The sequence below is a fragment of the Nocardia transvalensis genome, from assembly GCF_015477765.1.
GTDB classification, from domain to species: domain Bacteria; phylum Actinomycetota; class Actinomycetes; order Mycobacteriales; family Mycobacteriaceae; genus Nocardia; species Nocardia transvalensis_A.
Map to the genome: position 1 here is coordinate 112,563 of NZ_JADLQQ010000002.1, position 53,648 is coordinate 166,210.

The window sequence follows — 53,648 nt, forward strand, 5'->3', positions numbered from 1 at the left end:
TCTGCTGAAGGGCAAGCCGGTTCGTTCCACGACCGCGCGCTTGTAGGTGTCGCGGGTGTCCATCACGAAATGGGTCAGCAGGTGCCAGACCTCGTCGGGGGTGGGGGAATCAGCCGGCATGGGCGGGGACCTTCTGTTCAAGCAAGGGGGCAACCCGGTCACGGGACCGTTCGGCCCAGCGGGTGTTGGCGGCCACGCCCAAGGCGACAATGCTCGCGGCGAGTGCGGCCAGCACCCACCACAGGCTCGCGCCGGTCAACAGCCCACACAATGCCACACCCACACTCACCCCGACCTGGCGGCTGGTGGAGGCCACCGCCGCCGCGGCTCCCGCTCGGTCCAGCGGCATTCCGCTGACCGCCGCCGTGGTGATGGGCGCATTCACCATGCCGAAGCCGCTCCCGAAGACGGCGAACATGATCACCAGCAGCCAGAGCGGAGTGTCGGCCCGCAACGTGGTCAGCATGATGGCCGCCGCAGCCATCAGCGTCCCCGCGCCCAGCAGCGACGGACGGGTGCCGTACCGGCCCACCATCCGTCCCGACAGCGGCGAGAAGATCAGCACGCCCAGCGCGAACGGCAGATACAGCAGACCCGTGTGCACGGCCGAAAAGTGCCGTACTCCTTGCAGATACAGCGAGGCGCTGAACAAGAACGCACCCAGTCCGGCGAAGGCACATACGGCGGTGACCGTCGCCGAGGCGAACGGGACGCTACGGAAGAAGCGCAGATCGACGAACGGAGACCGGTGCCGCGCTTCGTAATACACGAACCCCGCCAGCGCCACCGCGGTCACCACGAAGATCACCGGCCGGTGTTCGATGAGCCCGAACACGAACGTGAACATCACCGCGATGGCCAGCACCTGACCCACCGGGTCGATACCCCGCACGGTGGCCGACTTCGACTCCGGAACGAACAGCGTGGTCGATACCAGCGCAATCGCGCAGATCGGAAGGTTGATCCAGAACACCGACTGCCAGCCCAGCGCGTCGATGAGACCGCCGCCGACCATCGGCCCCAGCGCGGTGGAGATGCCGACCACCGCACCCCACACGCCGACCGCGCGGGCCCGCTCCACCTTTCCGGTGAACACGGTGGTGATGATCGACATCGCCACGGGATTGAGCATCGACCCGCCCACCGCCTGGATGAACCGCGCCCCGATCAGCACCTCGATCGACGGCGCCAGGCTGCACAGCAGCGAGCCGAGCGCGAAGGTGGTCAAGCCGATGCGAAAGACGCGCTTGCGGCCGAACCGGTCGGCCGCCGCGCCCGACAACATGAGCAGGCTTGCCAGGGTGAGGGTGTAGACGTCGACGATCCACTGCAACCGCGACAGCGGTGCGTCCATTTCCGCTCGGATCGTCGGTATGGCGACGTTGACGATCGTCGCGTCCATGGACGAGATCAGCAGACTCAGACAGCACGTCACCAGAACGATGGTCTTCCGGCGCGCGCTCAACCCCTCAACAGTTGTAAGCACACAACGATTGTGAAACTACAACTATTAGCCTGGCAAGCCCTGTGCGCGAGGTCACCGAGCCACGGCCTCGCTCACCGCATTCGGTCCGTTGTAGGTGCGATCGGGGATCTGCTGAAGCTCGCTGATGACATCGTCGTCCGCGCCGTTGCTACGCGCCGCATCGATCAGGCTGTCGCGATCGCACGGGTAGTCGACGCCATGCAGGAATTTCTGCACCTGAATCGGGTTTACCATGGCGGCCACTCCTTTCCCTTCCGGGTATCTGCTCGGACGTTGCCGCAGTACCACGGGATCCGGACCACAAACCGGTTGAGGGCGAGCCGCGGGGGTAGCACGTCGATGTGTTCGTCACCGAGGAAAGGAGAGCCGCCGTGGCACAACCCATCACCACCGCCCTCGATCAAGAGCAGCAGCGCATCGCCGGCGATGCGCTGTGCGGCACGGTCGTCGACCTGATCGATCTGTCGCTGATCGCCAAGCAGGCGCACTGGAATGTGATCGGCCCCCGATTCCGCACGGTGCACCTGGCGCTGGACGAACTGGTCGCCGCCGCACGCGAGTTCACCGATTCGGCGGCCGAGCGGGCCACCTCGATCGGGGTCAGCCCCGACGGGCGCGCCGCGACCGTGGCCGAAGCGTCCGGCGCGGAAGGGTTTCCGGCGGACTGGCAGCGCGACGACGCCGTGGTCGAGGCGATCACCTCGAATCTGGCCGCGGTGATCACCCGGTTGCGCCAGCGCATCGACGCCACCGAGAAGGCCGATCCGGTGACCCAGGACCTGCTGATCGGCATCACCGCCCGGCTCGAGCAGCTGCACTGGATGTGGCAGGCGCAGCTGAGCTGACAGGCCCGAATCGCATGACCCGATATGAAGTGACCATTTCGTAACAATCGGTTACATCCACCCGGTAGCGTGCGGTGCATGACGATGGACCGCAAAGCGGAGGCGCCTGGCGCGCTACCCCTCGCCGGCAGTGGCGAGGAAGAAGGTTACAAGCGGGGTCTCAATCCCCGCACCATCCAGATGATCGCCATCGGCGGCGCGATCGGCACCGGCCTGTTCTACGGCGCGGGGGGCGCCATCGAACAGGCCGGGCCCGCGCTGATCCTGTGCTATCTGGCCGCCGGACTGGCGATTTTCGTGATCATGCGAGCCCTCGGCGAACTGCTGACCTACCGTCCGGTGTCGGGCAGTTTCGCCGAGTATGCCAACGAATTCCTCGGCCGCTTCGCCGGATTCGTGACCGGCTGGACCTACTGGGCGGTCTGGGTGGCGACCTGCATGGCCGAGATCACCGTGGCCGGCAAGTACGTGAAGTACTGGTTCGCCATTCCCGAGTGGGTGACGGCGCTGGCGGTGCTCGCATTGCTGTTCGCGGCGAACCTGATCTCGGTGAAGCTGTTCGGTGAGGGCGAGTTCTGGTTCTCCGCGATCAAGGTGACCGCCATCCTGGCGATGATCCTGATCGGCATCGGCGTGCTGACGATCGGCTTCGGGCATGCGGCCAATCCGACCGTGACCAATTTGTGGGCCGACGGGGGAGTGTTCCCGAACGGCTTCAACCAGTCGCTGCTGGCCCTGCAGATCGTCGTATTCGCCTATGTCGGCGTGGAATTGGTGGGCGTGACCGCGGGCGAGGCGGCCAACCCGCGCCAGACGCTGCGCAAGGCGATCAACACCCTGCCGTTCCGCATCGGCCTGTTCTATGTGGGCGCGCTGATCGTGATCATGTCGGTGGTGAGCTGGCGCGGCTTCCACGCCGGGCGCAGCCCCTTCGTGGAGGTGTTCTCCCAGATCGGAATTCCCGGCGCGGCGGGCCTGATCAATTTCGTGCTGTTGACCGCGGCGCTGTCCTCGTGCAACTCCGGTATCTACTCCACCGGGCGCATGCTGCGCAGCCTGGCGCTGCGACAGGAGGCCCCGGCCGTGCTCGGCGGACTGAGCCGCCGCCACGTTCCCTACGTGGGCATCGTGGTGTCGGCGGCGATGATGGTGATCGGCGTGATCGTGAACGTGATCTCGCCGGACAAGGCGTTCAGCTACATCACCTCGGTTTCCACCATGGGCATCATCTTCGTGTGGGGGATGATTCTGGTCTGCCACCTGCTCTACCGGGCGAAGGTGCGCCGCGGAGAGCTGCCGAGTGCGGACTATCGGCTGCCCGGTGCGCCCGTGACCACTGTTCTGGCACTGGCATTCCTGGGACTGGTAGTGGTGTTGCTGTTCTTCACCGACGGCGGCCGCACCGCCCTGGTGGTCGGACTGGTGTGGGGTGTGCTGGTGTGCGCCGGATACCCGCTGGTCAACCGCCTCGTGCACAGTAAGGAGACGGTCTGACTCAGGCCACGACCTTCTCCTTGATCAGCTCCAGTGAACGCACCCGCTCGTCGAGGTCGTAGATGCGGGTGTTGAGCATGATCTCGTCGGCCTCGGTGCGGCGCAGCAAGTCTTCGAGTTGCCGCCGCACCGTGGCCGGGGAGCCCAGCAGCTGATCCTTGCGACGCTGCGCGACGAACTGGCGCTCCTGGTCGGTGCTCGGGAAATTCGCGGCCTGTTCGGGGGTGGGCAGCGGGCTGCGCCGGCCCAGCCGCAACTGCAGGAAGGCCAGCTCGCTGGGGCGGGCCAGCAGATCGGCCTGCTCGTCGGTATCGGCGCAGACGGCCGAGACCGCGATCATGGCGTGCGGGCGCTCGAGCCGCGGCGAGGGCCGGAAGTTCTCCCGATACAGCGCCAGTGCGGCCTCGGTGTTCTCGGCGCTGAAGTGGTGGGCGAAGGCGAACCGCAGTCCGAGCATTGCCGCCAGTTGCGCGCTGAACCCGCTCGACCCGAGCAGCCAGATCTCCGGATTCTCGCCGATGCCCGGCACCGCGACGATCCCGTCGGCACTGTCGCCCTCGAAATAGCGGATCAGCGCCATCAGCTCCTGCGGGAACGATTCCGCCGACAGTCCCTCGGTCGTGCGGCGCAACGCCAGCGCGGTGGCCTGGTCGGTGCCCGGCGCCCGGCCGATACCCAGATCGACGCGACCGGGATGCAGGGCGTGCAGGGTGCCGAACTGTTCGGCCACCACCAGCGGCGCGTGGTTGGGCAGCATGACCCCGCCCGAGCCGATGTGAATGGTCGAGGTGGCCGCGGCGAGGTGGGCGAGCAGCACCGCGGGAGCCGAGCTGGCGATGCCCGGCATATTGTGATGTTCGGCCACCCAGAAGCGGTGATAGCCGAGCTCTTCGGCGCGACGGGCCGTTTCCGTCGTCGCGTGCAACGCGGCGCCGACGGACTCGCCGTATTGCACCGGTGCGAGGTCGAGAACGGACATCGGAACGTCGATCATGCCACTCAGAACGCCGGAGTCGTCCCATGTATTTCGGGATGTGACTCAGGTGCCGATGGTTCCGGCACCGATCGCCAGATAGGCCAAGGTCAGCGTGAGCAGAAACCAGCCCGCGCCCTGCCAGATCGGCCAGGCCCGATGCCGCCTCCACACCCGGTAGGTCTCGACGAACGCCCCAACCGTCCCGACCAGCAGCACCAGCCCCGGCCCGCCGACAATCCACCCCCGCGACGTCGCATCACAGTAGGTACTGGCCGCCTGCGCACATGCCTCTCGCCGACTTGCCCATTCGACAACCACCGCCGCCACCAGGACCGCCGCGGCGAGCACGCAGACCGAATACACGACCACGTGCCGAAACATCCCGGGATCGTGCCATCGCTTCTCGACATCGTCGACCACGTCGACCACCTCCTCACCCTCGGCGATACCCACCCTGACAGACCCCACCGAATCGATTGCGCACCGGGATATACGTATACATATACTGGACCCATGTTCGATCCGATCAGCCTCATCGTCGGCGCCGGACTCGTCGGCGTCGGCTGGGCTCTCGGCCGATTCGGCCGTCGTCCCGTTCGTCGCGGCGAGTCGGCAGCGCCGACGGCCACCTGTGGGTGCGGGCACGATTTGGCGCTGCACGATCGGCAGAAGGGGGTGTGCCACACCGAGATCAGCCGCAAAGGTCCTGCGGGACTGCGGGAGTGGGTGCAATGCGGCTGCCGTCGCTACACCGGTCCGACACCGCTCGACGAGTTGTTCACCCCGCCTGGGATGCCGCCGCTGGGGTGAGAGCGCGGGTCGGCGCGGGTGATCGCCGCGGCGATGCCGTCGAGGACGACGTCGAGGCCGAACCGGAAATCCTCGGACGCCACGTCTCGGCCCGGTTCCGAAGCGGGGAGAAAGGGGTTGGTGGCGAAGGCCTTCGCCGCTTCCGGATATCGGTCGGCATCGATCAGCCGCGCCACTGTGACGCCGTATTCATATTCGACAGTGGCCTGGTCGCGGCTGCCGCGGCCGGTGCGAAGCTGGCGTTCGAGCAGGCAGGACTGGCGCACATAGCCGTCGAGTAGGACGAGCAGACCCAGCTTGGTGCCCGAGCCCACTGGTGTGTCACGCAGGGGGCGCAGCAGCATATCGAGCCAGGCGATCGCGTGGGGGCCGCGCGGTGGTCCCGACGCCGGGATCTGTAGCAGCCATTCCCGGCGGGTGTAGATCTCGCGCAGGGCCGATGCGCCCGCGGACAGCCCGGCGCGCCAATCGCCCGATGCCGGGCGAATGTTCGGCGGGAAGCCCAGGGCCTGGTCGGCCATCAGTTCCAGCAGTTCGTCCTTGGACCCGATGTGGCGGTACAGCGCCATCTTGGTGAAACCCAATGCCTGCGCGACCTTTTCGAGGGTGACCGCCGAAAGGCCTTCGCGGTCGGCCAATTCCACCGCGGCCGTGACGACGCGGTCGATATCCAGGGCCGGTGGGCGACCCTGGCGCGCCGGACCCGTCAGCCGCCACATCCGCATCAGCGCGGGCGGCACGGTCTGTTGGTTCACGCTCACCTCCTCGTTCGAATCCATCGTGGCATCGGCCGCACCCTCGAGATAGTATCCGATGGAAAGTATCCGTTGGATACTAAAGCGGGGCGAATCGGGAGGACACCATGGCCCAGCAGCGCATCCACGACGTCGACGCACTGCGCGGGTTCGCGCTGCTCGGTATCTTCATCGTCAACATCACCTTCATGGCCTCGGCATATCCGGGCAACCTGGTCACCGACCCGGCATTCGCGGGTCCCCTCGACGATTTCGTGCGAACCACGTCGTCGCTGCTGGTGGACATGAAGTTCTACCTGCTGTTCTCGTTCCTGTTCGGCTACAGCTTCACGCTGCAGATGCAGGCGGCCACCCGCGCGGACGCGGCGTTCGAACCGCGGATGCTGCGGCGCGTCGCCGGGCTGTTCGCGATCGGCGCCGCGCACACGGTATTCGTGTACGGCGGTGACGTACTGACCACCTATGCCGTGGCGGGTCTGATCCTGTTCGCACTGCGAGGTATTCGTGATCGCACCGCACTGCGGCTCGCCGCCGCCCTGTACGCGCTGGTCACGCTGTCCTTGCTGGCGACCGGGCTGCTGGTGGACAGGTCCACGTTCATGCCCCCGGAGCAGGAGGCCTGTGCCGACGCCGCCCACGCGACCCAGGCCATGCTGGACGGCTGGACCGGTGTGATCGGCGAGAATCTGGATTGGTTGCCGATGCTGATTTTGCAGGCGCTCACCGTCCAAGGGCCCACCGCACTGGCGATGTTTCTGCTGGGCATGGTGGCGGGCCGACGCCGACTGCTGGCCGCGGTGCGCGGAAACGAGCCGGTGCTGCGGCGGGTGCAGTGGATCGGGTACCCGATCGGACTGGCCGGTGGTCTGGTGTACGCAGTCGGCGGCGGTAACGCGAATACCGTTGGGGTGGCCGTGAGTATCGCCACCGCGCCGGCACTGTCGGCCGCCTACGCGGTGACACTGCTGCAAGTGATGCATTGCCCTGCTACCGCGTGGGTGCGGTCCGCGCTCGCCCCAGCCGGGCGCATCGCACTGACCAACTACCTGGCGCAATCGGTGGCCGGTTTGCTGATCTTCACCGGAATCGGCTGGGGACTGGCCGGTTCGGTGTCACCCGCCGGATTGGTCGGCATCGCGCTGGCGGTCTTCGCGGCGCAGGTGGTGCTGAGCGCGTTGTGGTTGCGGCGGTTCCGCTACGGCCCGGCCGAATGGGTGCTGCGCTGGATCACCCTCGGCCACCTGCCCGCCCTGCGGGATCGGGAGACCGCGCGGGCAGACCCGGCGTGGTCGGTGCGGCGGAGATCCACGAGGGCCGGTGCCGCGATGGGGGATTCGTGCGGGCGCGATGGCCATTTCGGCGGAACCTGCCGCTCCGGGTCCTCCTCGCTGCAATGCTTCCGGATGGCAGGTACGTTGACGATCATGCGTACCGAGGGAGACTCCTGGGATATCAACACCGGCGTCGGGTCCACGGCCTTGTTCGTCGCCGCGGCTCGCGCATTGGCCGGGCGCGAACCGAATGCGGTGGCCGAGGATCCGTTCGCCGAGGTCTTCCTGCGTGCCGCGGGGCAGGAGTGGGCGGATCTGCTCGACGGCAAGGTCACCGAACATCCGTTGCTGGACCCCGGTTTCGGCGCGGCCTTCCGCGAATTCCAGTCCGCCCGCACGAAGTATTTCGACGACTACTTCCGCGCGGCCGCGGATACCGGTATCCGGCAGGTGGTCATCCTCGCCGCCGGTCTGGACTCCCGCGCCTACCGGCTGCCGTGGCCCGACGGCACCGTGGTCTACGAACTCGACCGCCCGCAGGTCCTGGAATTCAAGCGGGAAACGCTGTCGGACAACGGCGACAAAGCCCGCGCGCGGCGCCGCGAGGTCGCCGTGGACCTGCGCGACGACTGGCCGGCCGCGCTGCGCGACAACGGCTTCGACCCCGCGGCGCCGACCGCATGGCTGGTCGAGGGACTGGTCATCTACCTCCCGGCCGCCGCCGTGGAGCAGCTGTTCGACCACATCGCACAACTCAGCGCCTCCGGTAGCCGCGTCGCCGTCGAGGAGATGGACCCCCTGCCGGAGGCCACGCGCGCGGACTTCGCCACCCGGGACGACGCCGACGAACACGGCAAGGCCGAATGGGTCCACCTGATCTACAACGAGGTCCGCCCCGAAACCGCCCCCTGGTTCACCGCACGGGGCTGGGACGCCACCCGCGTCACCATCCCCGACTACCTGGAGGCCCTGGGCCGCAAGACAATTGCCGTGGGCCCCGCGGACAGCCACCTCATCCCGTCCCTGGTGAGCCTGGTGACCGCGATACGCCCCTGATCAGATGCGGTCGTAGATGCCGAGTGCGATCTCCACCGCCGCCGCGTTGCACTGGTCGTCGGTGAGGTCGAGGTCGCCCATCATGCCCACACTCCACGAGATCGCCGCCACCGCTTGGCGGGCATGGAAGACGGCCATCGGCTCATGGTCGGGCGCGGTCATCGCGTCGGCGACGGCCCGGAACTGGTAGCGCAGGTCGGCGCCCACGCCGAGGCGGCGAAACGCCGCCTGGTTCTCGTACATGAACCGCGTCATATCGCGCCCGGTGGAGTGCAGCACTGCGCCGTAGCGGCGCAGGATCTCGTGGCCGGTGCGCTTACCCGGCGGCTGGGTGGCCGCCCATTCGAGGATCTCGTCCACCCCCGTCCGCAGATCGTCGGCGAGGCTGACGACGATCTCCTCCTTGGAGCGGAAGTGGTAGTAGACGGCCGCCTTGGTGATGCCGAGCCGCTCGGCGATCTGGCGGATGGAGGTCTGGTCGTAGCCGTGGGCGGAGAACAATTCCATTGCCACCGAACGGATCTTGTCGCGCGTATCGGTGCGCCGCCCTACCACGATGACCCTCCAATCCTTACTTGACGACCGGTCAGGATCGAGCCTATCGTGACTACCGTTCCGCCAATACTTACCGGCCGTCAAGCAATGGATGGCCGCAGGCAGGAGTCGCGATGACCACTCCGTCCCTTCCGCAGGCTCTCTCCGGTCCACCGCTGACCGCCATCGGCGTCGCCGTCATCCGCGCGCGGGAAACCGAACGCCCCGACCGGCTCTACGCCGACCCGCTCGCGCAGGCATTCGTCGACGCGGCCGAGTCGGCATATCTGAGCCCGGATGCCCCGCCCGGCTCGGCCGACACCTGGGCAGCAATGCTGGGCTTGGTCGATGCGCTGTATGACAGCCGCACTCTGGCCGTGCGCATGGTGGACGACGACCTGCTGGCCGCCGCCGATGCCGGAATCGAGCAGATCGTGCTGCTCGGCGCGGGATTGGACACCCACGCGTTCCGGCTGGACTGGCCGACACCGGTGCGGCTGTTCGAAGTCGATCTCCCGCCGATGTTCGAGTTCAAGGAAGCCGTCCTGGCCGGACAGCATGCCGAGCCGTCCTGCGAGCGGATCGTGGTACCGGCCGATCTGCGCGAGGAGTGGGGGAGTGACCTGCTCGACCGCGGTTTCCGGCGGGATATTCCGACCACATGGGTGGATCACGTGACGAATTTCCTGCCGCGGGACGATGCCCGCCGGGCGGTCGTCACCATCACCGAATTGTCCGCGCCGGGAAGCGGGTTCGGGTTCCCGGTGACGGCGCGTCCGAGCTTTGCGCGCACTCTCGGCGCGGTGCCGGGGCTGGACTGTATCACCGGCGGTCCGGACGCTGCGACGGCCGAACACGGTATCGGTCCGGACGGCCAGGAATGGCTCGAAAGCCTCGGCTGGGCAACGACCTTCGTGTGCTTCGCCGACATGGTCGCACACTACGGGCGCGACCTGCCCGCCCCGATCGACCCGGGCACGGGCAACGTCGTGGCCGTGCGTAGATGAGTACTCGGGCAGGAGGGGAGGGCGTCGGCGGGCCTGTCTTCGGCACCCCCTGCTCACTGCCCGATGATCGAATTCATGATCGTCCCCGCGCTGGTCGCCACGACCCCGCCGATCATCGCGCCCGCCACCATCTTCGGTGACTCCAGGCGACCGCCGCTCCATTTCTCCCACGCGAATCGGCCGCCCGCATAGATGATCGCGGTGGTGCCCGACAGCAGCATGAACCAGGTGAAGTAGCGCACCAGCTTCATCAGTTTGTCCGCCGCCGGGGGCGTCTCCGGTGTCGGATTCATGATTTGGGTCAGGATCAACTCGTGCGCGGCTGTGAGGATCATTGGTTGCGCTCGCTCCGCATCGACGGTGGTGCGTCCACCCTCCATGGTAGGAGGGGCGCAGCGCATGACGCGTCAGCGATCCGTGATCGCTTGTCCGGGAGCGCATTTGGCGTCTACCGGGCTTGACACCTATTCGTCGTCGTTATCGGCGGACAGAAAGGCCGCCGCGGCGATCCATTGACGGCATCCGAGATGCCGGTCGTGGGCGCGCAGAATCGCGCGGGCGCGGCGATAGGTGAGATCACGGGGTTCGAGGGCGCACTCGTCGGTGGCGCCTACGGAATCGCATGTACCGGAATGCGGAAGCAGTTGGTTCATGGGACGCCTCTGGCCGTTCGCGGGGGAATAACGGTGGCGACGCTGGCGCGGGGCTCCCAACGATCCGGCGCTGTCCGGCCATCTTCGTCCAGACAAGCTTAGGTCTGCAGACTGTGCAGATGCAAGTACATCTGCACAGTCACAACAAGTGTCCGCAGATTTTGTGACGGTCCCCCGGGGGCTACGACCCTGAGCGCCCCGGCATAGCCGTGACCCTGAGCGCGGAGCGATCAGGGTTTGCGGGCCACTCCGCCGTACGCCGCTATCTCACGGACCCGGGCCAGTTCGAGCTCGGGCCGCCGCCAATGCGTGATCGGCCCGAAACCCGGGTCGAGCAGTTCCAGTCCCTCGAAGACGGCACGCAGTTCGTCCTGGGTGCGCGGGTAGTACGGCACGCCGCCGGACTTGGCGTACTCGTCGCACATGCGCACGTAGTGCGGGCTGTCGGTGGTGCCGTCCCAATACACCAGATAACTGCCCGACGGCACGGCGGCCATCACCGTGTTCACGATGCGGCGCAGATCCTCGTAGGTGCGGGCATGGCCGAGCACGCCCATGAACATCACCCCGATCGGCTTGGTGAAGTTCAGGACGTTGCGGGCCTCCTCGACGATCTGCTCGGGGTTGTGGAAGTCGGCCTCTATATATGTGGTGACCCCTTCGTCGGTCGTGCTGGTCAGCAGCGCCCGCGCGTGGGTCAGCACCAGCGGGTCGTTGTCGACGTACACGATCCGGGCGTCGGGCACGATGCTCTGGGCGACCTCGTGGGTGTTCTGCATGGTCGGCAGCCCGGTGCCGATGTCGAGGAACTGCGCGATTCCGGCCTCGCCCGCCAGATGTTTGACGGCGCGGATGAGGAAGCGGCGGCTCTCGGTGGCCATGGCGCCGATATCGGGGTCGATCTCCAGGCTGGCCTCGCCGACCTGACGGTCGATGTCATAGTTGTCCTTCCCGCCCATCCAGTAGTTCCAGATCCGTGCGGAATGCGGGATGTCGGTGCGGATCTCGGTGTTGTGCCCTGATGGCATGAGTCGCGGCTCCTCGTTGAGAGAATCCCGGGCGGCACCGCCGGCGTGCGGCCGGAGACGCGCACGGGTGGTGGATCTGAACGTGGTTGACAGTACAAGGTTCGGCTGATCCGGACAGGTGGGATGGGGTCTTCGATATGCACGCCCCGTTAAAAATTACCGACTGGTCGGCCTGTATTAACTGATTCGTCACGATTGTGGAGAATATGACAGATCAAGATTAAAGCCCTTGCGGCACTTGCTGTTCCGATGGCTGCAGATGTCTGCGAAGGGATCGATCTCCCGCAACCCGCGTGCTATCGTTTGGATGTCGGTTTCAACTGCAAGAACATTTGCGCGAACAGATGCAAGCACTACCCCCTTCCGTAGAGGGCGGTGGGGGGACCGATCGAGCAGGAGACAGCAATGACCGATACGACAGCTATGGTTTCTGGTCGACCGTCCGACTTGGCCTGGCGCAAGAGCACGTTCAGCAATCCGAGCGGAAACTGCGTCGAATTGGCCGACCTGGCCAACGGTTTGGTTGCCATGCGCAACTCGCGTGACCCCGAGGGCGCGGTGCTCGTCTACACCCGCCCGGAGATCGACGCGTTTCTGCGTGGCGCGAAGAGCGGGGAGTTCGACGATTTGGCGCGCTGAGCGGTAACATTGCTAATCGGCGCGGTGTGGTTCGCGACGAGGCGGTTGTGACCCTCACTGCCGGTGATCGTCGAGCATCGGAGTTGACCTCATGATCGCAGAACCTGTCCGGATCGGCCGCGTGGAATCGCTTGTCGCGGAACGTGGTCCGACCGCGCTTCGGATTGCGGTCGGCGGGCAGCTCCGGAAATTGCGAGAAGAATGCGGGATTACGCGTGAGGCCGCGGGTGACCACATCCGCGGCTCGCACGCCAAGATCAGTCGCCTCGAACTCGGGCGGACCGGTTTCAAGGAACGCGACATTCGCGACCTGCTGTCGCTGTACGGCGTCAATGATCCGGAACAGCGCGAGATGTTCCTGGAACTGGTCCGCAAGGCCAACCAGCCGGGCTGGTGGCATCGCTACAGCGATCTGCTGCCGCCCTGGTTCGAGACCTATCTCGGCCTCGAGCACGCCTCGAAGTCGATTCGTACCTTCGAAGGCCAGCTCGTTCCGGGCCTGTTGCAGACCGACGAGTACGCCCGGGCCGTGGTCGCCCTCGGCCACGAGAACTCCGAGACCGCGCGGCGAGTCGAGTTGCGCCGCAAGCGGCAGGAGATTCTCGAGCGGCGCGGCGGGCCGACGCTGTGGGCGGTGCTCGACGAGGCCGTCCTGCATCGGCCGATCGGCGGCAACTCCGTGCTGCGCGCCCAGGTCGAGCATCTGGTGGAGATGACGAGTAAGCCGAATGTGACCATCCAGGTGCTGCCGTATGCGGCGGGTGGACATGCGGCCGCGGGCAGTTCGTTCACGATGCTGCGCTTCGCCGAGCCGGAACTTCCCGATATCGTCTATCTCGAGCAATTGACCAGCGCACTGTATCTGGATCGGCAGCAGGATCTGGAGCTCTACCGTCAGGTGATGGACCGGCTCAGTGTGCAGGCCGAGCCGCCGGAGCGGTCGCGCAAGATGCTGGAGGAAGTGGCCGACTCGCTGTAGAGCTCGCTTTACGCGGTTTCGTTACTGATAAGCGAACGGCCGCCGACGAGAAGTCGGCGGCCGTTTCGCATGCCGTCTCGCCCCGTCGCCGGGGCTGGAGGCAGCCGCGCCACAGGCGTGGCGTTTACTGCTTGATGCAGCTGGAGGCGATGCGCCAGAAGGTTTCCGGTTGCATCGTGTGGAAATCCCAATCGTTCACCAAGGCATGCGCGGTGGTGACGATACGGTCGATATCGAAATCGTCACGTGTGGCCGCGCCGGTGGACTCGACCGCGTCGATGACGAAACGTGTTGCGGTTTCCCGCGAGTAGATATGTTGCTCGGTCCGGTTCCTGTCCATAATTCCGAGCCGGCCGAGGTCCATTGGCTGGTTCATGCGAACGCCCCTGACGCCAGGCCGAGAGCTAACCGATGGCGAAAATTGGCCTCGGGTTAACCCAGCGGCTCCCTGGTAGTCCCCTGTACTGCCTTGACAGAACGAGTCTAGGTCCGTGCAAGGAGCAGATGCAAGTACATCTGCAACTTCTAATCGGTAGTCGCAGAGTGCATTTGGGCTGCTGGGGGGTTGCTATTTGGGTACCAGGATACCCGTGAGGTCGGCCTTCCGGATGGGCGTGTCGGGGTTGGCCTGGGCACTACACATGAGTTGGATAGCGGCAATGGCATTATCGACGGTGCCGGGGTCCGGTGTGGTGGTCAGTTGCGAATCTTGTTCCAGATATTTGCGGACCGTCACTCGCTGCTTGTCCTGGTCCTGTTTGATGAACTCACTACACGGTGTGTCGCCACCCTTATTGACAGCCTCCTTCGCTTGTTCGCATCCGGCGGCCGCCAGCGCGGCCGTCAGCAGCGCCACCGCGAAGGAGGGGCTCAGGAATCGTTGTCGGTGTGCCATGTCTCGTGCCATGTCTCGGCGTACCCCGCGCCGACCGGGGGCAATCGCGGCGCGGGAACCGGCACCGACGCAACGAGATCGGGGCTGTCAGTGGCCCTCGGGGTCGCGCAGCCGGTCTCCGGTGCGCGCCTTGACCCGCCGGTGCTCGGCGGTGATGATCACCGCGCCGGCGGCCAGGCAGACCACGGTCACGATGGCGCCCAGCAGGGTCCAGCCCGGGAAGCCGTATCCGGCGGCGGTGAGCGTGGCCGCCAGCGCGACCACGCCGATCGCGACCAGTGTCAGGCCGGGCCAGTTGCGGGTGTCGGCGACGGATTCGCCGGCGCGCGAGCGCGTGGTGCGCTGAGCGTCGGGGGTGTAGCCGGGCTCGCTGCCGCCTGTCGGTCTCGTACCGGCCGGTTCGTTCGGGTTGCCGGTCATCGGCGGTCTCCTTCGGAAATAATCGGAACACGGGGCTGCTGGCCGGGTACCCGCGAAACCGCCTCGACCACAGCCGCGTCCGGAATTGCGTCCAGGCACGGATGCCCGGGGATGGGGCAGGTGCGGGCGCGGGATCCGGCGCAGGGCGCGTGCTGGTCGCCCAGCAGGACGACGGGCACCCCGTAGGGGGCCCAGCGGCGGGCCGGGACGACCGGGGCGAACAGCGACACCACCGGGGTGCCGACGGCCGCCGCCAGATGGGCCGGGCCGGTGTTGGGGGCAACCACGACGCGGGCCTCGCGCAGGATCGCCGCCAGTCCGGCCAGATCGGTGCGCCCGCCCAGATCGCGGGCGTGCGAATCGGCCACCGCCGCCGTGAGTTCCCGTTCGTCCGGTCCACCGGTCACCACGACCCGGTGACCCGCGCGAGCCAGGGCCGCGACCACGGATCGGCTGCGCTCCATCGACATTCGCCGGGCCGGGACCGCCGCGCCCGGATGGACGACGATATAGCCGGGGCCGCCGGTGAGTTCGCCGACCTCGGGCAGCAGTTCGGGTCGCACGGCGAGTTCGTAACCGACCGGTGGGTATCCGGCGGCCGTCGAGAGTGACAGCGCCCGTTCCGGTTCGGGGATGTCGTCGTCGACACGATGGCGCACGTCCAGCAGTGAACCCGGGTAGTCGACGCTGATCGCGCTGATCCGATCCACCCCGGCCAGCCGCAGCAGCAGCGCCAGCGGCAACGGCGACTGGTGAAAGGAGGTGAAGATGATCGCCTCGTCGGGCACCTTGTCCCGCACCTGCGCCAGCAGCCCGTCCACGCTCTCACCGATCGACCGCGGCGGCGTGAAATCCACCCAGGCGGCATGAAATTCGACCACCCGATCCACCCCGGGCAGCAATTCCGCCGCCGCCCGCCCCCGCGGCCCCGCCAGAAAGGTCACCGTATCCGCCCGCGCAGCCACGGCCCGCACCGCAGGCCCCACCAACAACACATCCCCCGCACTATCGAGCCGAGCGACGAGCACATGCCCCCGCCCGGCCTCCGGCCGGGCGGGGGAACCGGTGGCTGCGTCCTGCGCGGGGGAACCGGTGGCTGCGTCCTGCGCGGGGGAGCCGGTGGCTGCGTCCTGCGCGGGGGAGCCGGTGGCTGCGCGCTGCATGGGGGAGCCGGTGGCTGTGCTCTGCGTGGGGGAACCAGGCACCGGGGTTTGTCCGGTGGCGGTCATGCGGAGGCCTGGCGGATGGTGGTGGTTGCTTCGGTGAGTAGGCGGTTCCAGCGGCGGAGGAAGGGGGCGATGCCGAAATTGGCTTGGGCCCAGTGGCGGGCGGATTTGCCGGTCAGTTCGGCGAAGACCGGTTCGGCGACGAACTGGCGGACGGCCTCGGTGAGGATGTCGGGGTCGGTGGAGACGACGCCTGCCTCGGCGGGGATCGAGGCCGAGGCCTCGGTGGTGCCGACCGCGACGATCGGCATGCCCAGATACATGGCCTCGATGACCGACATGCCCAGCGAGGTCCAGCGTGGGGTGTGCACGAAGACCCGTCGACGTCCCAATTCGCGATGTAGCGCGGCCTGATTCAGGTCGCCCACGCCGCAGACGCGATCCGGTGGGCGGCCGACCACGACCTCGAGTCCGGGGGTGCCGATGCCGAAGACGTCGATCGGTGCGGCGTCGGACAGCCCGGCGAGCAGGTCGGTGCCCGTGATCCGCCAGCGGCGCACCGGCTCGTTGATGGTGGTGGCCGCGCGCGGCATCTCGCCGGTGTAGAGGTAGCCGGGATCGATGACTCCGTGCGGGATGACCCGGGTCTGAGCGCGGCCGTTGTCCCACATCAACCGGTTGAAGCTGGTCACGTGCACCAGCGGGATGTCGGAGCGGTCGGCCAGCGGATGCCGGGTCAGCGCCGCATGCTCGCGCGGGGTGTTGTGCTCGACGTAGACCGCGGGCACCTCGGTCCCCGGCGCTCGGCCCAGCCATTCCCGGGCCAGCTCGAGTTCGCGCGGGCGCTGCAGCAGCACCACGTCGACGTCGGTGTGGGCCAGATCGGCGGGCGCCACCTCGACGACGCGGTCGGACCACGGCCGCCCGCACCGCCCGAGCGCCCATTCCCCGAGCGCCGGATCCGTGGGCAGCAGATAGTTGTGCGGGCCCTGTACGAACGAGGTCGTCCAGGACCCGTGCACATGCCACAGCAGCACGTTCAGCGCGCGGGACTGCGAATCGGTGGTCGAATCCCTCATACGGGGCGGGTGCCCGGCGCACCAGGTGTGAAACGTGTACCGATCGGCTGCGCGGGTAGGCGCTGAACAGGCCGTCCGTCACGGATGGCCGGTCCCACCGGACGATTCGAGGAGGCACTCCATGACCACCGCACGCGACATCATGACTCCCGGTGTCGAATGCGTACGCACCAGCGATACCGTGCTCGACGCGGCACGCAAGATGGCCGAACTGAACATCGGCGCCGTGCCCATCTGCGGCGAGGACAACCGGCTCAAGGGCATGCTCACCGACCGCGACATCGTCGTGAAGGTGATTGTCCAGCGCAGGGATCCGATCGGTGTGCATGCCGGCGAGCTGGCCGAGGGCACCCCCGTGATGGTGCAGGCCGACGACGATGTCTCGAAGGTGTGCGAGCTGATGTCGCAGCACCAGATCCGCCGAGTGCCCGTGCTGGACAACGACCGCCTGGTCGGCATCGTCGCCCAGGCCGACGTGGCTCGCGAACTCGGCAACCCGCAGTCGGGCAGCGTCGTCGAGGCCGTCTCGCAAGAGTAGCCCGCCCCGCATGCCTCCGCCCGTGTGGTCCCGGCCGAAAGCATCCGGGACCATAGGGATTCGTACGCCAGAACCCTTGTGCCGGAACCCTGGTGGTCCCGGCATGCTGTGACCGGGACCTCAGCTCGAAGGGGTCGGATTCGGTTCGCGCACAGGTGTTTTCGCGGGAACCGGGAGGTCGTAGACCGCGAAGGCGGCTCGGATCACCGGCTGGGCCACGTTGCGTACCCGGATCCCGCCCGGTGTGGTGCCTCGCTCGTAACCGGCGTGGGCGTGGCCGTGCAGCGCCAATTGCACTCCGCAGCAGTCGATCGCCTCGCCGAGCAGATACGAGCCCAGGAACGGATAGATCTCCCGCGGTTCGCCGTGCAGGGTGTCGCTGACGGGGGAGTAGTGGGTCAGCGCCACCCGGATATCGGTGTCCAGGCTGTCCAGCGCCTCCCGCAGCGATTGGGCGAGATCGACTGTGTGCGAGGCGAAGTCGCGCATCACGCGTTCGCCGAACACGCTCGCGCACTTACCCGCGAAGCCGCCGCCGAAACCCTTCGTGCCCGCCACCCCGAGGGTGTGCCCGTCCACGGGCACCGTGGTGGCATCGCCCTCAAGCACCCGGATGCCGTGATCGCGGAGCAGGGCGGTGATGTCGTCCTGCTCGTCGCTGTGATGGTCGTGATTGCCCAGCACAGCGATCACCGGCACCCCCAGATCGGCGAATTCGGTGGCGACCACCCGGCCCTCGTCGAGGGTGCCGTGGCGGGTCAGATCGCCCGCCAGCAGCAGCACATCGGCGCAGTCGGGCAACTCCTCCAGCGCCGGGCGCAACAGCCCGGCCGACTCCGCGCCCAGGTGCACATCGCCGACCGCGGCGATGCGCACCACCTGTTCCGCGCCGTCAGCCGAGGTGCTCATGATCGGCCGGTGCGGTCGGGGTCGTGACGCGGACATCGTTGTGCACACGCAGTTTCGGAGCGTGCTCGCGGACGACGTCCTCGAGTTGGCGGCGGCGCTGGGCGCTGCTCACCTCGCCGGAGAGCACGACCACATCGCCGCGAATGGTCACCTGCACGCCCATTTCGGCGGTGCGCGGGTCCTCGGCGAAGGCCCGGCGCAGATTCGCCACCAGATATTGCGGCAGGACGTCGCCGCTCGGATCGTCGATCACAATGCCTCCCTTGTCGCAGATGCCGAGATCCTCGAGTAGGCCGAGGAAGGCCCGGGCGTAGGGCGACATCGAGGTCTCCTCACGCACCTGGGCCCAGTCCACCTGCTCGCGCAGCCCGCGCGCGATATGCAGCAGGGTGGTGAAATCCAGCCGATGCGGGTCGAGCACCATCAGCTTGTCCACCATCAGATCGGTGCCGCTGACCACGGGCGCCGCGGTCGGGCCGATCCGCATCCACGTTGCGCGCGCGAGCATTTCGTCGTCGACGGGGCGATAGTTGGGGCGGAAGATCAAGTCCACCAACGTCTCTCCGTCGTAGGCCTTGGTGAGCCAGTCCTCCGCCGGATCCACCAGTCGCAGACCCGCTCCCGCCAGCGCCTGCCGGGCGCGTTCGACATCGACGGGTTTGACGAAGATGTCGACATCATGATCGGAGGCCGGCCCGCCCCGGGCGTACACCGCGCAACCGCCGGCGACCGCGAACGGGATCTCGGCATCCAACAGGGTGTTCACCACGCGCGTGAGGGTCTGCAACAGCTGGTCTATCGGCGTGGACATGGTGTTGTCCTACCCGGGCCGGTCGGTGTTAATCGCGCGAGGCGGCCGACAGCGACCGCGTGGCCGGACCCTCGAGCAGCCGCCCGTCCGGGGCGAAGCGCGAACCGTGCAACGGGCAGTCCCACGAGCATTCCGCAGCGTTCCACGCCACGATGCCGCCCAGGTGCGGGCACACCGCCGACACCCGGTGCGTGTGGCCGTCGACGGTGCTCACCGCGGTCGGGGTGGGGCCGAGACCGTCGAGGCGGCCGCTGCCCTCGGCCGGTGGCGCGGCCGCGGCGCCGGTGACCCGGCGCGCGACCGGGGCGGCCAGCGCCGACAGCCAGCCCTTCGAAAACCGCAGTGCCACTTCGCCGTTGTCGCGGACCGCGGTCGGCAGTGCGGCCAGCTCCCGCGGACTCCAGGTGTCGAACGCCGTCTCCCACGGCGCGGGCTTGCCGATCATGCGGCCGACCAGGGTGTGCGCGGCGGCCACGGCGTTGGCCAGCCCCCATTTGGCATAGCCGGTGGCGACCAGGATGCGGTCGTGACCGGGCAGGATCGGTCCGGCGTAGGGCAGTTCGCCGCTGGGCCGATAGTCCTGCGCCGACCAGCGATACACCGGTTCGGCCGCCGGGAACCAGCGACGGGTCCACTCGACCACGTCGTCGGCGTGACCGCGGGCGTCACCGGTGCGGCCGACCCCGTGACCGCTGCCGCCGACCAGCAGCAGATCGCCGTGTTCGGTCGGCACGTACCGCACCGAGCGCACCGGGCTGTCGGCACTGAGGTACATGCCCCGCGGGGGCGGCTCGGGCACCTCGAAGGCCGCCGCATACGAGCGCTGGGCGGTGACCCGGGCGAAGAATCCGCCGCGGTCGAGGATCGGGGTGCCGGTCGCCAGGATCACGGTGTGGGCGGCGACGTCGCCGTGTTCGGTGCGCAGTTCGTGGTCGGCGCCGTCGCGGCTGTGCATGCCCTGGACGCGGGTGCCCTCGAAGATCGGCACGCCGCGGACCTGCAGATCGGCGGCGAGCGCATCGATCACGTCGATCGCGTCGAGCTGGGCCTGGTCGTCGAGGCGGACCGCGCCGTGGATCGGGAAGGGCACGTCGAGATCGGAGACGAAGGAGGTGTCCAGCCCGGCCTTGCGGGTCGCGGCGAGCTCGGCGCGCACCGCCTTCAGACCGGCCTCGGTCTGCGCATAGGTATATGCCGCTTCACGCTGCACCGCGATGTCGTGCTCGGCGCAGTAGCTCAGCAGCCACTGCTGACCGGCACGATTGGCCTCGGTATAGGCGCGCAACAGCTTCGGTGAATGGCGGCGGGCGATCGCACCGGCCCGGGTGCCCTGCAGCAGGCTGACCTTGCCGGTGGTGTTGCCGGTGGTGACCGCGCCGAGGCGTCTGGCCTCGACCACCGCCACCTGGACACCCTGCTCGGCCAGCAGCAGCGCGGTGACCAGCCCGGTCAGACCGCCGCCGACCACGACGACGTCGAAGCGTCGGCCCGGGGGGAGAGCCGGCCGGGCCGGGGGACGGGGTTTGTGCAGCCAGATCGAGGTCATATTGTCCGGTTGCCCGGCCGCGCGGGCCGAAAACTCCACGCTGATTGAGCGGTCCCGGCGCGGGTACGCGGATATCACCACGCAGTCCGCGACGAAAGGGGTACCAGATGCCCAAGACCACTCAGCGAGGCGATCCGAAGGCCTCCGAGCTGCCCAGCACCCTGCGCAAATCCGATGAACACGCGCAGCGCATCTTCGCCGAAACCCACGATTCGGCCCTCGAGGAGTACGGCAGCGAACAGCGCGCGCATCGGGTCGCCTATGCGGCGCTCAAGCACAGTTACGAGAAGGTCGGCGACCATTGGGAACCGAAGAAGAAGCGCGGTCCCTCCGATGAGCGCGCCAAGAGCGGCGGACCCGACGCCGAGGGGGAGACCGCGGAAGGAGTGAACGCCAACGCCTCCAAGCGGCATTTGCTCGATATCGCGGGCCGACTGCAGATCTCGGGGCGCTGGAAGATGACCAAGGACCAGCTCGTGGAGGCGATCGAGAAGTACGACCGGCGGGCCCGTGCCCGCGGTAAGGGGAAGAAGGCCCCGGGCTCGTGAGCGGCGCGACGGCCGAGCCGCCGGCCGAGGACCGGATCTGGAACTGGGAGACCCGGCACGAGACCGATACGCAGCGGTTGGATCGCAATTGGATCACGCTGATTCAGGAGACTCGTGTCGTGCAGACCGGTGTGCAATTGCTGACCGGATTTCTGCTGACGCTGCCGTTCCAGGCGCGGTTCACCGATGTGGTGAGCGATTGGATGCGGTGGGTTTATCTGGGCACGGTGGCCGCGTCGATCGGGGCCACGGTCTTTCTGGTCGGCCCGGTGTCGGCGCACCGCATCCTGTTTCGCCGCCATCGGCTGGCGCAGGTGGTGCACATGGCGCATCTGTACGCCATGGTCGGGCTGGCGTTGCTCGGTGTCGCGTTGACCGGAGTGGCGATTCTGATTTTCGATGTGGTGGCCGGCGGAGTGGCCGCGGCGGTTTCGGGGGTCGTATTCGCCGCGGTGTTCTTGATTGCCTGGCTGGTGCACCCGTGGCACGAGCGCCGACCGCCACGTGTGTCATCACAGTAATATTTCGGTGTTATGGATCACCCTGGTGGGCAGCGCGTTTCGCTACCCTACGCCCGGGTACGTCCAGAATGTCCGTGATACCGACATTCTGGAGGTGAATGTCTTGTCCGAGCGTGAAAAGGGCGGCGCCCGCGAAGGTTTCGAAGGTGCTGTCGAGGATGTGAAGGGTAAGGCCAAGGAGGCCGCCGGCACCGTCTTCGGCAACGAGAACCTGCGTGACGAGGGCCGGGCCCAGCAGGACCGGGCCGAATCCAAGGAGGAGGCCGCCAAGAAGGAAGCCCAAGCCGAAAAGGAACGCGCCGAGGCGCGGATGGACGAGGAGCGCCAGCGCGCATACCAGCGCGGTAACCAGTAACGCTCGCGTCCTCTGATTCCGAAAGAAACGGTTGCCCGGTTTGTGAACCGGGCAACCGTTCTTCTTTGTGCATTTCGACCCCGTCGAATTTCGTTGGTCGAATTCAGGATCGGGCGGCCACGGCCGCCGAGAGTTGCCGATCCACCGCCTCGATCACCTGCTCGGGGGTGATCAACAGCAGACCCGGGTCGGCGGTGTCGGCGAACGGGTCGCCCAACCGCCTCGCCCAGAGCACGCGGTGCGCCGGACGGTCCGGCGGCGGACCCCACCAGGCGGGCGGATTCGGTCCGAACACCAGCACCGACGGCGTGCCGAAAGCCGTTGCCAGATGCCCGATTCCGGTGTCTCCGCAGACGACCAGCGCCGCACCGGCCACCGTGGCCGCGACCTCGCGCAGCGTGTAGTGACCGGCGGTCACGGCCTCCGCGGGCAGACCTGCGTACTCGGCGACGTGCCGGGCGAGGGATCGCTCGGATCCGCTGCCGGTCACCAGGACGCGATGGCCGCCGCGGTGCAGATGCGCGGCGACGCTGGCGAATCGCTCTGCGGGCCAGCGGCATGCGGCGGTGCCGGCGCCGGGATGGACGATCACCGCTCCCTCGTTCCGGGTCTGCGGCGGTGCCTCGATCGCCAAATCGCTTGGGGTGGTACGGATTCCGGCCGTCTCCAGCAATCGGCACCAGCGGACCACCTCATGGGCGTTGAACGGCCATTCCGGCCCCGGGATCCGCGGGTAGCGGCGGTGGCGGTAGGTGATCAGGCGCTCGGGGCGCAGGCGGAGCAGGTCGGCGATGCTGGTCGGGCCGCGGCCGTGCAGGTTCACCGCCAGTCGCGGCGGCGGGCCGTCCCAGTGCAGGGCGCCGAGTCCCGGAGTGGGGTGCAGATCGTCGACGGCACCGGACAATTCGACGATCGGGCGCAGCCATTCGGGGGCGGCCAGCACCAGGCGATGGTCGGGGTGGGCGGCGCGCAGTGCGCGCAGCGCGGGGACGGCGGTGAGGAAATCGCCGAGCCCGAGCGCGCGCAGCGCCAGCGTCACGGCCATGAGGTTTCGGTGGACGGGCAGACCACCATCTCCCGGATCTCACAGCCCGCGGGTTGGGACAGGGCGAAGACGACCGCGTCGGCGACGTCCTCGGGACGGTTCAGTTTCGCGTCGGGGCCGGGCTTGTACTGCTCGGGCCGGTCGTCGAAGAAGGCGGTGTGCATGCCGCCCGGGACCAGCATGGTGACGCCGATTTCCCCGGCCGTCTCCGCGGCCAGCGCCCGGGTGAATCCGACCACCCCGAATTTGGAGGCGCAGTAGGCGGTGGCGTCGGGCAGGGCGCGCAGGCCGAGGGTCGACGCGACGGTCACCACCCGGCCGTGCGTGCGCCGCAGCAGGGGCAGCGCGGCGCGGACGACCGCGGCCGTGCCGAGCAGATTGACCCGGATCACGCGCTCCCAGTCGGCGGTCGGCACCTCGTCGAGGCGACCGCAGGCATCGGTGCCGGCGGCGGTGAACACCCCGTGCACTTCGCCACCCGCGCGCTCGGCCAGGGCCGCGACGGCGCGTTCGGCGGTGCCGGGATCGCCGAGATCGGCTTCCTCCCAGTCGAAGTCGCCGGGATCGGCGCGATCGATGACCAGTGGGGTGCCGCCGGCCTTGCGCACGGCCTCGGCGACGGCCGCGCCCAGGCCCGATGCGCCGCCGGTGATCACGATATTGCCCAGAGTGGTGCTTTCGGTCATACCAGGCTGCCTTTCTTGCCGAAGGGGGTGTCCGGTGGATGATTCGGGAGATTCACAGGGCTCGTAGATGGCGGGCCGGGTGCGGGCGCCGAGCCAGGCGCATACCGGATGCTGCTCCGGCACAGACGAATTCGGCCGCGCTGTCCACGGCGTGGCGGACCGCGTAGGCCAGGCCGTGCCCGTCGTTGAGGGCCGCGGCGGCCGCGGCGCTGAAACGGTCACCGGCGCCGCAGGTATCGGCCCCGGGAGCGGGGCGCAGGCGGGCGGGTACCGGGATGGGCAGGAACTCGCGGGAGCCGCGCCGGTAGAAGACCGCCCCGTCACCGCCGAGGGTGACCACCACCGCACGCGTGCCCCAGCGGCCGGTGAGCTCTCGGGCGCGATTGCCGAAATCCGGCCAGCCCGGGACGAACGCCGCCGCCTCGGCGCGGTTGGGGGTGGCCAGGGCCGCGCCGCGCACGGGAGTGCCGCCGCGCGGATGCGGATCCCACACGATCGGGATGTCGGCGGCGAGCTCGGCGAGCAGTTCCAGCAGTTGCGGGTGGGCGGCCACGCCGCGACCGTAGTCGGCGACCAGGATCGATCCGGCCGAGCGCAGGGCCGAGCGGACGGAACCCGGCAGCGCTTCGTCGTCGGCGATGTGCCCGTCGCCGTAATCGAGGCGAGTGATCGGGACCGGGCGCTGTGCCGGATCGGTCCCGGGGTCCTCGGGCTGCCGGTCGACCGGGCCCGGTCCGCCCGCGCAGGGCCCGACGGCGCGAATGCGTTCCTTGCACACCGTGGTTCCGTGCAGCCGCAGTTCGGCCAATTCGACCCGCCCGGCCAGCAGTGCGCGCAATCGCTCGGCAGCGGCGTCGGCCCCGAAGCCACCGATCAGAATCACCTCGTCGCTGTCGGCGGTCGCCAGCAGCGCCGCCAAACCCGCTCCGCCGGGACGGAATTCGCGGGTCGCGACGTCCACGACGGGGACCGGGGCGTCGGGGCTGCACCGATCGGCGCGGCCCTGCACATCGATATCGAGCAGGACGTCGCCGACCACGACCAGCGGCCCTCGGGAACTCATACGTCTACCTCCGGGTCGGATGCTCACCGGGATCCCATGGCCGATTCCAGTGCGGCACAGAGTGAATGGATCAGCAGCAGGTGCACTTCCTGCACCGTGGCCACGCGGTCGGCCTCGACGGCGATGGCGTCGTGACACAGGGCCGCCAGCGGATTGGGCGCCGGGCCGGTCAGGGCCCAGGTGAGCGCCCCGATGTCCTGGGCCGCCTTGGCGGCGGCGACCACGTTGGGGCTGGAACCGCTGGTGGACAGGGTGACCAGCACATCGCCGGGGCGGGCGTGGGCGCGCACCTGGCGGGCGAACATCTCGTCGATGCCGTAGTCGTTGACCACCGCGGTCATCGTCGAGGTGTCCGCATGCAGCGGAATCGCGGACAGTGGATCGCGTTCACCCTCGAAGCGCCCGGTCAGCTCGGCGGTGAGATGCTGTGCCTCCGCGGCACTTCCGCCGTTGCCGCAGGCGAACAGCCGCCCGCCGCGCGCGTAGACGCCGGCCAGATGCTGTCCCCAGCGCCACAACCGCCCGATTGCGGGCCGATTGTGGTGCAGGGCCTGCTCGAGCGCGGTGAAACGGGCGGCGAGGATGTCGTCGTATTGGATCGTCACCGTGAATCCTCCTCTCTCCCACCGTCGGATCCGGTGCCGGCCAGCGCGAGGTCGACCGCGGTGGCCAGGTCGGGGGCCACCCGGGCGACGGCGCGGGCGTGCGCGATCTCGGCGGGACGGGTCTTGTCGGTGGGTACCAGTACCGCGCGGGCCCCGGCGGCCAGGGCGGCTTGCACGTCACTGCCGATATCGCCGATCATCACGCAGTGGGCGGGCGCGACGCCTAGACGCCGGGCCGCGGCGGTGACCAGCCCCGGGCGCGGTTTGCGGCACGCGCAGCCGTCGGCGGGGCCGTGGGGGCAGATCTGCCAGGTGTCGAAGGGGCCGAGTAGCTGCTCGACGCGCGCGTTGACAGCGGCCAGTTGTGCCAGGGTCACCTTTCCGGACGCCACTCCCGACTGATTGCTCACCACGCCGACCGGTACGCCCGCGTGGCGCAGCTCGTCCAGCAGGGCCGCGGCACCCGGAACCGGCTGGACCAGTTCGGGATCGGCCAGGTAGGGCACGTCCACAATCAGGGTGTCGTCGCGATCGAACAGCAGCGCCGGTGGCATCACGGGCACCTCATCGCGCTGCCGACGCGGTCTTACCGGCGACCATCGGGGCGGCCAGCCGGTAGACGCCGAGGGTCTGCGTCGCGATCCGGTCCCAGGTGTAGCGGGTGCGGGCACGCGCGAAACCGGCCGCGCCCCACACTTCCCGCAGCGTGTGGTCGGTCAGCAGCGGGCGGAGGGCCTCGGCGATGGCATGCGGGTCCAAGGAGGCGACCAGGCGTCCGGTCACCCCGTCCACGACGGTGTCGATCATGCCGCCGACCGCGGTCGCCACCACCGGCAGGTGACATGCCATGGCCTCCAGCGGAACCATGCCGAACGGTTCGTACCACGGCGTGCACACCACCGCATCGGCCGACCGCAACAGTGCGGGCATGGCGGTGCGCGGCACCTGGCCGAGCATCCGGACTCGGTCTGCCACACCGGCTTCGGCGGCGATCCGGCGCAGGCGGGTGGCCTCCTCGGCCTCCTCCTCCGTGCCTCCGGCGATGATCAGTTCGGTATCGGGGAGTTCGGCCAGCGCCCGGATGGCGATGTCGAAGCCCTTGCGCGGCACCATCCGGCCCACCGACACCAGCCGGTGCGGCAGGCGGCCGCGCTCGGCGGCCGGGCCGTCCGGAGTGAACAGCTGGGTGTCGACACCGCAGGGAACCACCGAGGTGCGATAGCGCGGCACACCCATCCGGGTGAGTTCGAACACTTCGTCGCTGCAGGTTGCCACGATTCGGGAGGCGCGGGTGGCGATCAACCGCTCGAAGCGGATCCGCGACGGCGGACTGGTGTCGGCCGCGCCCTGATGGCGCCGCTTCACCGTCCCCAGCGCGTGAAAGGTCTGCACCACCGGCACTTCCAGATCCCGCGCGGCCAGTTCGGCGGCGAGACCGGACATCCAGAAGTGGGCGTGCGCCACATCCGGGCGCGACGCCGTCCAGTGCTCGCGCAGATAGGCGCCGAATTCGCCCATGTGGGGCAGTAAGCGATCTTTGGGCAACGGCCGCGGCGGCCCGGCGGGCACGTGCACCACGCGGTAGCCGTCGGCGGTGTCGACCCGGTCGGGCGCGTGTGCGTCATCGCGGCGGGTGTACACCGTGATCTCGTGCCCGCGCCGGGCCAGCGCCGCGGAAAGCGCTGCCACGTGCACATTCTGGCCGCCCGCATCGGCGCCACCGAGGGCCGCCAGGGGACTGGCATGTTCGGAGATCATGGCAACTTTCATGTGCTCGACATGCCCGTGCTTCTCCGATCGAAACACCGCGGGCCGCGGAGACGAGCAACACGATTGAAACTGGTTTCGGCAGCGTGCTATATCTGCCTGCGGGAACAAGATCGATCGCCGCGGCGATCCGACCGGTAGGACGTGGAAAACGTGACCGAGGAATTCGGATACTTCGGGGCCGACGGCGGGGCGTTCGAACCGCGGTCGATCGCGGCGAGCCAGTGGTCGGCGGACCAGATGGTCGGCCCGGCGCTGTGCGGCGTGCTGGCCCGGGCGCTCGAAAACGGGCACGGCGGCGACGGTTTCGCGCCGGTGCGGCTGACGGTGGACCTGTTCAAGCCGGCGCGGATGCGGCGGCTGTCGGTGTCGACCACGCGGGTGCGTGAGGGCACCCGGATCCGGCTCGCCGACGCGGTGGTGATTCAGGACGAGACACCCGTTGCGCGTGCGTCGGCGATTTTCCTGCGGCCGTCACAGCAGCCGCCGGGAACGATCTGGACCCGGGACCGGAAGCCGATGCCGCCGCCGCTGGAGCTGGCGCCGCCGCAGGCGCGTCCGGATGCTCCGCTGTGGAACAGCGACGCCTCCGCCGAGTGGACGCGTCGCGTGTCCGACCACGAGAACGCCAGCCGCAAACGCTGTTGGCAGCACCCGCTTCCGCTGATCGCGGGGGAGGAGCCGTCCCCGTTCGTGACCGTCGCGATGGCCGCGGAACAGACCAGCATGGTGACCAATTGGGGCGACGCGGGCATCGGCTTCATCAACACCGACCTCACCGTGGCCCTGTCCCGCCTGCCCGTCGACAGCTGGATCGGCCTCGAGGCGGACAACCACCTGAGCGAGAACGGAATCGCCGTCGGCACCACCACCCTCTTCGACCGCCACGGCCCCTTCGGCACAGCCATGACCACCGCCCTCGCCAACGCCGCCCGCCAGATCACCGCCGCCCGCCTCGACGGCGTCATCGCCGCCCGCCACGAGGACGTCATCGCCGCCGCCCGCCGCCCCTGACCCCGTCGCTCCGGCCCTGGGGGCCGGAGCGACGGGGAATGAAGCAAGCCTGTCGCGGGGAATGAAGCAAGCCTGTCGCGGGGAATGAAGCAAGCCTGTCGCGGGGAATGAAGCAAGCCTGTCGCGGGGAATGAAGCAAGCCTGTCGCGGGGAATGAAGCAAGCCTGTCGCGGGGAATGGAGCAGGACCGGCGACCAGAACCGGGAGACTCGGCGACCGGGAACGACGGAGATGCCAGTGATTACGGGCACGCCGGGCGACGGGTACGGCAGCAGGCGTGTGCCCTTGGATGTTCAGCCGTGTCACAGGTGGAGGCGGTGGTTTTTCCACTGGTGGGCGGCGTCGCGGAGGCTGCGGGTCCAGACGTTGGAGTTGCGGGTGGCGGTGGCGGTCCATTCCTCGGCGAGGGCGGTGGAGAACAGGGCCAGGTCGTGGTCGGTGGCGGTGTGCCAGGCGGGGACTCGGGCGGCCCAGGTCTCGGCCTCCTCGGGGCGTTGGCCCGCGAGGATCAACCACACGATCCAGCAGCCCGGGTCGATCCAGGCCGCCCCGCGCGTGGCCCACGGCCAGTCCACCAGGCGGGCGACCCCGGCCTCGGTGATGAGCACATTGCTGTAGTTCCAGTCGGTGTGCAGCAGCGCGTCACCGGCCAGGCGTTCCCGGTCGGCCGGATCGGAAAGATAGGTGCCCCAACGCTTCTCGGCATCCTTGAGCTCCAGGTTCGCGGGACAGCGCAGCCGTCCGAGCGCGGCCATCGCCGCGGCCGTGGCCACCAGATCCGACTCGATCCGATAGTCCGCGAAATGTCCTGCGACATATTCGAAGCCGAGCAGATCCCAGCCGTCGGTGGCGATCTGCCAGCGGACCTGCGGGCCGATCGGCGTGACATACGGGCCGAGGGTGGCCTCGCGATGCTGGGTCCACACCTCCGGATCGTCGGCGCGCATACCCTTGACGAAAGTGCGGTCGTCGGCGGTATCGACGACGGCCGCGAGATGACTACTGAATCCGGCTACGACGGACTCCGCCCGCACGATCGGACCGGTCATCGCCTCCACCGCGGCTCGGGTGGCCGGGGGCAATTGCTCCCAGCTGCGTCGCCGTGACGATGTCTGTGTCCGATCGACAGTCACCTCCGACATGTACCCCGAATCGGGCACCTGAGCAAGGTGTGCTTACAGTCCCGAGGGGTAGGTTTCCGGGGCCTCGGCTTCCGTTGTGCCGGAATATTTCCGACCGGAATCCGCGGGGTCGGCCAGGGGCTGGAGTGCCTGTGTGTTCGGGATGTGAATCATGGCGTCGAACCACTGGGCGGGCCGCACATAGTAGTAGTGGCTGGGGCGCTCGGTCTCGGGCCGATAGACCACGCCGATGGCGCGGCCCAGCCGGGGCGCGTCCCAGGCGGCGGCCGCGGCGGGATCGGTGGTGTCCGAACGCATCAGGATCGGACCCATGCCGATGTTCTGCAGCACCTCCTCGACGCTGTCGGGCAACGCGGGACGCACGTCGAATTGCCGAGGTGGAGCACCCCACTCGTCGGCGGCGGTCACCGTGCCGGTTGCCGTCGACATGCCGATCAGCCTGCTCGCCCGCCCGTACTGCCGGCGCGCCAGCCCGCCGAGGGTGATCTGCCCATCCGCGGACAGCTCGGTGGCATCGGCGTCGCCGACATGGGAATTGTGCGCCCACACCACGATCCGGGCCGGGCGCCCGCGCCGGCGCGACAGGTGCGCGTCCAAGGCGGCGAGGGTGTCCAGCATGTGGGTGTCGCGCAGATTCCACGACAGCGTGTGCCCGCCGAACATCGCGCGGTAGTACTCCTCAGCATCGCGGACCGTCGCGGCATTGCGCTCGGCGTAGAAGCGGGCCTCCTCGCCGTCGGCGGCCTGGACGGAGTCGGCGCGAAAAGCGTTGGCGCGCAACTCCATCAGCTGTTCGATCACCTGCTGCTCACAGGGCTCTCCGGCGCCGAAGGCGGCGGCGTATCCGTAGGACTGCCCCTCGGTGGGGAAATGATCGAAGCAGCCGTAGCGCTCTCTCGCCCGTGCCGCCGCAGGGGGGTCGACCCGATCCAGATAGGCGATCACCTCGGCCACCGAGCGCTGCATGTTGTACAGGTCGAGCCCGTAGAACCCGGCGGCCCGGCCGGGCCTGGTCCGGTTGTGCGTACGCAGCCAGGATACGAAATCGCGCACCACGGTGTTGCGCCACATCCAGGCCGGGAAGCGGGCGAAATCGCCGAGCGCCTCGGTGGCCGAGGAATCGGTGCCGCGGCCACGCACATAGCAGTCGACGCGATAGGCATCGGGCCAGTCCGCCTCGGCCGCCACGGCACAGAAATCGTGCGCGGCGATCAGATACTGCGTAATCGCGGCCCGGGCTTGATAGAAGTCGTGGGTGCCGTGGGTGCTCTCACCGATCAGCACGATGCGCGCATCACCAACCAGCGCATCGATCGCGTCGGGCGTCGGGATCCCGTTCGGCGCGGGATGCACCGCCCGGCGCAGCGCCGCCGAGGGTGCGGCCGGAACGGTATGAGCGCTGGTGGGCGTGCCGAGAAGTTGGCTCACCTCTTGATCGGTGACTTGCGTGAAATCCCAGTACGAGTCGCCGACCGCACGGAACGGCGCGGGGGCGGTCGCACAGATCATCTCGTCGACCAGCCGGTTCATCTCCACGCAGGTCGATTCCGGTGCCGCCGGAACCGCCGCCACCAGACGAGCGGGAGCCATATCGCGCAGGGTGCCCACCGCCGCACGCATGCTGGCGCCGGTCGCCAAGCCGTCGTCGACCAGGATGACGATGCGGCCCCGCAGATCCGGCGGCGGCCGATCGCCGCGATAGGCGGCCTCGCGCCGGGCCAGTTCGCGGCTTTCGCGCCCGGTGATGTACTCCAACTGTTCGGCGGTGACGCCCAATGCGCGCACGGTGTCATCGTCGATCACGATCCGATCGCCCGGAGCGATGGCGCCGACGGCGAATTCGGGATTGGCGGGCGCGCCGAGCTTGCGCACCACGAACACATCCAGTGGCGCCTCGAGCGCGGCGGCCACTTCCCAGGCCACGGGCACGCCGCCGCGGGCCATGCCGAGCACGACCACGTCGGATCGGCCACGGTAGTGCGAAAGATGTTCGGCCAGAACCGTTCCCGCCTCGCGGCGGTCCCGGAAGACATGCGGATGGGTGAGGGCGACGGGGGCTCTCGTCATGGCCTCTCCTGTCACAACTGCAACAGCAATATCACTGCCACCACGACGAACACGACCACCAGGACGGCGGCCGCGGCAATCATGCCGACACCGGTCGGCGGGAAATGGTGACGAGTGCGCGGTTCCGGCGCCGACAGACCCGAGGTCTGCGGCGTCTCCGGCGGCGTGGACCCGGGTCGCACGCCGCCGCCGGATTCCAGATCGGGGATACGGGCGGGGTCGGGGTCCATCGCCATCGCCCTACTGCCCGTCGTTCCCTGGTGCCAGCGGCTGGTCGGGCCGTCGGCCTGCGCGTTTGCGGCGCAGGATCACGACGGCGACGGCCACCGGGATCGCGATCAGAATCAGTAGCTCCATACCCGGCGCATACCCCACCCCGGGCGGTTTACTGCTTCGAAGTAGCGGGAAGGTCGACGGCAAGAGTGGATGGTCGGTTCGGCACGAAAGGTCTTGATGGGCGAATAGGCGGCGCCACCGATGGGGAACCGGGGGAGCGATGGCGTCGCGACGGTGGGGCGAATATCGAGCGCCCGGTATCGAACGCGGAGTGCGGCAAGACATTTCCGGCCGTGGAGAGCGACGCGGAAGGGTCCGCGTCGACGCAGGTAGTGAGTCTACGGCTGCGTTTTCGGGTGGAAGCAATGACAGTGGGCCCGTCCCGTGACACAATGTAGACCAGGTTGAGACTACAGCCGATCCCGGTTCGCGCACGGAACCATCCGAGCAGCCGGCGATGGTCATGTAGCACGCCGATTGTCGCCGGACTCGCCGGACGGATCTCCGCGCAGGGACTGGACACCCCCTTTAACGGGAGGCTCTAGTTATGTCTGCAATTGCCGTACTGCATCGCCGGGTCGACGCACCGGCTCCGGTCGATGATGGCGGCCCACCGGTAGTACCCGTACGGGACCTCCGGAGGCACTGCACGATCGTGCGAGTCGAGGGTGAGCTGGACGCCGCGGTGGCCGACGAGTTCCACACGGCGCTGGGTCAGGCCGTGACCGCCAGTTCCCGCGCGGTAGTCATCGATTTCCGGTCTACCCGGTTCCTGAGTATCGGGTCGGCCCGGGACCTGGTGGCCTTCAAGGAGAGGGCCACCGCCGCGGGCGTGGATCTGCGCGTCGTCGCAGGACGGCGGGAGGTCGAGCGTGTATTGGAGGTCACCGGGCTACGGCCGCTGTTCCGTTACTACCCGTCGGTTCAGGCCGCCTTGGAGGCGTAATTGCTCAAAAGGTTCGTGTGGGACCGACCGGAGATCGGTCCCACCGTTCCGCTCGCCGGAGTTTCCCCGGCGGCGGATACTCGTGGGGTGACGCAGAGTGGGGAACTTTCCCCGGACGACGCACGCGATCTGGAACGCGTGATCGGAACCGGAAAACCGCAGAGTGTAGGCGGTTTTCATTTCTGGTTCGCCGACCAGCGGTGGGAGTGGTCCGACGAGGTGGCGGCCATGCACGGGTACGAGCCCGGCACCGTCGAGCCGAACACAGACCTACTGCTGGCGCACAAACATCCGGACGATCGCGCGCAGGTGGCCAGCACCATCGCCCGCTCGATCGAGAAGGCGGAGCCGTTCTGCAGCCGGCACCGCATCATCGACACCGGGGGGCGGGTGCACCACGTGATCGTCGTCGGCGACTACATGGTCGACGAGGACGACGCCGTGATCGGCACGACCGGGTATTACATCGATGTCACCGCCACCCTCGCCGAGCACCGCCAGGAAACCCTCAGCGGTGCACTACCCGAGCTGTACGAGGCGCGCGCGGTGATCGAACAGGCCAAAGGCGCGCTGATGCTGGTCTACGGTGTCAGCGCCGACCAGGCGTTCCGGGTGCTCACCTGGCGCTCGCAGGAGACCAACACCAAGCTGCGCACGCTGGCCCAGCAACTGGTCACCGAGCTCGTGTCGCTCGGTGGCTGGTCGGTGGAAATGCGCACCCGGTTCGATCATCTGTTGCTGACCGTGCACGAACGGGCGATGGCGGACTGAGGTAGGGGTGTTTCGACCTTTCGACCCGGGGTACGTCGGCATTGGTACAACGCCGGAGAGAAAGGCGACAGGTGGCAGCCCTGACCGCGGTACCGGCGCTCGACGCCGCTCGTTCGCCCCGAACGTCTCGGGCCGACCGCGACCGCCCTACAGTGCAGGGTTGCGGCGGATCATGGACGTGACATCGAATGGACGGCGTACCGGCCGGGGCTCGCGGGCACCGGCCGCATCAGCCGGTCAGGAGGAGGAGAGGGACGTGTCGATGAGCGAGTGGGTTTCGAGGTCACCTGCGCAGACCTCCACCGTCGGCATTCGTGTGCCGGCCGACCTGGGGCAGCTGACGATGCTGCGCGCGCTGGCCGAAACCGTCGCGCTGATCGCGGATTTCGCGCTCGACGAGGTGACCGATATCCGGGTCGCACTCGACGAGATCGCCACGGCCCTCATTGCCGAGGCGGCGCCGGGCTCGTCGATCGATTGCGATTTCAACTTCGACGACGGCCGGATGACGGTGCAGGTCACCGGGGTGGTTTCGGTGTCCGACGCGCTCGATCAGAACAGTTTCGGCTGGCACGTGCTACAGACCATCACCGACACCATCGCGGCCCAGACCGAGCCGTTCGACGCGTCGTGCGAGGGATACCCGGTCGTCGTCGAATTCAGCCGGGCGCGAGGTGAAGCCGATGGGGGATGAGCGCAGCCGCCGTCACCGCGGTGGCGACAGCTACGACAATATCGAGCCGGTCTTCGAGGAGTTGGCCGCGCTCGCGCCCGACGACCCGCAGCGAGAAGTGGTGCGGGAGAAGGTGATCGGGCTGTGCATGCCGCTCGCCGATCACATCGCCCGCAAGTTCTCCGGCCGCGGTGAGAATTTCGACGATCTGCTGCAGGTGGCCCGGGTCGGGCTGGTGCAGGCGGTGGACCGGTTCGACGTCACCCGCGGATCGTCGTTCCTGTCGTTCGCGGTGCCGACGATCATGGGCGAGGTGCGCCGGCATTTTCGCGACAACACCTGGGCGGTGCGAGTTCCGCGGCGCACCAAGGAGATCCAGCTGTCCATCGGCGGCGCCGTCGACCAGCTGGCGCAGCGGCTGGGCCGCATGCCCCGGGCCCGCGAGATCGCCGAGGAGCTGGATGTCGACCTGGTCGAGGTCACCCAGGCGCTGATCGCCGGCAACTCCTATCAGCTGTCCTCGCTGGACGCCGTCACCGGCGACGACAGCGAGAACACCCCGCTGTCGCTGCTCGAGGTCCTCGGCGAGGCCGAACCGAAATACGACCGCGTCGAAGAGTTCATGGCGGTCAAACCCCTCATCGCCGAACTCCCCGAACGCGAACGCAACGTCCTGATCATGCGCTTCTTCGAAGCCAAAACCCAAACCCAGATAGCCGAGGCCCTCGGCATCTCCCAAATGCACGTCTCCCGCATCCTCGCCAAAACCCTCACCTGGCTCCGCGAGGAAGCCCTCCGCGACTGAGCCATAGCAAGCTGGTCCTCGACGGCCCACGAGTATCGGGCAAGGATGCTTACGCGCTCGACAGTGCCCGCGAGCCGTCGCGTCGTGTCATCGGTACATGTCGGCATTTCGCCGTGATCAGCTGCGCGCTGCTGCGCTACCGGGGCATTGCCTCCCGTGTTCGGTGCGGTTTCGCCACCTACTTCCAACCAGGCCAAGGGCTCGATCACTGGATCACCGAGTACTGGGACGACACCGAAGGCCGGTGGGTGCGGATCGACTCCGAGATCCTCGGGCAGTCCGTTCTGGAACATCCCGAGGATCTCGGCGCCGGGGAATTCCTCAGCGGGGGTGAGGCATGGGCCGCGTTCCGGGACGGCCGCATCGACGCCTCGACCTTCGGCGTCTATGGAACCGAGAACTGGGGACCGGCCGAGATCCGGGGCAATGCGATCAAGGACCTTGCCGCGCTGAACAAGGTCGAGACCCTCCCGTGGGACGAGTGGGGTCGCATGACCGCCTCCTACAACGGCGAAACCGGCCGCGACTACGACGAACTACTCGATACCATCGCCGCGATCTGCAGTCACGGCGACACCGTCGCGCTCACGGAACTCTACGCACGGGACGAGTTGTGCGTCCCTGCAGAGCTCGTACGCTGATCGTTGGCTTGGCCTTGCCCGAATGAATGAGAATCTCGGGTGAGGCCGGTGAGATGGGTCAGTCCCCAGAGGGCCAGGGCGGAGAAGGAGTAGAGGGCGCCGAACCAGCAGGAGGCGGGCCAGCCCCAGGTGGTGTATGCCCAGGTGGTTGTGATTGCGCCGAGGGCGGAGCCGAGGGAATAGAAGGCCATGTAGGCGCCTATGACGCTGCTGGCGTGGTGGGGGTGTGCCGCGGTGAGTAGGTGTTGGCTGCTGACATGCACTGCCTGGACGGCGAAGTCGAGCAGGATGATGCCGATGATGAGCGGCCACAGGGTTGGTGCGGTGCGGGCGATGAGTAGCCAGGAGGCGGTGAGCAACGCCAGTGCGGAACCGGTGATCGCCTGGGCGTGACCGGAGTCGGCCCATCGTCCCGCGCGGGCGGCGCCGAGCGCCCCGGCCAGACCGACCAATCCGAACAGGCCGATCTGCGTGGTGCCGAAGTTCAAGGGCTCGGCGCCGAGGGGGAGAGCGAGCCCGGTCCAGAGGGTTCCGAAGGACGCGAAGAGGAACAAGGCGATCAGGCCTCGGCTCAGGAACAGGCGATCCGTGCGCACGAGTCGCCCCATCGATGCCAGCACCTGCGCGTACCGTCCGCCGGGGGTTCTGTGGTCCGGGTCGAGTGCCGCGCGGACGACGAGGGCCAGAGCCACGCAGAGCACGGCGAGCAGCGCGTACACGGCACGCCAGCCGACCGCGTCGCCCAGGACGCCCGCGAGGACGCGACCGCTGAGGATACCGATCACCACACCCGAGGTGACCACGCCGATAGTGCGGCCCCGCTCGCTCGGCGCGGAGACGGCGGCGGCATAGGCGACGGTCACTTGAACCACGACCGCGAACAAACCCGCGAACGCCAGTCCCGTCACCGCGACGGCACCGTTCGGAGCGGCGGCCGCGACCGCTGCCCCCGCCGCGGTAAGTATCAAATGCACGGTGATGAGTCGGCGACGATTCAGCACGTCTCCCAGTGGAACCAGCAGGATCAGACCGGCGAAGTAGCCGATCTGCCCGGCGGCACCCAGCCCGCCCAGCGACTCACGCGCCAATCCCAGGTCTGTGCCCGCCGCCTCCAATACCGGCTGAATCGCATACACCGTCGACACGGCCACCGCGCACACCAGCGCCAGGACGAATCGCTGCGATCTCGTGACTCCTGTAGCCACCACACCTCCCAATCAGTAGCAAAATGCAACCATTTGACCGTAGGGCATAATGGTTTCGAATTGCAACCGATTGGGAGGATGTCCATGACGACGACGCTCGGTTCCGGCCGCGAGTGGACCGATCCCACCTGCCCTGTCGCACGAACCGTCGACCTCGTGGGCGACCGGTGGAGCCTGCTGATCGTGCGCGACGCCATGGACGGCGCGGCGACCTTCACCGAATTCCAGCAGCGTCTCGGGATCGCCCGGAACATCCTCACCGACCGCCTGCGCAGGCTCGTCGACCACGGCGTGCTCACCACGAGCACCACCCCCGGCGGCAAGCGCCACAGCTACGAACTCACCGAATCCGGCCAGGACCTCTTCACCATCGTCGTGGCATTGCGCCAATGGGGAGAACGCCACGCCTTCACCGACAACGAACCCCACTCGACACTCATCGACCGCGACGGCGAACCCGTGGCTCCGCTGCGCGCCGAAAACCGCAAGGGCAAGCTCGTCACCGCGGCGACCACCCGAGTCCGCAAGGTAGGCGAAGGCAATCCGGTGTCTGATGCGTAATTAATTGCACCGCAAGCGATCTGGCGGCAGACTCACCGTCGAGAAGCGTCTTGTTCGAGCCGGAGAGGAAGGCCTGCCAGCTCGGGAGCTGGCGCAGGTAGACCTGATCGTCGTTCAGTATGAAGGCGATCACTCGGCCGGTGTCCCTCGCTGTCGCACGCAGGGAAACCGCACGTGAAATTGCCTCAGCGCCTTCTCCGCATGAGCCCGCGCGATCCGGTCGGTCTCGGGATCGGTCGCGGGCTCACCACGCAGCAATGCCTTCCTCACGGCAGGGTCCAGGTCGCGCCAGGTGTCCATATTCTCCCCCTTTGTACAGAGGGCCATACCTTGACCGACCGAGACGACCGTTTCGCTACGAATTACCCACTCGCACAACGGTATAGCTGAAATTCGTGCATTCGAGGAGGCTGGGAGCCATCGGTCAGCGGAGCCTGGCGGACCGTTCTGCGGTTTTCTCCAGATCGGCTCGATAGCGCTGCCACCAGGTCGGGTCGCCGGTGGGCATGTTGTCGTTGCCGGCGCGCAGGCCGGCGACTCCGTCGATGAGCTCGCGGATGATGTCGGCATGGCCTGCGTGCCGGTGGGTTTCGGCGGTCACGTGCGCCAGGATTTGGTGCAGGGTGACTGTCCGATGATCCTCGGACCACCACGGGACCGAGCCTTCGGCGGTGAGATCGAGGCTGTCGATCGTGGCGTCGGCATGGGCCCAGGCCCGACGGTAGAACCCGATGATGTCCTCGCGCGACTCTTCGGCGGTGGCCCACATGTCGGCCGTGGGATCGGCCTCGAAGTCGTGTCGGGTGAGGGGTTCATCGTAGGGGCGGGCGAAGGTGTCGCCGAAGTAGCCGAACTCCACGGCGCCGAGGTGTTTGACCAAGCCGAGCAGGTTTGTGCCGGTCGGGGTCATGGGGCGACGCACGTCGTACTCGGACAGTCCGTCGAGCTTCCACAGCACGGCTTCGCGGCCATAGCGCAGGTAACGGTGCAGATCCGCTTTGGGTCCGGAGGCAGTCATGTCGAGCACTCTGCCAGGACACCCGCCCATTCCCGACTGATTTACCTTCTCAGCCAACAACATCCGCTCGACGGACGCGTTCTGCCAGGTCGGTAGGCCCGGCAAAGTTACTCACCCTGGTGGCCCCGGCGTGCCTCACCCTGGTGGCCCCGGCGTGCCTCACCCTGGTGGCCCCGGCGTGCCTCACCCTGGTGGCCCCGGCGTGCCTCACCCTGGTGGCCCCGGGGTGCCTCACCCTGGTGGCCCCGGCGTGCTTTTGGCCGGGGCCGTTCCTCTCACGCTCGGGGATCGGGCGGGGTGGGTGGAGTTCGGCTCGGGTCCGGGGGTTGGGGGGCCGGGTTGGGCATGGGGCCCGGGCCGGGGTCGGGGATTGGGCGTGGGGGTTCGGGGCTGGGGATGGGGTCGGGTGGGGACGGGGTCGGGATCGGGTCGGGTGGAATCGGGTCGGGGTTCGGGATGGGATCCGGCGGGCCCGGATTCGGGATCGGGTCGGGATTCGGGACCGGATTCGGGCTGGGGTCGGGGGACGGGTCCGGATTGGGGACCGGGTCCGGCGGGCCTGGGCTGGGGCCGGGGACCGGGGGCAGGGTGAGCTCGGGGCGAATCTCGGTCTCGGGGTCGTCATCGGCCGGTGGCTCCGGGTCGCGCCACTCCTCCGCGCGGCTCGAGCGGTTGCCGCGCAACGTGCCCTGCAGTTCGTGGGCCAGCTGATCGTCCTGACGCGGACCGTGTTTGGTGCTTTCCCTCTGCATCTCGCGAAACCTCCTCTAGCCGTGGCGAAGCAGCGCGCCGACACCCTCGGCGGGCGCGTGGTCGCGGCCGGTGGTGACGACGCAGCCGCGGCCGGCCAGTGCGGCCAGCGGCAGCGCCTCGTCGGCGCGGCGCAACCAGGTCCGGTTGAGCGCCAGATCCACCGGCACCACCTGGGTCGGATCGGTGCCCACCCGCACGGCGCGGTCGCCGAGCGTGTCGGCGTCGATGAGCAGTGTGTCGGCATTGGCCTCCCGCAGCGCGGCCGTGGTGGCCGCAATACCCTGTGCCGCCAGCCCGCGGGCGCGGGCACGTTCCTGGGTGAACAGCTCCACCACCGCGCGGCGGCGCAATTCGGCCTCCTCGTGCAGGATGCGCCGGACCTGTGCCTCCATCGCCTCGGGGTCGGATCCTGGTGCACGCGAACCGCTTTCGAGCTGAATGACGCGTCGCCCGCGCGGGACGAGGGCATCGGTCACCGCGGAGCGGATCGTGGTCTCACCGGCCACGAGTACCAGCGTCGCACCGGCACGATCGGCCAGGCGGGCCACCTCCGCGGCGACCGCTGCGACATTGCGGCGCACCGTGTCCTCGACGTGCTGCTGCAGGGAGCGATGCGACCAGCCACCGCCGCCGACCTTGTGCAGCGGATGCTCCACCCCGCGCACGGTCTGCACCAGCCGGTGCCCCCGCGCGTCCACGCCGCGAATGTCGGCGCCGCTGCGATCGGCGATCACCAATACATACGGAGTGGTCGGTTCGCGAAGCTGCAGCAGGGGCAGCAGATACGGCAGCGGCGACAGGCGCACCACCGGCTGTGGCGGCGGGGTGGGGAGGGCCTCGGCGACCAGAACTTCGTCTCTCCCGGCAATCACCGCCTGTCCGGCCCGCCCCGGCGGGGCCGTCGTCAACGCGTCGTCGACCGCCTCGAGAAGCGCTGCGGGAGCGCCTCTTTCGGTCAACTCGCCGCGTATGGCCCGGCGGCGCAGGCGCTGCTGATGTTGGGCATCCTCGGTGTTCTGGATGCTGTCGACATAGACCGACACGAAGGGGCCCTCGTGGTCGGCCAGTTCTCGCAGACTCGTAGTGACCACGTTCTGCGGTTACCCGGGGATCGCGACCGCAATCATCGCCGCGGGGATCGCCGAAGCGGCGTTTGCGCTGCTGGTCAGCGGGTAGCCGGACAACGCCCGACTGCGAAGCGGGATGCCTCATCTACATCGGTCTTGCGCATTCCGCCGCGCCGTGCGGGCAGGAAGGAGGACCGGATGCAACACGACGAATTCATCGGACAGGTGCAGGCGCGGGCTCGGCTGTCCGATCGCGGTAGCGCCGAGGCCGCCACCCGCGCCACCTTGGAGACGCTCGCCGAACGGATACCGGAACCGTTGGCGGAGAAGCTTTCCGCGCAGCTGCCCCAGGAAATCGGTGAACACCTGAGACGGATCGCCGAGGCGGGTGCGGGCCGCGAACGCTTCGACCGCACCGAGTTCGTGACCCGAGTCGCCGAGCGGGCGCGCACCACCACGTCGGCGGCCACCTATCAGGCCCGGGTCGTGCTGGAAGTGCTCGACGAGGCCACCACCGGCGGTCTCATCGACCGCCTGCGCGAGGCGCTGCCCGACGATCTGCGCTCACTGACCGACGCGGGCAGCAGCGGAACGCTGAGCTGACCGGAGGAGGATACGATGGCCGAATCCGTTGTCGACGAGGACCTGTGGAACGACTTCCACCAGGTCGTGAACATGACCTCACGAGAACTGCGCGATTGGTTGCGAACCGACGCCGCCGGGCCGGAGACGGAGGCTCTGCCGGACCAGGCGGGTACCCAACTGGGGCAGCGGGTGCTGGCCATCCTCGGCAAGCGCCGCACCGACCTGGACGACCACGACGCCGCCGTGATGCGCACCGTGGTGCGGCGCGTACTCGACGAGCGTGGCGCCGAACCGGAATCGGCGGCGGGGCGGTCGGGATGGCGGCACCGATTGATGTCGATGGGACACGATCCGCTGCGCGCGGGCTGACCCATCGGCGATGAGATGGTCGAAAGGTACTGGGCGCGAATGTATCCCGAGACAGACCCCGATGTCGTGACCGTATTGCTGGGGCGGCACAGCCGAATCCAGCAGCTAGCGGAGCGGATACGCGCCGCGGACGGTGACCGGCGCGCCCAGTTCGACGAGTTCGTGCGGACATTCGCCGCACACGAATATTCCGAACACCAGGTGGTTCATCCGGCCGCGCGCGCCTGTGGCGTGCCCGACGAGGCGGTCGATCTGCTGATGCTGCAGGAGGACGAACTGGAGAAGTCCCTGTCGGCGCTGTGCGCGCGGGGGATCGACGCTCCCGGCTGGGACGTGGATTTCAGCGAATTCGCCAGCGCCGCCATCGTGCACTGTGCGCAGGAGGAGCAGCAGGAGTACGCCCAGCTGCTCGCCGTTCCGCGCGAGCGGCAGCGGGAGTTGGGGCGCGCGGTGCTGGACGCGGAGGCCGTCGCACCGACCCGGCCGCATCCGGCCGCGCGGCGCTCCGGGTTCGCCCGGCTGTGCGTTGCGCCGGTGCTGGCGCTGGTCGACCGACTGCGCGACGGCGTACGGCGGCGACCGACGGTGTTGTAGATCGAAAAGCCCAGTGCCACAAGAGAACCGGGCGACCCGCCACTGGCGGGACGCCCGGTGTGTCAGCCCTGCTCGGCCGATCTCAGCGGTGTGCCTACTGAGATCGGCGGAGGCTCGCGGCGGCGGACACCAGCAGGCCGGCGGCCGCCACGCCGAGAACTGTGATCACGGCGCCCATCACCACATTGGTCCAGAGGATCGGGTTCGGGCGCGGGCCGATCACCCAGGGCGTGATGATCTCCCAGACTCCCATCGGGACCAGCACCCAGCTCAGGAAATAGCCGCGCGTGGGCACCGCCGTCAGTACCAGACCGATGACGGCGACCGCGAGGCCGAGGACGAGATTGTGGATCACCAGCCGCGGGGCGCCGGCGAAATCGTCCACCACCCAGGGTGTGATCGCGGTGAACAGCCCGGCCAGCAGTACCAACCCGTCGACGGTGAACGCCGGCGGGCCGCCGAGCCTACCGCCAACCAGTTCCTGCTGCTCCAGGGCCCGTGGGACGTCGGTCACGGCGTGGTGCGAGGACTCGACCATACCGTTGTCTCCTTCCTGGTTCCTTCCTACTCGGCCTGTCGGCCAAGCATTCTGGGTTTTACCCGCCCCGATCCCCCTCAATCGACCCCCCACGCGCCGGATATCTCCCTTTCACCCCCCGGCAACCCGCCCGCCACCTAGCCCTCGTTCGTGGCGTGCCCGTCTTCTTCTTGTTCCCCGGCGTGCTTTGGCCGGGATCGTTTGCCCGGTGCTGGCTCGGGTAGCTCGTCGGTGAAAGGAGGCCGAGATGTCCGATCAGGTTCGGCCGGGGTCGACACTGGTGACCACCGATCACGGTGAGATCCGTTCCTGGGCAGAGCACCGCGGAGCGCGACCGGCCGTGGTGGACAGTCCCGAACAGGATGCGCAGATCGACGTGTTGCGCTTCGATTTCCCCGGCTTCCGGGAGGACGGATTGCGGGAAGTGTCCTGGGCGGAATGGTTCCGCATCTTCGAGGAGCGCGAATTGCGCTTCCGGTGCGAGCAGAGCACCCCTGACGGCGGCATCAGCAGTTTCTTCCGGCTGGAGAGTCGCGAGAGTGAGGACGGCTGAGATGAGTTCCGGTATTCAGGTGAGCGGTGCGGCGGTCGGCGTGGGTCCGATCGCCGAACCGTTTCCCGACGTTCACCGCATCGCCGTGCTGCGCGGCGGCGGCCTCGGTGATCTGCTGTTCGCCGTCCCGGCCATGCATGCGCTGTCGGCCGCGTACCCCGAGGCGGAAATCGTGCTGCTGGGCACCCCGCTGCACGCACAACTGCTGGGCACGCGTCCGGGCCCGGTGCACGAGGTGATCCCACTGCCGCCGTCGAATGGCGATCGGCCGTCCGACGGCACGGCGGCCGAGGTGGAATTCTTCCGCCGGGCCTGCCAGGCTCCCATCGATCTGGGCGTGCAGCTGCACGGGGGCGGCCGCTGGTCCAACGGATTCCTGCAGCAATTGCGCCCACACTGGAGTGTGGGGTCGCGTACCCCCGACGCGGGACCGCTGACCCGGACACTGCCGTTCCGCTACTACCAGCACGAGACGCTGCGGGCGCTCGAGGTGGTCGGCTTGGCCGGTGCGCCGCCGATTCGGTTGCAGCCCACGCTGGTGACCACCGACGCCGATCTGCGGGCCGCCGAACCGGTCCTCGCGGATCTGCCGCAGCCCGTCGTCGCCCTACATCCGGGCGCGGGCGATCCCCGCCGCCGCTGGCCCGCCGAGCGTTTCGCCCAGGTGGCCGCGCACTGCCTGCGGCGCGGTCTCGGTGTGGTGGTGATCGGTGCCGCCGGTGACGAAGAGCTGTTGGCCGAGCTGCACACCGACATGGGGCGGCTGGTCCCGCCGTCGCAGGCGCAGCGGCTGAAAGTGCTTGCCGGAGCGGACTTCCCGACGGTCTGCGGCGTGCTGTCGCGCAGCTGCCTGCTGGTCGGCAACGACAGCGGCCCCCGTCATCTCGCCGCGGCGCTGGGTACCCCCACCATCGCGGTCTACTGGATGGGCAACGTCATCAACGCCGGACCGCTCGGCCGCAGCCAGGACCGCGTCCTGATCTCCTGGACCACCCACTGTCCCGTCTGCGGTGCCGACTGCACCGACGAAACGGCTCCGCGCTGCGAGCACGACGATTCGTTCGTCGCCACGGTCACCCTGGAGGATATGCTCGCCGAGGTCGACGACCTACTGCCCTGAGCGCCAAAAGTCCGGCGGCACCACATCGTAGGCCTCCACCTCGCGTCGGGCGACGGTGGTGGGGGCCTCCAGATGTACTGCGCCGCTGGGCAATATGCCCGCGCCGCCGTAACGGGCCATGACCCGCAACTGCGCCAGCACATCCTCACCGCAGTGATGGCGGGGCAACTTGCGCCAGAACTCGAACCCTCCTGTGGCTTTGAGCTTTTCGCGATCGTAGAGTACGCAGCCGCCCACCCAGGCGACCTTGTAGGCGACCCAATGCCCGTCGCGCAGGCCGAGTTGCTCGGCCAGATGGGTGGGATTGGCGGCATTGTGCAGGGTCCAGCGCTGCCAGGCCTTGTCCTCCCGCCTGATCTGCTCGGGTTCCGGTGCGCCGGGCCAGATTTCGAAGGGCTCCAGTTCCCGCGGGCGGTGATCGTCCAGGTAGGACAGCCCCTGGACGGCGCAGCCCACGAAACCGCATTTCAGTTCCGTGATGGCCGTATGCATGCGCTGCAGCGTGCCGGGCTCGAGCCATACGTCGTCGTCGAGGAACAGCACGAACCGGGCCCGGGACTGCGACAGCAGGTGATTGCGCTGTTCGGCGATGCCCAGCGGCGGGCGATGAGTCCCGAAACGCACCCGATGCCCGCGATGGCGCAGCATGCGGGCCATGGTGAGGGCCGCGGGCGTATCGTAGCTGGCCGCACCGTCGGACTGGTCGCTGACGACCACCGCGAAATCCGGAAAGTCCTGGGCCGCAAGCCCGGACAGCGTGGTGGCCAATTCCACCGGCCTGTTGCGGGTGGGTATGAGCACCTCCAGTTCGGGCGTGGTCATGACGCCTGTGCTCCGGCTCGGATCCGTTCGATCAACGCCGTGGTGGAGCGCTGCGCCACATAGCCGAGCACCTGCACATCGCCGCCGTACTCCCGCACCACCGCCGTCTCGCTGAGCATGTCGGGCCGGTAGTCGCCGCCTTTGACATACAGTTCCGGGCGCAGCCGGCGTAGGAGCTCGGCGGGTGTGGGTTCGTCGAAGACCGTCACATGATCGACACAGCTCAGCGCCGCCAGCACCGCCGCTCGGTCCTGCTCCGAATTGACCGGCCGGTCCGGCCCTTTCAGCGCACGCACGCCGCGGTCGGAGTTGACGGCGACCACCAGGACATCGCCGAGTCGCTTCGCCTCGTTGAGGTAGGCGATATGTCCGGTGTGCAGGACGTCGAAACACCCGTTGGTGAACACGATCCGGCGTCCGGCGCGACGGTGAGCGTTCACCGCTGCCGCCAGATCCGCGTGGCCCAGAATCTCACCGCTGCTTCCGGCCAGCCGCTCGCGCAGGTCCCCGGTCGCGCACACCGAGGTGCCTGGCCGGTGTACGACCACATCCGCGGCCGCCTGCGCCAACTCCGCGGCCGAGGTGTCGGGCAGGCCCGCCAGTAACCCGAGGGTGAAGGCGGCGACGAAAGTGTCACCGCCGCCGGTGGATTGGCGTTCCGGCACCGGCTGCGCCCAGGTGCGATGGGCAGGACGATCACCGGACAGCAGCAGGGCGCCGTCTCGATCCAGGGTCACCACCACCGTCTCGGCGCCGGTCGCCTCGAACAGGCGTTGGCGATGCCGGTCGAACAGGTCCACCCGGTCGACACCGTCGCCGCACAGCGGCAGCTCGAGGGCGGCGGCGGCCTCGGCGGCGTTCGGGGTGGCCACATCGGGGCGTACCGCGCGCCACGCCGCCGGGCGGTGGGTGTCGACGACCAGCAGCGGCAGCCGATCTCGCTTGGCGGCCAAGCGGTCACGGACCGCGGCGGCGAGCCCGCCGTCGTAGTCGCACACCACCAGCGCGTCGGCGCCGTCGAGGGCGGCGGCGAGGCTGTCGAGGACGCCGCTGGTGGCGCCCCCGTCCACGGCCACCCGATCTCCCTCGTCGAAACGGATCATCAGCTGATCCCCGGCGATGACGCGCCGCTTGACCACCGTGGACCGGCTGGGCGCGGAGAGCACGTGATCGTCGTCGACGCCGTGGCGGCGCAATTGGTCGCACAGCTGTTCGGCGGCGGGATCGTCGCCGACCACGGTCACCAGGCGCACCCGCGCGCCCAGGGCCGCCAGATTGGCGGCGGTGTTCGCGGCCCCGCCCGGCGCGCCGACGCTGCGGTCGATGTCGACCACGGGCACCGGGGCCTCCCGGCACAACCGGTCCGAGCGGCCCCACATCCACACGTCGAGCACGGCGTCGCCGAGTACCACCACATCGGCGTGGGCGCCCGCCAGGTGCTGGGCGAGGGCGGGAGTCAGTTCGTGACCGTCCGGGAGCGGCCGGTCGGAGGTGTCGCTGATCGGTGTGCGCATGCCGTACCTTCCGTCGAGCCGTCGTGCTCCGGCGATTCCACGAGTTCGCTGTGATAAACCGCCGGGGCGGGATCCGCGGCGTGTTTCACTGCGCCGCGGACGGCAATCCGGACCGACATGAGTGAGCGCAGCGACTACGGCGACCACTACGACATCGGACCGCCGGAACCCTTGGAATGGCAGGACGTGCCCGCGGGTGGGGAGCACCTGGACCACGACGATCTGGATGTCGATCCGCTGGACGACGGCGTCGAGCCGCCCGCCTTGGACGATACCGACCGGTACGAGACGGCGGCGGATGAACCCTCGCTGGCCGATCGCCTGGCCGCGGAGGAGCCGGATATCGTTCCGGAACCACCGGACGAACCGTGAATTGTGGTCGTGCCCAACCGCATCGGACGATCGCTATGAGAACGGCCAGACCTGCCCGCGGCCGTCACATCCGCTGCCCACCGCGCCGTAGGGTGGCATCACGCGGCGCGGCACCAGCCGCGTAACGGACAGCGTCGTCGCAGATCGTGCGCTCGCCGAGCCGGCCGACCCGCCACTACCCCGGCCCGGCGCGCGCCGTCCGCCGCGGTGAGCGGATGCGGGCGCAGGACCCTGACTCCCACCTGCCTCGACCTCCACGCAACCCTCGGTGGCGGTTGCCCGCCGGGATAACCCCGCCCGGCGGGTCACCTCCGCCCGATGCGCCCATACCTCGTCATCCGGCGCGCACGTAGCTCGTCATCCGGCGCGCACGTAGCTCGTCATCCGGCGCGCTCTCCGCCGGAATCAGTGCCAGAGGCTGCGGCAGGGGAGGGGGCGCAGGCCGGGGCGGACCTTGGTGTCGACCGTGACGGCGAGACCGGAATGGACTGCGGCAGCGGCGAATTCCCATGCCTCGGCGCGGGTGGCCGCATATTCGAGGATCAGTTGGTCGCCGGGCGCGCCACCGTCGAAGTAGACGGTGATGCGCCGGGTCGGCGCCTCCGGGACGGTGTCGGAAATGTCCATGGCCGTGCTCCTTCGCCTTCGCACCGAGGCCGACGATCGGGCCGCGGGCGCACAGCATGACGGTACGGTCGTGTCACGCTGCTGAACAGCATCGTTCGTGGAATTCGGTGTGCAACACAGTGTGGTCTCGTCCGGACTTGTGATTTCTCAGGATATTTCGTACCCACTACCGCGCCGGTTGGCCGCCCGATAGCCTCATCGGCCATGGGGAACACCGCATTTCGCCGCGCGCTGTGCGCCTGCGCGGGCAGCCTGTTGCTGCTGGCGGCCGCCGTGGGCACCGCACCGGCGCAGCCGATCTATCCGGCGCCGGATCCCGACCCGTTCTATGCCGCACCCGCCGATATCGCCGATCACCAGCCCGGCGACGTCCTGGCGACGCGGCCGATGCCGCCGCTGGCGATCTTTCCCGACACCGACATCACGCTGATCAAGTTCCGCTCCACCAACTCCGAGGGCAAGCCGATCGCGGCCACCACCACCGTGCTGACCCCCAAGGAGCACGCCGACAACGGGCCGCTGCTGTCGTATCAGACGATCATCAACGGTCTGGGCACCCAATGCGCGGTCTCACGGGTGCTCTACACCAGCGACCCCAACCTGATGGTGCGCGAGGCCCCGGCATACAACGCGGTGCTGCGCCGCGGGTGGAGCATCGCGATGCCCGACCATCTCGGCCCCCAATTCGCCTACGGTGCAGCGAAATTGGGCGGCCAGATCACGCTGGACGGAATTCGTGCCGCCCAGCGCGTGAAGGAGCTGCGAGTCGAGCGCAGCCCGGTGGTGCTGGCCGGATACTCCGGTGGCGGCATGGCGACCGCGTGGGCGGCGGCGCTGGCACCCAAGTACGCGCCGGAGCTGAGGCTGGCCGGAGCGGCCGCGGGCGGAGTGCCGATGAATATGGTGAAGATGCTGGAGGGACTGGGCTTCGGCGCGCATCCGGTGTTCGGGCTGGCCCTCGCCGCGGGCCTGGGGCTCGAACGCGAATATCCCGACCGTTTCCCGCTGTCGGATCAGCTCAACGACAAGGGCATGGCGATCCGGCAGGCCATGGCCAACAGCTGCACCAACGACCTGCTCACCGCGGGCGCGGGCCGCGGCGTCCTCGACGTCGCCCGCACCACCTCCATGACCCAGGATGTGCGCGCCCGCAAGGTGGTCGAGGAGAACAGCCTCGAGCTGTACACCGACAGCGCGCCGAACATACCGATCTTCGAATGGCATTCGCCCATCGACGGTCTGGTGCCCGTCGACGCCATCGTCAACACCGTCCACCGCTGGTGCGCCGCGGGCGTCGAGGTCGAGTCCCAGGCCATCCCCGTGCCCGACCACCTGACCGCCGCGGTCCTGGGTCTCCCCGAGGTTCTGAGCTGGCTCGAGGCCCGCGTGAAAGGCGAACCGGCCCCCAGTAACTGCTGACCGCGCAGAGCGGTCTACCGAATTGCCGTGATCGCCTTCGACAGCGGCGTGTCGCCGGAGACCAGTTCCAAGGTCTTCCCGACCGTGTTGCGTGCGGTGAGCAGTTCCGCCAGCACCGCGGCGACATCCGCGCGCGGGACCGAGCCGTAGGAGCCCGGCGCTTCGACAAGGGTGACCAGACCGGTCCCCGGGTCGTCGGTGAGACGGCCGGGCCGCAGGATCGTCCAGTCCAGCGGGCGCGCCCGCAGATCCTCCTCGGCCTGGGTCTTGGCGTCTATATAAGCGGCCCACACCTCGTCGCTGTCGGGCGCCGGGGGCCGGCCCGCGCCCATACTCGAGATCTGCACGAACCGCCGCACGCCGGACTGCTGCGCCGCCTCGGCCAGTTTCACCGAGCCGTCCCGATCGACGGTGTACTTGCGATCCACGCCGCTGCCCGGTCCGGCACCGGCGGCGAACACCGCGGCATCGGCACCGTCCAGCGCGGCGGCGATATCGGCCGGTGCGGCGTTCTCGAGATCCAGGACCACGGGTTCGGCGCCCGCGGCGGCCACGTCGGTGGCGTGATCCGGATTGCGGATGAGGCTGTGAACCTCGTCGCCGCGGCGACTGAGCAGTTCAGCCAGGATGAGTGCGATCTTGCCGTGTCCGCCCGCGATGACAATGCGCATGGGCACCAATCGTACCGAGCGTCTCGAACCGGACTCGCGATGCACACGAAACGGCGACAATCGAGCTACCGGCCGAGTCCTGCCCGTACCCTCGAACCACCTGGTATGGCGGGCTCAGACGTTCGGGACTGGGCACATGTGGCGGTTGGCCAGGGTGAACCCATGGGGGTGAGTCATGCGGGGCTGGCGCGTCCTCGTCACCGTTGTGCTGCTTCTCGGCGGACCGACAATGGTTGCCGCACAGGCGCAACCACTGTTACCCGGGCTTCCGGCGCTGCCGTCGATCCCGCCGCCACCCGGCCCGGGACTGCCCGGCCTGCAGCAGTGGATCGATACGGTCGTTCCGCCCCCGCCGATAGTGGAGCCGCCCGGCTCGGTCGTGGCGGCCGACCTCACCCCGGATGTGGCGCGGCTGCAGGCCGCGGTGCTGCCCTCGGACGTCGGCGATCCGCTGTTCGACCGCTGGCCACCGAATCTGGAGACCTACACTCCCGGCGCTGTCATCGAGATGCGCGATGTGACGGCCACCGCGGCGCCGCTGCTCCTGGCCCCGGTGCGGCAGGTGCTGCAGGTGAAGTTCCGCACCACCGACGCCCACGACGCACCCTCGTTCGCGACCGCCTCGCTGGTGATCCCCGCGGCGGCCCGGCCCGGCCCGGGCGCGCGGCCGGTGGTCGTGAACAACCTGCCGATCGATGCCCTCGGCCGCGCCTGTACACCGAGTTACACACTGGCACACGGTTTTACGGTCAATACCAGCACGACCGACTACCTCCCGCCCACCACCCAGCTGGCGCTGCTGCGCGGCTATGCGGTGCTGATTCCCGACCACGAGGGTCCCCGCATGGCCTACGCCGAGCCGTACGTCGCGGGGCATGCGGTACTGGATGCCGTTCGCGCCGTCCGCGCGCTGCTGCCCGCCGAGTTCGGTGACAGCCGCTTCGCCATGCACGGCTACTCCGGCGGCGCCATCGCCACCCGGGGCGCGGTCGCGCTGATCGATTCCTATGCACCGGAATTGGCGCAGGTCATTGTCGGCGCCGCGCTCGGTGGCGTCCCGGCCGACTATCAGATCCTGGGACGTAGTATGAACGCCAACCTGGCCTCCGGGGTGTTCCTGGCCGCCACGTTCGGCGTCGGCCGCGAGCGCCCGGAAATCCTGTCCCGGATGAACAACCTCGCCCGCTGGGCGGCGATCTCACCGCTCAAGGACACCTGTGTCGGGGTTTTCGCGCTCCCCGGTGTGCTGATGCTGCCGATCGACATCGCCGCCGACATCCCCGATCCGCTGCAGAGCGACCTGGCCGACGACATCTATCGGGTCACGCGGATGCAGGATATGAAGTCGGCGGTCCCGCTCTACATCTACAACGGCGAACAGGAGTTCTGGATCCCCGCCGAGGGCGCCCGCGCCCTGTACCGCGAGCAGTGCACCCTGGGCGCGCCCGCGGTCTACCGCAGCGTATTCGGCGAACACATCATCGGCGCGGTCCTCGGCTACCCCGAGGCCATTCACTGGATCGACCAACGCCTCCAGGGCATACCCGCGCCCAACGAATGCTGATTCCGGGAGCTACATCGGGAACAGGTTGTGTTTGCGCGGGTTCGGGCGGCGGGCGGCCTCCTTGTCGCGCAGGAGGCGCAGGGCCTTGCGGATTTCGAGGCGGGTCTGCGACGGCTCGATGACCGCGTCGATGTAGCCGCGCTCGGCCGCGATCCACGGGTTGACGAGGGTGGCGTTGAAGAAGTCGATCATCTGCTGCCGCACCGCCTCTCGCTGCTCGGGTGGGGTGGCGGCAAGTTGACGGCGGCCGACGACGCCGACCATGCTCTCCGCGCCCATCACCGCGATCCGTGCGGTCGGCCATGCCAGGCTGATATCCGCGCCGAGCTGTTTGCAACCCATCACCGCATAGCCGCCGCCATAGGCCTTGCGCACGACCACGGTCACGATCGGCACGGTCGCCTCGATCACCGCCCGGAAGAAGCGTCCGCCGCGCTTGATCACCCCGTTGCGTTCCTCCTGCACACCCGGCAGCACACCAGGGGTGTCGACCACGAACACCACCGGCAAGCCGAACGCATCGCAGAGGCGTATGAAATGCGTTGCCTTGTCCGAACATTGGGCATCGAGCGCGCCGCCGAGCACCAGTGGCTGATTGGCGACGACACCGACGCTGCGCCCGTCCACGCGGGTGAATCCGGTGATCAGATTCTGTGCGGTCGCCGCGCCGATCTCGTGGAACTCGCCGTCGTCGAAGATGCGCAACACGATGTCGTGCATGTCGTAGCCGGCCTTGTCCGAATCCGGGATGATCCGGTCCAGCTCCAGATCGTGTGCCGTCGGCTCGGGTTCCAGACCCGGGTTCACGATCGGTGGCTGCTCGAGGCAGCTCGACGGGAGATAGCTCAGGTAGGTCCGCACCCACTCGAAGGCCGCCTGCTCGTTGGGCGCGACATGGTGGATGGTGCCGTTGCGCGCCTGCACCGCCGCACCGCCGAGCTCCTCGGCAGTGACGTCCTCACCGGTCACCGACTTGATCACATCCGGTCCGGTCACGAACATATACGAGTTCTCCGTGGCGACCAGCACATCCATGTTCACCGGCCCGTACACCGCCCCGGCCGCACATTTGCCCAGCATCACCGCGACCATCGGCACGAAACCCGACAGCTCCTCCTGTCGCCGGCACATCAGCGCGAACCAGGACAGCGAGGTGACCGCGTCCTGGATGCGGGCACCGCCGGAATCGTTGATCGCCACCACCGGGCAGGCGTTCCGATAGGCGAATTCCATGGCAGCGGCGACCTTGCGGCCGAACATTTCCCCGACCGACCCGCCGTACACGGTCTGGTCGTGCGCGATCACCACTACCGGGCGGCCGTCGACAGCGCCGCGCCCGGTGACTACGCCGTCGCCGTAGAAGGCGTCGGGGCTACCGGGTTGGCGCATCAGCGCCCCGGTTTCGACGAAACTTCCCGGATCCAGCAGCATCCGTATGCGTTCGCGGGCGCTGGGAATGCCTTTGTTGCGGCGTTTGTCGATTCCGGCCTGTCCCGCCGGTTCTTCCGCAAGTTCGAGGAGTTTGTGCAGCTGCTGCAGCTTTCCTCGGGTGCCCGTCATGCTGGATGGTGCCTTTCCACTGTCGACGCGGAGGCCGTGCACTCTCGCACGGCGATCCGTCCTGCACGCTACCGTCCGGAATCGCATCCAACCAGTGGTTGCTCATCGACCGAGCACCGTCACAAGAAATTCGCGTCCCGTGCTGTCGACTGTCATCACGGCGCGTCGGCGGCAATTTGTGTCGCGCCCCTAGGGCCGCTCCGGCCCGTTCATGAATTGTCATCGGATTCCCCGCGTTTCGATGGTGTGGCGTTTCCGTGGCCGTACCGTGATGGCAGCGCGGCGCCGGATTTTTTGCGCGGTCGGCGCCGCGTTCCGGCCGAGAAACGTGCCGGGAGATCCCTGGCGTCGGCGCGCCGCACCCGAACAGGAAAGGAGGCGCCGGTTCGGTCGCCGTGCCAGCCACTGCCGGGCGGCGCCCCGAAATTCCAACCCTGCCGTCCGGTTGCGCACCGCCGCACCGTGGCACGGACTCCAACCCCTCCTTGCACGGTGCGTGTGCGTGGTAGTGGACCACCCGCCGGACGCGACCTCACCCCCGGCGCCCGGCGGGAACCCGCCCACCGTGACCCTGATTCCGGAGCGATCCATGACATCCTCGGCACCGGCGGCTCCGACCGTGACAGCGAGACTGGCCGAACACTTCTGCACCGACCGCATTCGGCGGCCCGGCCACGCCGCGGAACTGTCCGCCGATGTGCGGGAGTGCCTGGCGCTGGCGCTCGAGGCCGTCGCCGGGCCGCACACCACGATACGGGTGGCGGAGCTGGTCGGGCGGGCCGAACAGTGGGCGCGCGAAGGCATCGATCTCGACTCCGTGTTGCGTGCCTACCACGAGGCGATTCGCAGCGCATTCGAACGGGTCGTGGGGGAGCAGCCCGGCGGCCCGGCGGAACTGCTGGCCGGCATCGAGC

General features: G+C 68.5%; 64 protein-coding genes and 2 pseudogenes (2 of these 66 cut by a window edge). 28 read left to right on the top strand and 38 right to left on the bottom strand.

Annotated features, from left to right (window positions below; genetic code table 11):
• The 3 genes in view from IU452_RS04470 to IU452_RS04480 are tightly spaced (at most 51 nt apart) and all read right to left on the bottom strand, a layout consistent with a single transcriptional unit that may run on beyond the window.
• A protein-coding gene (locus IU452_RS04470) for a MarR family winged helix-turn-helix transcriptional regulator (protein ID WP_195107619.1) crosses the window boundary here: on the bottom strand, positions 1–120 show its start. The gene continues 300 nt to the left of window position 1, outside the view; only the first 120 of its 420 coding nucleotides appear in the window; the start codon lies at positions 118–120; the stop codon falls past the left edge of the window.
• On the bottom strand, positions 110–1,486 hold the full coding sequence (locus IU452_RS04475; RefSeq protein WP_195107620.1) for an MFS transporter: 1,377 nt from the start codon (positions 1,484–1,486) through the stop codon (positions 110–112). Before IU452_RS04475 ends, IU452_RS04470 begins: the two co-directional genes overlap by 11 nt.
• A gap of 51 nt (positions 1,487–1,537) precedes the next feature.
• Positions 1,538–1,720: a DUF2795 domain-containing protein gene (locus IU452_RS04480; protein WP_195107621.1), complete on the bottom strand. Its 183-nt coding sequence runs from the start codon at positions 1,718–1,720 to the stop codon at positions 1,538–1,540.
• Between the two features lie 137 nt (positions 1,721–1,857).
• On the opposite strand from IU452_RS04480, the gene IU452_RS04485 reads away from it, so the two are divergent.
• Together IU452_RS04485 and IU452_RS04490 are read left to right on the top strand one after the other, a co-directional pair.
• Entirely contained in the window at positions 1,858–2,331 is a 474-nt protein-coding gene (locus tag IU452_RS04485) for a Dps family protein (RefSeq protein ID WP_195107622.1), read from the top strand.
• 84 nt (positions 2,332–2,415) lie between these two features.
• Positions 2,416–3,825, top strand: a complete 1,410-nt coding sequence (locus IU452_RS04490; RefSeq protein ID WP_228816786.1) for an amino acid permease — start codon at positions 2,416–2,418, stop codon at positions 3,823–3,825.
• Position 3,826: 1 nt separating this feature from the next.
• Here the strand turns inward: IU452_RS04490 and IU452_RS04495 are convergent, their stop codons facing one another.
• Positions 3,827–4,819 (bottom strand): LLM class flavin-dependent oxidoreductase, encoded by a 993-nt coding sequence (locus tag IU452_RS04495; RefSeq protein ID WP_195107624.1) that lies wholly within the window; start codon positions 4,817–4,819, stop codon positions 3,827–3,829.
• Between the two features lie 45 nt (positions 4,820–4,864).
• Positions 4,865–5,269: a hypothetical protein gene (locus IU452_RS04500; protein ID WP_324192438.1), complete on the bottom strand. Its 405-nt coding sequence runs from the start codon at positions 5,267–5,269 to the stop codon at positions 4,865–4,867.
• Between the two features lie 45 nt (positions 5,270–5,314).
• On the opposite strand from IU452_RS04500, the gene IU452_RS04505 reads away from it, so the two are divergent.
• Positions 5,315–5,611: a hypothetical protein gene (locus IU452_RS04505; protein ID WP_195107625.1), complete on the top strand. Its 297-nt coding sequence runs from the start codon at positions 5,315–5,317 to the stop codon at positions 5,609–5,611.
• Here IU452_RS04505 and IU452_RS04510 read toward each other — a convergent pair.
• Complete coding sequence (locus IU452_RS04510) at positions 5,548–6,366, bottom strand: TetR/AcrR family transcriptional regulator (protein ID WP_324192439.1); 819 nt, start codon at positions 6,364–6,366, stop codon at positions 5,548–5,550. The two genes, IU452_RS04505 and IU452_RS04510, sit on opposite strands and share 64 nt — an antisense overlap.
• 764 nt (positions 6,367–7,130) lie before the next feature.
• Between IU452_RS04510 and IU452_RS37905 the strand changes: the two are divergent.
• Positions 7,131–7,592, top strand: a pseudogene (locus IU452_RS37905) (DUF418 domain-containing protein); the annotation flags it as partial.
• Between the two features lie 198 nt (positions 7,593–7,790).
• Positions 7,791–8,693, top strand: a complete 903-nt coding sequence (locus IU452_RS04520) for a class I SAM-dependent methyltransferase (RefSeq protein WP_195108241.1) — start codon at positions 7,791–7,793, stop codon at positions 8,691–8,693.
• On the opposite strand, the gene IU452_RS04525 is transcribed toward IU452_RS04520, so the two are convergent.
• On the bottom strand, positions 8,694–9,248 hold the full coding sequence (locus IU452_RS04525; protein ID WP_195107626.1) for a TetR/AcrR family transcriptional regulator: 555 nt from the start codon (positions 9,246–9,248) through the stop codon (positions 8,694–8,696). It lies immediately after the preceding gene.
• A 113-nt stretch (positions 9,249–9,361) separates the two neighbouring features.
• On the opposite strand from IU452_RS04525, the gene IU452_RS04530 reads away from it, so the two are divergent.
• A complete protein-coding gene (locus IU452_RS04530) occupies positions 9,362–10,234 on the top strand; it encodes an SAM-dependent methyltransferase (RefSeq protein WP_195107627.1) in 873 nt (290 codons plus the stop codon).
• A gap of 53 nt (positions 10,235–10,287) precedes the next feature.
• On the opposite strand, the gene IU452_RS04535 is transcribed toward IU452_RS04530, so the two are convergent.
• The 3 genes from IU452_RS04535 to IU452_RS04545 form a co-directional block, all read right to left on the bottom strand.
• On the bottom strand, positions 10,288–10,569 hold the full coding sequence (locus tag IU452_RS04535; RefSeq protein WP_195108242.1) for a hypothetical protein: 282 nt from the start codon (positions 10,567–10,569) through the stop codon (positions 10,288–10,290).
• Positions 10,570–10,698: 129 nt separating this feature from the next.
• Positions 10,699–10,887, bottom strand: a complete 189-nt coding sequence (locus IU452_RS04540) for a hypothetical protein (protein ID WP_195107628.1) — start codon at positions 10,885–10,887, stop codon at positions 10,699–10,701.
• Positions 10,888–11,117: 230 nt separating this feature from the next.
• Positions 11,118–11,915, bottom strand: coding sequence for an SAM-dependent methyltransferase (locus IU452_RS04545; RefSeq protein WP_195107629.1), 798 nt, complete (start codon positions 11,913–11,915; stop codon positions 11,118–11,120).
• Positions 11,916–12,320: 405 nt separating this feature from the next.
• On the opposite strand from IU452_RS04545, the gene IU452_RS04550 reads away from it, so the two are divergent.
• Positions 12,321–12,554, top strand: a complete 234-nt coding sequence (locus IU452_RS04550; RefSeq protein WP_228816640.1) for a DUF397 domain-containing protein — start codon at positions 12,321–12,323, stop codon at positions 12,552–12,554.
• A 91-nt stretch (positions 12,555–12,645) separates the two neighbouring features.
• On the top strand, positions 12,646–13,533 hold the full coding sequence (locus IU452_RS04555; protein WP_195107630.1) for a helix-turn-helix domain-containing protein: 888 nt from the start codon (positions 12,646–12,648) through the stop codon (positions 13,531–13,533).
• Positions 13,534–13,657: 124 nt separating this feature from the next.
• Here IU452_RS04555 and IU452_RS04560 read toward each other — a convergent pair whose 3' ends face one another.
• The 5 genes from IU452_RS04560 to IU452_RS04580 all read right to left on the bottom strand — a co-directional run bounded on the left by IU452_RS04560 (position 13,658) and on the right by IU452_RS04580 (position 17,093).
• Entirely contained in the window at positions 13,658–13,909 is a 252-nt protein-coding gene (locus IU452_RS04560; protein ID WP_195107631.1) for a hypothetical protein, read from the bottom strand.
• Positions 13,910–14,101: 192 nt separating this feature from the next.
• Positions 14,102–14,428, bottom strand: coding sequence for a hypothetical protein (locus tag IU452_RS04565; RefSeq protein ID WP_195107632.1), 327 nt, complete (start codon positions 14,426–14,428; stop codon positions 14,102–14,104).
• 87 nt (positions 14,429–14,515) lie between these two features.
• Positions 14,516–14,848, bottom strand: coding sequence for a DUF6480 family protein (locus IU452_RS04570; RefSeq protein WP_228816643.1), 333 nt, complete (start codon positions 14,846–14,848; stop codon positions 14,516–14,518).
• Positions 14,845–16,077: a glycosyltransferase family 9 protein gene (locus IU452_RS04575; protein WP_228816645.1), complete on the bottom strand. Its 1,233-nt coding sequence runs from the start codon at positions 16,075–16,077 to the stop codon at positions 14,845–14,847. Before IU452_RS04575 ends, IU452_RS04570 begins: the two co-directional genes overlap by 4 nt.
• Positions 16,074–17,093: a glycosyltransferase gene (locus IU452_RS04580; protein ID WP_228816647.1), complete on the bottom strand. Its 1,020-nt coding sequence runs from the start codon at positions 17,091–17,093 to the stop codon at positions 16,074–16,076. The genes IU452_RS04575 and IU452_RS04580 overlap by 4 nt, the downstream gene beginning before the upstream one ends.
• A gap of 121 nt (positions 17,094–17,214) precedes the next feature.
• On the opposite strand from IU452_RS04580, the gene IU452_RS04585 reads away from it, so the two are divergent.
• Positions 17,215–17,631, top strand: coding sequence for a CBS domain-containing protein (locus IU452_RS04585; protein ID WP_195107633.1), 417 nt, complete (start codon positions 17,215–17,217; stop codon positions 17,629–17,631).
• Between the two features lie 120 nt (positions 17,632–17,751).
• Here IU452_RS04585 and IU452_RS04590 read toward each other — a convergent pair whose 3' ends face one another.
• From IU452_RS04590 to IU452_RS04600, 3 genes are read right to left on the bottom strand one after another with little or no spacing between them, the layout of a single operon-like run.
• Positions 17,752–18,540, bottom strand: coding sequence for a metallophosphoesterase family protein (locus IU452_RS04590; RefSeq protein WP_195107634.1), 789 nt, complete (start codon positions 18,538–18,540; stop codon positions 17,752–17,754).
• On the bottom strand, positions 18,524–19,351 hold the full coding sequence (locus IU452_RS04595; RefSeq protein WP_195107635.1) for a BON domain-containing protein: 828 nt from the start codon (positions 19,349–19,351) through the stop codon (positions 18,524–18,526). The genes IU452_RS04590 and IU452_RS04595 overlap by 17 nt, the downstream gene beginning before the upstream one ends.
• Before the next feature lie 28 nt (positions 19,352–19,379).
• Positions 19,380–20,936 carry an FAD-dependent oxidoreductase gene (locus IU452_RS04600; protein WP_324192441.1) on the bottom strand — a complete coding sequence of 519 codons (1,557 nt, stop codon included), beginning with the start codon at positions 20,934–20,936 and terminating at the stop codon, positions 19,380–19,382.
• 68 nt (positions 20,937–21,004) lie between these two features.
• Here IU452_RS04600 and IU452_RS04605 point away from each other — a divergent pair, with 68 nt between their 5' ends.
• From IU452_RS04605 to IU452_RS04615, 3 genes are all read left to right on the top strand, one after another.
• Entirely contained in the window at positions 21,005–21,445 is a 441-nt protein-coding gene (locus tag IU452_RS04605; RefSeq protein ID WP_195107636.1) for a ChaB family protein, read from the top strand.
• Positions 21,442–21,966: a DUF6328 family protein gene (locus IU452_RS04610; protein WP_324192442.1), complete on the top strand. Its 525-nt coding sequence runs from the start codon at positions 21,442–21,444 to the stop codon at positions 21,964–21,966. The genes IU452_RS04605 and IU452_RS04610 overlap by 4 nt, the downstream gene beginning before the upstream one ends.
• Before the next feature lie 103 nt (positions 21,967–22,069).
• The gene (locus IU452_RS04615; protein ID WP_195108248.1) at positions 22,070–22,321 is read left to right on the top strand and encodes a CsbD family protein; all 252 of its coding nucleotides are present in this window, start codon (positions 22,070–22,072) and stop codon (positions 22,319–22,321) included.
• Positions 22,322–22,424: 103 nt separating this feature from the next.
• Here the strand turns inward: IU452_RS04615 and IU452_RS04620 are convergent, their stop codons facing one another.
• The 6 genes from IU452_RS04620 to IU452_RS04645 are packed head-to-tail and all read right to left on the bottom strand — an operon-like array spanning position 22,425 to position 27,490.
• Positions 22,425–23,366, bottom strand: a complete 942-nt coding sequence (locus IU452_RS04620) for a glycosyltransferase family 9 protein (protein WP_195107637.1) — start codon at positions 23,364–23,366, stop codon at positions 22,425–22,427.
• Positions 23,357–24,052 carry an SDR family oxidoreductase gene (locus IU452_RS04625; RefSeq protein WP_195107638.1) on the bottom strand — a complete coding sequence of 232 codons (696 nt, stop codon included), beginning with the start codon at positions 24,050–24,052 and terminating at the stop codon, positions 23,357–23,359. The genes IU452_RS04620 and IU452_RS04625 overlap by 10 nt, the downstream gene beginning before the upstream one ends.
• 52 nt (positions 24,053–24,104) lie before the next feature.
• Complete coding sequence (locus IU452_RS04630; RefSeq protein WP_195107639.1) at positions 24,105–25,115, bottom strand: PfkB family carbohydrate kinase; 1,011 nt, start codon at positions 25,113–25,115, stop codon at positions 24,105–24,107.
• 23 nt (positions 25,116–25,138) lie between these two features.
• On the bottom strand, positions 25,139–25,699 hold the full coding sequence (locus IU452_RS04635; protein WP_195108249.1) for an SIS domain-containing protein: 561 nt from the start codon (positions 25,697–25,699) through the stop codon (positions 25,139–25,141).
• A 17-nt stretch (positions 25,700–25,716) separates the two neighbouring features.
• Positions 25,717–26,274, bottom strand: coding sequence for a D-glycero-alpha-D-manno-heptose-1,7-bisphosphate 7-phosphatase (locus tag IU452_RS04640; protein WP_195107640.1), 558 nt, complete (start codon positions 26,272–26,274; stop codon positions 25,717–25,719).
• 10 nt (positions 26,275–26,284) lie between these two features.
• Complete coding sequence (locus tag IU452_RS04645; protein WP_195107641.1) at positions 26,285–27,490, bottom strand: glycosyltransferase; 1,206 nt, start codon at positions 27,488–27,490, stop codon at positions 26,285–26,287.
• 150 nt (positions 27,491–27,640) lie between these two features.
• Here IU452_RS04645 and IU452_RS04650 point away from each other — a divergent pair, with 150 nt between their 5' ends.
• On the top strand, positions 27,641–28,501 hold the full coding sequence (locus tag IU452_RS04650; protein WP_324192443.1) for an acyl-CoA thioesterase domain-containing protein: 861 nt from the start codon (positions 27,641–27,643) through the stop codon (positions 28,499–28,501).
• 302 nt (positions 28,502–28,803) lie between these two features.
• Here the strand turns inward: IU452_RS04650 and IU452_RS39120 are convergent, their stop codons facing one another.
• From IU452_RS39120 to IU452_RS04665, 3 genes are all read right to left on the bottom strand, one after another.
• The gene (locus IU452_RS39120; RefSeq protein ID WP_195107642.1) at positions 28,804–29,550 is read right to left on the bottom strand and encodes an aminoglycoside phosphotransferase; all 747 of its coding nucleotides are present in this window, start codon (positions 29,548–29,550) and stop codon (positions 28,804–28,806) included.
• A 126-nt stretch (positions 29,551–29,676) separates the two neighbouring features.
• Positions 29,677–31,710 carry an erythromycin esterase family protein gene (locus IU452_RS04660; RefSeq protein WP_195107643.1) on the bottom strand — a complete coding sequence of 678 codons (2,034 nt, stop codon included), beginning with the start codon at positions 31,708–31,710 and terminating at the stop codon, positions 29,677–29,679.
• A gap of 11 nt (positions 31,711–31,721) precedes the next feature.
• Positions 31,722–31,946, bottom strand: a complete 225-nt coding sequence (locus IU452_RS04665; protein ID WP_195107644.1) for a DUF6480 family protein — start codon at positions 31,944–31,946, stop codon at positions 31,722–31,724.
• Positions 31,947–32,533: 587 nt separating this feature from the next.
• On the opposite strand from IU452_RS04665, the gene IU452_RS04670 reads away from it, so the two are divergent.
• The 5 genes from IU452_RS04670 to IU452_RS04690 all read left to right on the top strand — a co-directional run bounded on the left by IU452_RS04670 (position 32,534) and on the right by IU452_RS04690 (position 35,822).
• On the top strand, positions 32,534–32,932 hold the full coding sequence (locus IU452_RS04670; RefSeq protein ID WP_228816649.1) for an STAS domain-containing protein: 399 nt from the start codon (positions 32,534–32,536) through the stop codon (positions 32,930–32,932).
• Between the two features lie 87 nt (positions 32,933–33,019).
• Positions 33,020–33,703 carry a PAS and ANTAR domain-containing protein gene (locus IU452_RS04675; protein ID WP_195107646.1) on the top strand — a complete coding sequence of 228 codons (684 nt, stop codon included), beginning with the start codon at positions 33,020–33,022 and terminating at the stop codon, positions 33,701–33,703.
• Positions 33,704–33,965: 262 nt separating this feature from the next.
• The gene (locus IU452_RS04680) at positions 33,966–34,397 is read left to right on the top strand and encodes an ATP-binding protein (protein WP_195107647.1); all 432 of its coding nucleotides are present in this window, start codon (positions 33,966–33,968) and stop codon (positions 34,395–34,397) included.
• Entirely contained in the window at positions 34,387–35,181 is a 795-nt protein-coding gene (locus tag IU452_RS04685) for an RNA polymerase sigma factor SigF (RefSeq protein WP_195107648.1), read from the top strand. The genes IU452_RS04680 and IU452_RS04685 overlap by 11 nt, the downstream gene beginning before the upstream one ends.
• 89 nt (positions 35,182–35,270) lie before the next feature.
• A complete protein-coding gene (locus IU452_RS04690) occupies positions 35,271–35,822 on the top strand; it encodes a transglutaminase domain-containing protein (protein WP_324192492.1) in 552 nt (183 codons plus the stop codon).
• Here IU452_RS04690 and IU452_RS04695 read toward each other — a convergent pair.
• Positions 35,777–37,027, bottom strand: a complete 1,251-nt coding sequence (locus tag IU452_RS04695; protein WP_195107649.1) for an MFS transporter — start codon at positions 37,025–37,027, stop codon at positions 35,777–35,779. The genes IU452_RS04690 and IU452_RS04695 overlap by 46 nt on opposite strands.
• Positions 37,028–37,111: 84 nt before the next feature.
• On the opposite strand from IU452_RS04695, the gene IU452_RS04700 reads away from it, so the two are divergent.
• A complete protein-coding gene (locus IU452_RS04700) occupies positions 37,112–37,588 on the top strand; it encodes a winged helix-turn-helix transcriptional regulator (RefSeq protein WP_195107650.1) in 477 nt (158 codons plus the stop codon).
• Between the two features lie 129 nt (positions 37,589–37,717).
• On the opposite strand, the gene IU452_RS04705 is transcribed toward IU452_RS04700, so the two are convergent.
• The 4 genes and pseudogenes from IU452_RS04705 to IU452_RS04720 form a co-directional block, all read right to left on the bottom strand.
• Positions 37,718–37,888, bottom strand: a complete 171-nt coding sequence (locus IU452_RS04705) for a hypothetical protein (RefSeq protein ID WP_195107651.1) — start codon at positions 37,886–37,888, stop codon at positions 37,718–37,720.
• Between the two features lie 124 nt (positions 37,889–38,012).
• A complete protein-coding gene (locus IU452_RS04710) occupies positions 38,013–38,606 on the bottom strand; it encodes a DinB family protein (RefSeq protein WP_195107652.1) in 594 nt (197 codons plus the stop codon).
• A gap of 563 nt (positions 38,607–39,169) precedes the next feature.
• Positions 39,170–39,358 (bottom strand): annotated as a pseudogene (locus tag IU452_RS39415) (hypothetical protein); the annotation flags it as partial.
• Positions 39,359–39,373: 15 nt separating this feature from the next.
• Complete coding sequence (locus IU452_RS04720) at positions 39,374–40,450, bottom strand: Vms1/Ankzf1 family peptidyl-tRNA hydrolase (protein WP_195107653.1); 1,077 nt, start codon at positions 40,448–40,450, stop codon at positions 39,374–39,376.
• Positions 40,451–40,624: 174 nt separating this feature from the next.
• Here IU452_RS04720 and IU452_RS04725 point away from each other — a divergent pair, with 174 nt between their 5' ends.
• From IU452_RS04725 to IU452_RS04735, 3 genes are read left to right on the top strand one after another with little or no spacing between them, the layout of a single operon-like run.
• Complete coding sequence (locus IU452_RS04725) at positions 40,625–41,029, top strand: DUF2267 domain-containing protein (RefSeq protein ID WP_195107654.1); 405 nt, start codon at positions 40,625–40,627, stop codon at positions 41,027–41,029.
• A 15-nt stretch (positions 41,030–41,044) separates the two neighbouring features.
• Complete coding sequence (locus IU452_RS04730) at positions 41,045–41,380, top strand: DUF3140 domain-containing protein (RefSeq protein ID WP_195107655.1); 336 nt, start codon at positions 41,045–41,047, stop codon at positions 41,378–41,380.
• 39 nt (positions 41,381–41,419) lie between these two features.
• A complete protein-coding gene (locus IU452_RS04735; protein ID WP_195107656.1) occupies positions 41,420–41,974 on the top strand; it encodes a hemerythrin domain-containing protein in 555 nt (184 codons plus the stop codon).
• Positions 41,975–42,068: 94 nt separating this feature from the next.
• Here IU452_RS04735 and IU452_RS04740 read toward each other — a convergent pair whose 3' ends face one another.
• Positions 42,069–42,512, bottom strand: a complete 444-nt coding sequence (locus tag IU452_RS04740; RefSeq protein ID WP_195107657.1) for an SPW repeat protein — start codon at positions 42,510–42,512, stop codon at positions 42,069–42,071.
• Positions 42,513–42,759: 247 nt separating this feature from the next.
• Here IU452_RS04740 and IU452_RS04745 point away from each other — a divergent pair, with 247 nt between their 5' ends.
• Together IU452_RS04745 and IU452_RS04750 are read left to right on the top strand one after the other, a co-directional pair.
• Positions 42,760–43,065 carry a hypothetical protein gene (locus tag IU452_RS04745; protein ID WP_195107658.1) on the top strand — a complete coding sequence of 102 codons (306 nt, stop codon included), beginning with the start codon at positions 42,760–42,762 and terminating at the stop codon, positions 43,063–43,065.
• Position 43,066: 1 nt separating this feature from the next.
• Positions 43,067–44,185, top strand: a complete 1,119-nt coding sequence (locus IU452_RS04750) for a glycosyltransferase family 9 protein (RefSeq protein ID WP_195107659.1) — start codon at positions 43,067–43,069, stop codon at positions 44,183–44,185.
• On the opposite strand, the gene IU452_RS04755 is transcribed toward IU452_RS04750, so the two are convergent.
• Both IU452_RS04755 and rfaE2 read right to left on the bottom strand, forming a co-directional pair.
• On the bottom strand, positions 44,174–45,007 hold the full coding sequence (locus tag IU452_RS04755; protein WP_195107660.1) for a glycosyltransferase: 834 nt from the start codon (positions 45,005–45,007) through the stop codon (positions 44,174–44,176). The genes IU452_RS04750 and IU452_RS04755 overlap by 12 nt on opposite strands.
• Positions 45,004–46,521, bottom strand: a complete 1,518-nt coding sequence (gene rfaE2, locus IU452_RS04760; protein WP_195107661.1) for a D-glycero-beta-D-manno-heptose 1-phosphate adenylyltransferase — start codon at positions 46,519–46,521, stop codon at positions 45,004–45,006. Before rfaE2 ends, IU452_RS04755 begins: the two co-directional genes overlap by 4 nt.
• Before the next feature lie 117 nt (positions 46,522–46,638).
• On the opposite strand from rfaE2, the gene IU452_RS04765 reads away from it, so the two are divergent.
• On the top strand, positions 46,639–46,893 hold the full coding sequence (locus IU452_RS04765; protein WP_195107662.1) for a hypothetical protein: 255 nt from the start codon (positions 46,639–46,641) through the stop codon (positions 46,891–46,893).
• Positions 46,894–47,298: 405 nt separating this feature from the next.
• Here the strand turns inward: IU452_RS04765 and IU452_RS04770 are convergent, their stop codons facing one another.
• Complete coding sequence (locus IU452_RS04770; protein ID WP_195107663.1) at positions 47,299–47,520, bottom strand: hypothetical protein; 222 nt, start codon at positions 47,518–47,520, stop codon at positions 47,299–47,301.
• A gap of 204 nt (positions 47,521–47,724) precedes the next feature.
• On the opposite strand from IU452_RS04770, the gene IU452_RS04775 reads away from it, so the two are divergent.
• Positions 47,725–48,939 carry a lipase family protein gene (locus tag IU452_RS04775; protein ID WP_195107664.1) on the top strand — a complete coding sequence of 405 codons (1,215 nt, stop codon included), beginning with the start codon at positions 47,725–47,727 and terminating at the stop codon, positions 48,937–48,939.
• A gap of 14 nt (positions 48,940–48,953) precedes the next feature.
• On the opposite strand, the gene IU452_RS04780 is transcribed toward IU452_RS04775, so the two are convergent.
• Positions 48,954–49,610 (bottom strand): SDR family oxidoreductase, encoded by a 657-nt coding sequence (locus IU452_RS04780; RefSeq protein ID WP_195107665.1) that lies wholly within the window; start codon positions 49,608–49,610, stop codon positions 48,954–48,956.
• Positions 49,611–49,785: 175 nt separating this feature from the next.
• Between IU452_RS04780 and IU452_RS04785 the strand changes: the two genes are divergently transcribed.
• A complete protein-coding gene (locus IU452_RS04785; RefSeq protein ID WP_228816653.1) occupies positions 49,786–51,174 on the top strand; it encodes a lipase family protein in 1,389 nt (462 codons plus the stop codon).
• Between the two features lie 9 nt (positions 51,175–51,183).
• Here the strand turns inward: IU452_RS04785 and IU452_RS04790 are convergent, their stop codons facing one another.
• Positions 51,184–52,734 carry an acyl-CoA carboxylase subunit beta gene (locus IU452_RS04790; protein WP_195107666.1) on the bottom strand — a complete coding sequence of 517 codons (1,551 nt, stop codon included), beginning with the start codon at positions 52,732–52,734 and terminating at the stop codon, positions 51,184–51,186.
• A 589-nt stretch (positions 52,735–53,323) separates the two neighbouring features.
• On the opposite strand from IU452_RS04790, the gene IU452_RS04795 reads away from it, so the two are divergent.
• Positions 53,324–53,648: the start of a PucR family transcriptional regulator gene (locus IU452_RS04795; protein ID WP_195107667.1), read on the top strand. 863 nt of this gene lie beyond the right edge of the window; 325 of the gene's 1,188 nt are visible here — the first part of the coding sequence; its start codon is at positions 53,324–53,326; the stop codon falls past the right edge of the window.

Bases quoted from the DNA above. Each gene is read 5' to 3' on its own strand.
- IU452_RS04480 (WP_195107621.1), bottom strand. From the start codon at position 1,720: ATGGTAAACCCGATTCAGGTGCAGAAATTCCTGCATGGCGTCGACTAC.
- IU452_RS04490 (WP_228816786.1), top strand. From the start codon at position 2,416: ATGGACCGCAAAGCGGAGGCGCCTGGCGCGCTACCCCTCGCCGGCAGT.
- IU452_RS04495 (WP_195107624.1), bottom strand. From the start codon at position 4,819: ATGATCGACGTTCCGATGTCCGTTCTCGACCTCGCACCGGTGCAATAC.
- IU452_RS04505 (WP_195107625.1), top strand. From the start codon at position 5,315: ATGTTCGATCCGATCAGCCTCATCGTCGGCGCCGGACTCGTCGGCGTC.
- IU452_RS04520 (WP_195108241.1), top strand. From the start codon at position 7,791: ATGCGTACCGAGGGAGACTCCTGGGATATCAACACCGGCGTCGGGTCC.
- IU452_RS04530 (WP_195107627.1), top strand. From the start codon at position 9,362: ATGACCACTCCGTCCCTTCCGCAGGCTCTCTCCGGTCCACCGCTGACC.
- IU452_RS04535 (WP_195108242.1), bottom strand. From the start codon at position 10,569: ATGATCCTCACAGCCGCGCACGAGTTGATCCTGACCCAAATCATGAAT.
- IU452_RS04540 (WP_195107628.1), bottom strand. From the start codon at position 10,887: ATGAACCAACTGCTTCCGCATTCCGGTACATGCGATTCCGTAGGCGCC.
- IU452_RS04545 (WP_195107629.1), bottom strand. From the start codon at position 11,915: ATGCCATCAGGGCACAACACCGAGATCCGCACCGACATCCCGCATTCC.
- IU452_RS04550 (WP_228816640.1), top strand. From the start codon at position 12,321: ATGACCGATACGACAGCTATGGTTTCTGGTCGACCGTCCGACTTGGCC.
- IU452_RS04555 (WP_195107630.1), top strand. From the start codon at position 12,646: ATGATCGCAGAACCTGTCCGGATCGGCCGCGTGGAATCGCTTGTCGCG.
- IU452_RS04560 (WP_195107631.1), bottom strand. From the start codon at position 13,909: ATGAACCAGCCAATGGACCTCGGCCGGCTCGGAATTATGGACAGGAAC.
- IU452_RS04565 (WP_195107632.1), bottom strand. From the start codon at position 14,428: ATGGCACACCGACAACGATTCCTGAGCCCCTCCTTCGCGGTGGCGCTG.
- IU452_RS04570 (WP_228816643.1), bottom strand. From the start codon at position 14,848: ATGACCGGCAACCCGAACGAACCGGCCGGTACGAGACCGACAGGCGGC.
- IU452_RS04575 (WP_228816645.1), bottom strand. From the start codon at position 16,077: ATGACCGCCACCGGACAAACCCCGGTGCCTGGTTCCCCCACGCAGAGC.
- IU452_RS04580 (WP_228816647.1), bottom strand. From the start codon at position 17,093: ATGAGGGATTCGACCACCGATTCGCAGTCCCGCGCGCTGAACGTGCTG.
- IU452_RS04585 (WP_195107633.1), top strand. From the start codon at position 17,215: ATGACCACCGCACGCGACATCATGACTCCCGGTGTCGAATGCGTACGC.
- IU452_RS04590 (WP_195107634.1), bottom strand. From the start codon at position 18,540: ATGAGCACCTCGGCTGACGGCGCGGAACAGGTGGTGCGCATCGCCGCG.
- IU452_RS04595 (WP_195107635.1), bottom strand. From the start codon at position 19,351: ATGTCCACGCCGATAGACCAGCTGTTGCAGACCCTCACGCGCGTGGTG.
- IU452_RS04605 (WP_195107636.1), top strand. From the start codon at position 21,005: ATGCCCAAGACCACTCAGCGAGGCGATCCGAAGGCCTCCGAGCTGCCC.
- IU452_RS04620 (WP_195107637.1), bottom strand. From the start codon at position 23,366: ATGGCCGTGACGCTGGCGCTGCGCGCGCTCGGGCTCGGCGATTTCCTC.
- IU452_RS04625 (WP_195107638.1), bottom strand. From the start codon at position 24,052: ATGACCGAAAGCACCACTCTGGGCAATATCGTGATCACCGGCGGCGCA.
- IU452_RS04630 (WP_195107639.1), bottom strand. From the start codon at position 25,115: ATGAGTTCCCGAGGGCCGCTGGTCGTGGTCGGCGACGTCCTGCTCGAT.
- IU452_RS04640 (WP_195107640.1), bottom strand. From the start codon at position 26,274: ATGCCACCGGCGCTGCTGTTCGATCGCGACGACACCCTGATTGTGGAC.
- IU452_RS04645 (WP_195107641.1), bottom strand. From the start codon at position 27,490: ATGAAAGTTGCCATGATCTCCGAACATGCCAGTCCCCTGGCGGCCCTC.
- IU452_RS39120 (WP_195107642.1), bottom strand. From the start codon at position 29,550: ATGACCGGTCCGATCGTGCGGGCGGAGTCCGTCGTAGCCGGATTCAGT.
- IU452_RS04660 (WP_195107643.1), bottom strand. From the start codon at position 31,710: ATGACGAGAGCCCCCGTCGCCCTCACCCATCCGCATGTCTTCCGGGAC.
- IU452_RS04665 (WP_195107644.1), bottom strand. From the start codon at position 31,946: ATGGCGATGGACCCCGACCCCGCCCGTATCCCCGATCTGGAATCCGGC.
- IU452_RS04670 (WP_228816649.1), top strand. From the start codon at position 32,534: ATGTCTGCAATTGCCGTACTGCATCGCCGGGTCGACGCACCGGCTCCG.
- IU452_RS04680 (WP_195107647.1), top strand. From the start codon at position 33,966: ATGAGCGAGTGGGTTTCGAGGTCACCTGCGCAGACCTCCACCGTCGGC.
- IU452_RS04685 (WP_195107648.1), top strand. From the start codon at position 34,387: ATGGGGGATGAGCGCAGCCGCCGTCACCGCGGTGGCGACAGCTACGAC.
- IU452_RS04700 (WP_195107650.1), top strand. From the start codon at position 37,112: ATGACGACGACGCTCGGTTCCGGCCGCGAGTGGACCGATCCCACCTGC.
- IU452_RS04705 (WP_195107651.1), bottom strand. From the start codon at position 37,888: ATGGACACCTGGCGCGACCTGGACCCTGCCGTGAGGAAGGCATTGCTG.
- IU452_RS04710 (WP_195107652.1), bottom strand. From the start codon at position 38,606: ATGACTGCCTCCGGACCCAAAGCGGATCTGCACCGTTACCTGCGCTAT.
- IU452_RS04725 (WP_195107654.1), top strand. From the start codon at position 40,625: ATGCAACACGACGAATTCATCGGACAGGTGCAGGCGCGGGCTCGGCTG.
- IU452_RS04730 (WP_195107655.1), top strand. From the start codon at position 41,045: ATGGCCGAATCCGTTGTCGACGAGGACCTGTGGAACGACTTCCACCAG.
- IU452_RS04735 (WP_195107656.1), top strand. From the start codon at position 41,420: ATGTATCCCGAGACAGACCCCGATGTCGTGACCGTATTGCTGGGGCGG.
- IU452_RS04740 (WP_195107657.1), bottom strand. From the start codon at position 42,512: ATGGTCGAGTCCTCGCACCACGCCGTGACCGACGTCCCACGGGCCCTG.
- IU452_RS04745 (WP_195107658.1), top strand. From the start codon at position 42,760: ATGTCCGATCAGGTTCGGCCGGGGTCGACACTGGTGACCACCGATCAC.
- IU452_RS04750 (WP_195107659.1), top strand. From the start codon at position 43,067: ATGAGTTCCGGTATTCAGGTGAGCGGTGCGGCGGTCGGCGTGGGTCCG.
- IU452_RS04755 (WP_195107660.1), bottom strand. From the start codon at position 45,007: ATGACCACGCCCGAACTGGAGGTGCTCATACCCACCCGCAACAGGCCG.
- rfaE2 (WP_195107661.1), bottom strand. From the start codon at position 46,521: ATGCGCACACCGATCAGCGACACCTCCGACCGGCCGCTCCCGGACGGT.
- IU452_RS04765 (WP_195107662.1), top strand. From the start codon at position 46,639: ATGAGTGAGCGCAGCGACTACGGCGACCACTACGACATCGGACCGCCG.
- IU452_RS04770 (WP_195107663.1), bottom strand. From the start codon at position 47,520: ATGGACATTTCCGACACCGTCCCGGAGGCGCCGACCCGGCGCATCACC.
- IU452_RS04775 (WP_195107664.1), top strand. From the start codon at position 47,725: ATGGGGAACACCGCATTTCGCCGCGCGCTGTGCGCCTGCGCGGGCAGC.
- IU452_RS04780 (WP_195107665.1), bottom strand. From the start codon at position 49,610: ATGCGCATTGTCATCGCGGGCGGACACGGCAAGATCGCACTCATCCTG.
- IU452_RS04785 (WP_228816653.1), top strand. From the start codon at position 49,786: ATGCGGGGCTGGCGCGTCCTCGTCACCGTTGTGCTGCTTCTCGGCGGA.
- IU452_RS04790 (WP_195107666.1), bottom strand. From the start codon at position 52,734: ATGACGGGCACCCGAGGAAAGCTGCAGCAGCTGCACAAACTCCTCGAA.